Origin of the sequence: Sulfurimonas sp. (assembly GCF_019429335.1) — a bacterium.
Lineage (GTDB): Bacteria > Campylobacterota > Campylobacteria > Campylobacterales > Sulfurimonadaceae > Sulfurimonas.
The window spans coordinates 1-57,671 of sequence record NZ_JAHYJB010000002.1 but is presented as its reverse complement, the minus strand read 5'-3'; the positions used below and the strand labels follow the sequence as shown (position 1 = coordinate 57,671).

The 57,671-nt window shown below is 36.7% G+C and carries 48 protein-coding genes, 5 tRNA genes, 2 pseudogenes and 1 CRISPR repeat array (1 of these 56 running past the window's edge); of the genes and pseudogenes, 21 read left to right on the top strand and 34 right to left on the bottom strand.

Translation table 11 applies throughout. From position 1 onward, the window contains the following. Nucleotides 1-2,050: a CRISPR direct-repeat array (repeat unit 36 nt; unit sequence ATCTACAACAGTAGAAATTTGGTGGTATCTTTAGAC); it reaches 4,022 nt to the left of the window's first position. A 116-nt stretch (nt 2,051-2,166) separates the two neighbouring features. From cas2 to K0A91_RS01505, 5 genes are read right to left on the bottom strand one after another with little or no spacing between them, the layout of a single operon-like run. Beyond that, nucleotides 2,167-2,442 (bottom strand): CRISPR-associated endonuclease Cas2, encoded by a 276-nt coding sequence (gene cas2 / locus K0A91_RS10985; protein ID WP_366511613.1) that lies wholly within the window; start codon nt 2,440-2,442, stop codon nt 2,167-2,169. Then, nucleotides 2,439-3,410, bottom strand: coding sequence for a type V CRISPR-associated endonuclease Cas1 (gene cas1 / locus K0A91_RS01520; protein ID WP_295007455.1), 972 nt, complete (start codon nt 3,408-3,410; stop codon nt 2,439-2,441). Before cas1 ends, cas2 begins: the two co-directional genes overlap by 4 nt. Continuing rightward, a complete protein-coding gene (gene cas4 / locus K0A91_RS01515; protein WP_295007453.1) occupies nt 3,407-3,961 on the bottom strand; it encodes a type V CRISPR-associated protein Cas4 in 555 nt (184 codons plus the stop codon). The genes cas1 and cas4 overlap by 4 nt, the downstream gene beginning before the upstream one ends. 1 nt (nt 3,962) lies before the next feature. Beyond that, a complete protein-coding gene (gene cas12a, locus K0A91_RS01510; protein WP_295007451.1) occupies nt 3,963-7,625 on the bottom strand; it encodes a type V CRISPR-associated protein Cas12a/Cpf1 in 3,663 nt (1,220 codons plus the stop codon). Between the two features lie 59 nt (nt 7,626-7,684). After that, nucleotides 7,685-8,581 (bottom strand): WYL domain-containing protein, encoded by an 897-nt coding sequence (locus K0A91_RS01505; protein WP_295007449.1) that lies wholly within the window; start codon nt 8,579-8,581, stop codon nt 7,685-7,687. A 136-nt stretch (nt 8,582-8,717) separates the two neighbouring features. On the opposite strand from K0A91_RS01505, the gene ispG reads away from it, so the two are divergent. The 3 genes and pseudogenes from ispG to K0A91_RS01490 all read left to right on the top strand — a co-directional run. Then, the gene (ispG, locus tag K0A91_RS01500; protein WP_295007447.1) at nt 8,718-9,779 is read left to right on the top strand and encodes a flavodoxin-dependent (E)-4-hydroxy-3-methylbut-2-enyl-diphosphate synthase; all 1,062 of its coding nucleotides are present in this window, start codon (nt 8,718-8,720) and stop codon (nt 9,777-9,779) included. Beyond that, a complete protein-coding gene (locus K0A91_RS01495) occupies nt 9,779-11,230 on the top strand; it encodes a replicative DNA helicase (protein ID WP_295007446.1) in 1,452 nt (483 codons plus the stop codon). Before ispG ends, K0A91_RS01495 begins: the two co-directional genes overlap by 1 nt. 3 nt (nt 11,231-11,233) lie before the next feature. Then, nucleotides 11,234-12,358: pseudogene (locus K0A91_RS01490) on the top strand (ComEC/Rec2 family competence protein); the annotation flags it as partial. Nucleotides 12,359-12,367: 9 nt separating this feature from the next. Here the strand turns inward: K0A91_RS01490 and K0A91_RS01485 are convergent. The 3 genes from K0A91_RS01485 to K0A91_RS01475 all read right to left on the bottom strand — a co-directional run bounded on the left by K0A91_RS01485 (nt 12,368) and on the right by K0A91_RS01475 (nt 15,627). Further along, entirely contained in the window at nt 12,368-13,264 is an 897-nt protein-coding gene (locus tag K0A91_RS01485; RefSeq protein WP_295007444.1) for a YihY family inner membrane protein, read from the bottom strand. Between the two features lie 100 nt (nt 13,265-13,364). Continuing rightward, entirely contained in the window at nt 13,365-14,750 is a 1,386-nt protein-coding gene (locus K0A91_RS01480; RefSeq protein WP_295007442.1) for an FAD-linked oxidase C-terminal domain-containing protein, read from the bottom strand. Beyond that, nucleotides 14,719-15,627, bottom strand: coding sequence for a plasminogen-binding N-terminal domain-containing protein (locus tag K0A91_RS01475; RefSeq protein WP_295007440.1), 909 nt, complete (start codon nt 15,625-15,627; stop codon nt 14,719-14,721). Before K0A91_RS01475 ends, K0A91_RS01480 begins: the two co-directional genes overlap by 32 nt. A 113-nt stretch (nt 15,628-15,740) precedes the next feature. Here K0A91_RS01475 and K0A91_RS01470 point away from each other — a divergent pair, with 113 nt between their 5' ends. After that, nucleotides 15,741-16,949: a peptidoglycan DD-metalloendopeptidase family protein gene (locus K0A91_RS01470; RefSeq protein WP_295007438.1), complete on the top strand. Its 1,209-nt coding sequence runs from the start codon at nt 15,741-15,743 to the stop codon at nt 16,947-16,949. Continuing rightward, a complete protein-coding gene (locus tag K0A91_RS01465) occupies nt 16,918-17,484 on the top strand; it encodes an NUDIX hydrolase (protein ID WP_295007436.1) in 567 nt (188 codons plus the stop codon). Before K0A91_RS01470 ends, K0A91_RS01465 begins: the two co-directional genes overlap by 32 nt. Here the strand turns inward: K0A91_RS01465 and K0A91_RS01460 are convergent. The 3 genes from K0A91_RS01460 to K0A91_RS01450 form a co-directional block, all read right to left on the bottom strand. Further along, nucleotides 17,481-19,415: a primosomal protein N' gene (locus tag K0A91_RS01460; protein WP_295007434.1), complete on the bottom strand. Its 1,935-nt coding sequence runs from the start codon at nt 19,413-19,415 to the stop codon at nt 17,481-17,483. The two genes, K0A91_RS01465 and K0A91_RS01460, sit on opposite strands and share 4 nt — an antisense overlap. A 42-nt stretch (nt 19,416-19,457) precedes the next feature. Continuing rightward, nucleotides 19,458-19,919, bottom strand: coding sequence for a type II secretion system protein (locus K0A91_RS01455; protein ID WP_295007432.1), 462 nt, complete (start codon nt 19,917-19,919; stop codon nt 19,458-19,460). 110 nt (nt 19,920-20,029) lie between these two features. Next, the gene (locus K0A91_RS01450; RefSeq protein ID WP_295007430.1) at nt 20,030-20,452 is read right to left on the bottom strand and encodes a type II secretion system protein; all 423 of its coding nucleotides are present in this window, start codon (nt 20,450-20,452) and stop codon (nt 20,030-20,032) included. 146 nt (nt 20,453-20,598) lie between these two features. Between K0A91_RS01450 and flgB the strand changes: the two genes are divergently transcribed. The 4 genes from flgB to K0A91_RS01430 all read left to right on the top strand — a co-directional run bounded on the left by flgB (nt 20,599) and on the right by K0A91_RS01430 (nt 23,700). Then, a complete protein-coding gene (gene flgB / locus K0A91_RS01445; RefSeq protein WP_295007428.1) occupies nt 20,599-21,030 on the top strand; it encodes a flagellar basal body rod protein FlgB in 432 nt (143 codons plus the stop codon). A gap of 10 nt (nt 21,031-21,040) precedes the next feature. Beyond that, a complete protein-coding gene (gene flgC / locus K0A91_RS01440) occupies nt 21,041-21,535 on the top strand; it encodes a flagellar basal body rod protein FlgC (RefSeq protein ID WP_295007426.1) in 495 nt (164 codons plus the stop codon). Nucleotides 21,536-21,547: 12 nt separating this feature from the next. Further along, a complete protein-coding gene (fliE, locus tag K0A91_RS01435; protein WP_295007424.1) occupies nt 21,548-21,847 on the top strand; it encodes a flagellar hook-basal body complex protein FliE in 300 nt (99 codons plus the stop codon). A 92-nt stretch (nt 21,848-21,939) separates the two neighbouring features. Then, nucleotides 21,940-23,700: a penicillin-binding protein 2 gene (locus K0A91_RS01430; protein WP_295007422.1), complete on the top strand. Its 1,761-nt coding sequence runs from the start codon at nt 21,940-21,942 to the stop codon at nt 23,698-23,700. Here K0A91_RS01430 and panC read toward each other — a convergent pair. Further along, the gene (panC, locus tag K0A91_RS01425; protein ID WP_295007421.1) at nt 23,677-24,522 is read right to left on the bottom strand and encodes a pantoate--beta-alanine ligase; all 846 of its coding nucleotides are present in this window, start codon (nt 24,520-24,522) and stop codon (nt 23,677-23,679) included. The genes K0A91_RS01430 and panC overlap by 24 nt on opposite strands. A 52-nt stretch (nt 24,523-24,574) precedes the next feature. On the opposite strand from panC, the gene prfB reads away from it, so the two are divergent. Then, entirely contained in the window at nt 24,575-25,672 is a 1,098-nt protein-coding gene (gene prfB, locus K0A91_RS01420; protein WP_295007419.1) for a peptide chain release factor 2, read from the top strand. Here prfB and K0A91_RS01415 read toward each other — a convergent pair. Further along, nucleotides 25,650-26,015, bottom strand: coding sequence for a hypothetical protein (locus K0A91_RS01415; RefSeq protein WP_295007417.1), 366 nt, complete (start codon nt 26,013-26,015; stop codon nt 25,650-25,652). The genes prfB and K0A91_RS01415 overlap by 23 nt on opposite strands. A 264-nt stretch (nt 26,016-26,279) precedes the next feature. Between K0A91_RS01415 and K0A91_RS01410 the strand changes: the two genes are divergently transcribed. From K0A91_RS01410 to K0A91_RS01370, 9 genes and pseudogenes are all read left to right on the top strand, one after another. Further along, nucleotides 26,280-27,587 (top strand): tyrosine-type recombinase/integrase, encoded by a 1,308-nt coding sequence (locus K0A91_RS01410; RefSeq protein ID WP_295007415.1) that lies wholly within the window; start codon nt 26,280-26,282, stop codon nt 27,585-27,587. 656 nt (nt 27,588-28,243) lie between these two features. After that, nucleotides 28,244-29,269, top strand: a complete 1,026-nt coding sequence (locus K0A91_RS01405) for a RepB family plasmid replication initiator protein (protein WP_295007413.1) — start codon at nt 28,244-28,246, stop codon at nt 29,267-29,269. A 79-nt stretch (nt 29,270-29,348) separates the two neighbouring features. Beyond that, nucleotides 29,349-29,591, top strand: coding sequence for a hypothetical protein (locus K0A91_RS01400; RefSeq protein ID WP_295007411.1), 243 nt, complete (start codon nt 29,349-29,351; stop codon nt 29,589-29,591). A 131-nt stretch (nt 29,592-29,722) separates the two neighbouring features. Beyond that, nucleotides 29,723-29,917 (top strand): annotated as a pseudogene (locus K0A91_RS01395) (IS256 family transposase); the annotation flags it as partial. A 516-nt stretch (nt 29,918-30,433) separates the two neighbouring features. Continuing rightward, complete coding sequence (locus K0A91_RS01390; protein ID WP_295007409.1) at nt 30,434-30,973, top strand: hypothetical protein; 540 nt, start codon at nt 30,434-30,436, stop codon at nt 30,971-30,973. Next, nucleotides 30,963-32,927, top strand: a complete 1,965-nt coding sequence (locus K0A91_RS01385) for a hypothetical protein (protein WP_295007407.1) — start codon at nt 30,963-30,965, stop codon at nt 32,925-32,927. The genes K0A91_RS01390 and K0A91_RS01385 overlap by 11 nt, the downstream gene beginning before the upstream one ends. A gap of 61 nt (nt 32,928-32,988) precedes the next feature. Continuing rightward, a complete protein-coding gene (locus K0A91_RS01380; protein WP_295007405.1) occupies nt 32,989-33,501 on the top strand; it encodes a hypothetical protein in 513 nt (170 codons plus the stop codon). 75 nt (nt 33,502-33,576) lie between these two features. Next, nucleotides 33,577-34,290: an arginyltransferase gene (locus K0A91_RS01375; protein WP_295007403.1), complete on the top strand. Its 714-nt coding sequence runs from the start codon at nt 33,577-33,579 to the stop codon at nt 34,288-34,290. A gap of 50 nt (nt 34,291-34,340) precedes the next feature. After that, complete coding sequence (locus K0A91_RS01370) at nt 34,341-34,574, top strand: hypothetical protein (protein WP_295007401.1); 234 nt, start codon at nt 34,341-34,343, stop codon at nt 34,572-34,574. 91 nt (nt 34,575-34,665) lie between these two features. Here K0A91_RS01370 and fusA read toward each other — a convergent pair whose 3' ends face one another. The 18 genes from fusA to K0A91_RS01280 form a co-directional block, all read right to left on the bottom strand. Further along, nucleotides 34,666-36,756, bottom strand: coding sequence for an elongation factor G (gene fusA, locus K0A91_RS01365; RefSeq protein ID WP_295007399.1), 2,091 nt, complete (start codon nt 36,754-36,756; stop codon nt 34,666-34,668). Nucleotides 36,757-36,768: 12 nt separating this feature from the next. After that, on the bottom strand, nt 36,769-37,236 hold the full coding sequence (gene rpsG, locus K0A91_RS01360) for a 30S ribosomal protein S7 (RefSeq protein ID WP_295007397.1): 468 nt from the start codon (nt 37,234-37,236) through the stop codon (nt 36,769-36,771). 223 nt (nt 37,237-37,459) lie between these two features. Beyond that, nucleotides 37,460-37,834, bottom strand: a complete 375-nt coding sequence (rpsL, locus tag K0A91_RS01355) for a 30S ribosomal protein S12 (RefSeq protein WP_295007395.1) — start codon at nt 37,832-37,834, stop codon at nt 37,460-37,462. 217 nt (nt 37,835-38,051) lie between these two features. Further along, entirely contained in the window at nt 38,052-42,569 is a 4,518-nt protein-coding gene (gene rpoC / locus K0A91_RS01350) for a DNA-directed RNA polymerase subunit beta' (RefSeq protein ID WP_295007393.1), read from the bottom strand. After that, nucleotides 42,562-46,707, bottom strand: coding sequence for a DNA-directed RNA polymerase subunit beta (gene rpoB / locus K0A91_RS01345; protein WP_295007391.1), 4,146 nt, complete (start codon nt 46,705-46,707; stop codon nt 42,562-42,564). The genes rpoC and rpoB overlap by 8 nt, the downstream gene beginning before the upstream one ends. Before the next feature lie 228 nt (nt 46,708-46,935). Further along, on the bottom strand, nt 46,936-47,307 hold the full coding sequence (rplL, locus tag K0A91_RS01340) for a 50S ribosomal protein L7/L12 (RefSeq protein WP_295007389.1): 372 nt from the start codon (nt 47,305-47,307) through the stop codon (nt 46,936-46,938). A 179-nt stretch (nt 47,308-47,486) separates the two neighbouring features. Then, the gene (gene rplJ, locus K0A91_RS01335) at nt 47,487-47,972 is read right to left on the bottom strand and encodes a 50S ribosomal protein L10 (protein WP_295007387.1); all 486 of its coding nucleotides are present in this window, start codon (nt 47,970-47,972) and stop codon (nt 47,487-47,489) included. A 153-nt stretch (nt 47,973-48,125) separates the two neighbouring features. Then, complete coding sequence (gene rplA, locus K0A91_RS01330) at nt 48,126-48,818, bottom strand: 50S ribosomal protein L1 (RefSeq protein ID WP_295007385.1); 693 nt, start codon at nt 48,816-48,818, stop codon at nt 48,126-48,128. A 66-nt stretch (nt 48,819-48,884) separates the two neighbouring features. Beyond that, complete coding sequence (gene rplK, locus K0A91_RS01325; protein ID WP_295007383.1) at nt 48,885-49,310, bottom strand: 50S ribosomal protein L11; 426 nt, start codon at nt 49,308-49,310, stop codon at nt 48,885-48,887. Nucleotides 49,311-49,477: 167 nt separating this feature from the next. Beyond that, the gene (gene nusG / locus K0A91_RS01320) at nt 49,478-50,020 is read right to left on the bottom strand and encodes a transcription termination/antitermination protein NusG (protein WP_295007611.1); all 543 of its coding nucleotides are present in this window, start codon (nt 50,018-50,020) and stop codon (nt 49,478-49,480) included. 9 nt (nt 50,021-50,029) lie between these two features. Then, nucleotides 50,030-50,209, bottom strand: coding sequence for a preprotein translocase subunit SecE (secE, locus tag K0A91_RS01315; protein WP_295007380.1), 180 nt, complete (start codon nt 50,207-50,209; stop codon nt 50,030-50,032). A 61-nt stretch (nt 50,210-50,270) separates the two neighbouring features. Beyond that, nucleotides 50,271-50,347 (bottom strand) — tRNA-Trp (locus K0A91_RS01310). 54 nt (nt 50,348-50,401) lie between these two features. Beyond that, nucleotides 50,402-50,554: a 50S ribosomal protein L33 gene (gene rpmG / locus K0A91_RS01305; protein WP_295007378.1), complete on the bottom strand. Its 153-nt coding sequence runs from the start codon at nt 50,552-50,554 to the stop codon at nt 50,402-50,404. 44 nt (nt 50,555-50,598) lie between these two features. After that, on the bottom strand, nt 50,599-51,798 hold the full coding sequence (tuf, locus tag K0A91_RS01300) for an elongation factor Tu (protein WP_295007376.1): 1,200 nt from the start codon (nt 51,796-51,798) through the stop codon (nt 50,599-50,601). A gap of 90 nt (nt 51,799-51,888) precedes the next feature. Further along, nucleotides 51,889-51,963: transfer RNA gene (locus K0A91_RS01295), tRNA-Thr, on the bottom strand. 170 nt (nt 51,964-52,133) lie between these two features. Further along, nucleotides 52,134-52,210, bottom strand: a tRNA-Gly gene (locus tag K0A91_RS01290). Nucleotides 52,211-52,224: 14 nt separating this feature from the next. Beyond that, nucleotides 52,225-52,309, bottom strand: a tRNA-Tyr gene (locus tag K0A91_RS01285). A 57-nt stretch (nt 52,310-52,366) separates the two neighbouring features. Further along, nucleotides 52,367-52,443: transfer RNA gene (locus tag K0A91_RS01280), tRNA-Thr, on the bottom strand. Between the two features lie 150 nt (nt 52,444-52,593). Between K0A91_RS01280 and K0A91_RS01275 the strand changes: the two genes are divergently transcribed. Continuing rightward, complete coding sequence (locus K0A91_RS01275) at nt 52,594-53,322, top strand: YaaA family protein (RefSeq protein WP_295007374.1); 729 nt, start codon at nt 52,594-52,596, stop codon at nt 53,320-53,322. A gap of 13 nt (nt 53,323-53,335) precedes the next feature. Here the strand turns inward: K0A91_RS01275 and K0A91_RS01270 are convergent, their stop codons facing one another. After that, a complete protein-coding gene (locus K0A91_RS01270; protein WP_295007372.1) occupies nt 53,336-55,720 on the bottom strand; it encodes a heavy metal translocating P-type ATPase in 2,385 nt (794 codons plus the stop codon). A gap of 218 nt (nt 55,721-55,938) precedes the next feature. On the opposite strand from K0A91_RS01270, the gene K0A91_RS01265 reads away from it, so the two are divergent. Continuing rightward, on the top strand, nt 55,939-56,688 hold the full coding sequence (locus K0A91_RS01265) for an RNA methyltransferase (RefSeq protein ID WP_295007370.1): 750 nt from the start codon (nt 55,939-55,941) through the stop codon (nt 56,686-56,688). Here the strand turns inward: K0A91_RS01265 and K0A91_RS01260 are convergent. Further along, entirely contained in the window at nt 56,678-57,172 is a 495-nt protein-coding gene (locus K0A91_RS01260; protein ID WP_295007368.1) for a GNVR domain-containing protein, read from the bottom strand. The two genes, K0A91_RS01265 and K0A91_RS01260, sit on opposite strands and share 11 nt — an antisense overlap. A gap of 299 nt (nt 57,173-57,471) precedes the next feature. After that, nucleotides 57,472-57,630: a hypothetical protein gene (locus K0A91_RS01255; RefSeq protein WP_295007366.1), complete on the bottom strand. Its 159-nt coding sequence runs from the start codon at nt 57,628-57,630 to the stop codon at nt 57,472-57,474. Nucleotides 57,631-57,671: the final 41 nt, after the last annotated feature.

Here is a 57,671-nt window from a genome sequence, read left to right as displayed (position 1 = left end):
ACAGTAGAAATTTGGTGGTATCTTTAGACATCTATTGCAAAATCAGCAGTAGCTACATCTACAACAGTAGAAATTTGGTGGTATCTTTAGACTTATGATGGAGACAATGGAAGAACTTGAATCTACAACAGTAGAAATTTGGTGGTATCTTTAGACTGGCACTAAAATACATTGTAAATCTATATCTACAACAGTAGAAATTTGGTGGTATCTTTAGACACTATGTTGGCTTCCGTTGGTGGATTGGGATCTACAACAGTAGAAATTTGGTGGTATCTTTAGACTTTTTTTATCTTCGTTATACATTCTATATCTACAACAGTAGAAATTTGGTGGTATCTTTAGACACAAACTGCTTGACGAAAACGAGCGATATCTACAACAGTAGAAATTTGGTGGTATCTTTAGACTTGGGTTATGTTCGTATCAAACATTTTATCTACAACAGTAGAAATTTGGTGGTATCTTTAGACAATCGAACTAGTACTAAGGGGTAAAGATCTACAACAGTAGAAATTTGGTGGTATCTTTAGACTTGCCTCTTTAAGAAGTCTGCTTAATGTATCTACAACAGTAGAAATTTGGTGGTATCTTTAGACCCCCGCCATAAATGACGGAGCTTCCTAATCTACAACAGTAGAAATTTGGTGGTATCTTTAGACCATAGAGAAATCCCAACCGATGCTATTCATCTACAACAGTAGAAATTTGGTGGTATCTTTAGACCAACTCTGTTTCTATCTCTTCATTATCATCTACAACAGTAGAAATTTGGTGGTATCTTTAGACTTGACTTGTAAAGAGTGGAGTTGTCATATCTACAACAGTAGAAATTTGGTGGTATCTTTAGACAAGAGTATGTCGAGAGGTATCTGTAAAAATCTACAACAGTAGAAATTTGGTGGTATCTTTAGACTTGTTCGCCGATTTGAATGATTTAACTTATCTACAACAGTAGAAATTTGGTGGTATCTTTAGACAAAAACTACTTCTTTGAGGTTATTTTATCTACAACAGTAGAAATTTGGTGGTATCTTTAGACGCAACAGTTACGAGGCATTTTAGGTTATCTACAACAGTAGAAATTTGGTGGTATCTTTAGACAAAAAACAAAATCCCGTACAAATCCTCATCTACAACAGTAGAAATTTGGTGGTATCTTTAGACGCTCACTTGTGCCTTTAAAATATCTTTATCTACAACAGTAGAAATTTGGTGGTATCTTTAGACGAAAAGAAACAAAAATCGAAGAACTTATCTACAACAGTAGAAATTTGGTGGTATCTTTAGACTTGAGTGGAAATGGTCGTCTTTTGTTCATCTACAACAGTAGAAATTTGGTGGTATCTTTAGACCCTCAAAAGGCGGAGGCACTGCTTCAAATCTACAACAGTAGAAATTTGGTGGTATCTTTAGACAACGACTTAAAAGAATATATCAACAAGATCTACAACAGTAGAAATTTGGTGGTATCTTTAGACCCTTGCGCTTCGCTTGTTTTGCTTTTTATCTACAACAGTAGAAATTTGGTGGTATCTTTAGACCTGATAATGAGAAGTTCAAATATCTCGTATCTACAACAGTAGAAATTTGGTGGTATCTTTAGACCTTCGTCACGATGGATTGAAATTTCTAGATCTACAACAGTAGAAATTTGGTGGTATCTTTAGACGAGTTTGCGCTAGGTGCATCACTTGAATCTACAACAGTAGAAATTTGGTGGTATCTTTAGACAACGTGAACTAAACATATTGCTTTATATCTACAACAGTAGAAATTTGGTGGTATCTTTAGACCCCGTCAGGCAATAAATATGTACCCGAATCTACAACAGTAGAAATTTGGTGGTATCTTTAGACTATCAACCTCTATCTTTACACTATCAAAATCTACAACAGTAGAAATTTGGTGGTATCTTTAGACAAAAAAAGTAAAACTGGATTAAGAATAGATCTACAACAGTAGAAATTTGGTGGTATCTTTAGACACAGTAGAGCAGGTACAAAACTTTGTAATCTACAACAGTAGAAATTTGGTGGTATCTTTAGACAGATAAACTGCCATTTTTGTTACCATACGTGCCATTTTACCCTATTTTTATTCAAAAATGAGGTAAAAAGTTGGCAATAATTCAATAAAAAACGCATAAAGACTAAGGTTTGCATTTTAATCAATTATGATTAGGTCTTCCTCATCGTTTTTGGCATAACCGTACCTTGTTATTTTACACTGTTCACTCAGATTAAAAATGATGATACTATCTGTTTGAGAGAAACATTTTTCAAACTTATTTTTTATTTCGGAAGAAACTAACGCCAAAATTCTTTTGCTGTTTCGGATTTGAAATATCGAGTACTGCAAACGAAAACCGTATTTTAAAAGAAATTTTGAAAATCTTGTACGAAGTTTGTCGTTACTAATGTCATATGAAACTATAATCATGGTATTTTTCCTAAAAACATCGGGTATGCACCAATGGTTCTCTCTTGCATAAATGCTCTATAGTACTGCTGTACATACAAAAACATTTCGTTTTTATATTCCAAAATCGCTTCTAAGAGCCATTTAGTATATGGCTTTGCTTTATCTCCAAAAAGACGGTATTGACCATTTATAAAATCAAAATCATCTGGATTGATTTGTCCTAGATTATAGGCTTTTCTGATTCTATAATCCACTATAGGTCGAAACGGCTCTACAATATCTGCGACTAAAGATTTTCGCTGATAAAACTCTTTGTGATAAACACCTTTGTAGGTATCAAAGCCGTAGAGATTAAGCATAGCGTCTATGAGATGGAAAAGTTGCATGTAGCCTATATCTAACAAAAGGTTGATAATATCTTTTTTGGTTCTGGGCGTTCGCCCGTTCCACTCGATATTGTCAAACATGTGGGCAAAATAAAGTCGCGAAGCCACGCCCTCAACACCTAAAATTTCTTGAAAATCTAAAGACTCATCTAAAAGTCTTCCTCGATAGTCACGAAGTTTATCAATAGCTTGAGTCAAAGCGTCTGATTTGTTACGTCTTTTTTGCAGATGGATAATCTGCTGATCGATTTTGTTTTGCACAATATGAAGTGCAATAGCATTACTTTTATAAGCGTATTGTTTTTGTCGCAACAGAAAATTTCCTTCGGTTTTATACTGCCACATGCCATAGGGGATAAGCCCGTAACTTAGTAGCGTGATACTAAAACCAAACTTCTTTGAACGCTGTAAAAGCCCCGAGGTGATACTGATATTTCCGACTATCATAAGTGCAAAAAGTCTATAGCATGTCGATTGATGTTTAATCTTCCCATCTGCGTCTGTAATGACAAAATTATCGTTTTTAAAACTCAATTTTTCGCCATGGTTTAAAAGTGCAATAATGATCTGCTTTTGTTTGAAATCTGGAAGACTCATCATATTGCCACATCACATAAATAACGGTAGATACATCGAAAGCATTTGTTTGGGTTTACGGCAAAGGGTGCACTCATATCAAAAATGCGTATTTGTTGTAAAAGTGATTCAAAAGCACTCTGATGCGCTTTGTCTTGACTTGGCAATGCAATGGGGTACACTTTATTGTCATCCATACTGTAAAGTCTCATGGCATGTACCTCGTAACCCGACTCCACCAAACAATGGTACTGTGCATAAAGTTGGTAGATATAGCCGTCATAGATTACTTTTATCTTTTTTTTACGCTCAGTTAGCACTCCGGTAGCTGTGTCAAAAGTGTCTATTTTTCCACCTAAACCATATGTCTGGCTATAGATTTCTATGGTTTGCAGCACTTTTTTTGCCGTTGTGTAGGTTTTTGCATCGACTGTCGCATGTGCGGCTTTACCCTCACTTTGGTCGGTACTGTGATACAAACTTTCATCACTTCTGCCGTAAAGCTGATGAAAGTAAATCGAGCGAGGACAAAAGATAAAATCGTTTAAAAACGAAATCGGGATATAAGGCTCCACACTAGCTCTCCAAACCTTGAGCATAGCGGAGCCAGTCACGATTTGAAATCGCCAAATTTACTTTTTTGAGGTCATCGGCTTTTTGGATGCGACGCATGAGCATCAAGCCTTTACGAGCAATGTTGTACGCACCGTTTGCGTCGGCGTCTTTTGGTAACAAACCATGAGCTTTGCGGCTATCGTAAAAATTTCCTTGTTTATCTGCGACAGGAGAGACAAGGTAATCTATGTCAGTACCCGTAATAGAGTTACGCATCTGAAGTGTAAAACGTAAAAGGCGTAAAAGCTTCTCAAAAAATTCTTTGTCGTCATGCGCTAAAATCGTTGCTTTTAAGTCACCCGTATAATTACCAAATAAATTTTTAAATTCGGTTGTGAGATGAAGTGTTTTATTGTCCCATTGGTGATTTTTTTCCGCATTTCTAAAACTCACAATTCGCTCACCATAAGTACAAAGTGTCCATTCGCTACGAGTCTCTTTGGCTTTGTCGGTAAAGTCGTTGTAATCAAATGCAAACTCAAAGTAGTCTTTGGTTTCGTTGTAGCATATGGATTTAAATTTAGCAAAAAACGCTTTGGATTTTTCTACACTTGCATAACGAGTATCAAAGAGATCGACAAACCCTGCAACTGGGTCTATTTTAGAAGTATTCCACGCAGGCACATAAAATAAAAATCCGTTTTGTTTCCCCATTTTTTCAAAGCTTTGGAACTTGTTCGTAAGTTGGAGTGCGTTAAAAATACCGCCTAACTCGTCGGGCTGTTTTTTCTTATCGACCAGATAGTTCAGCTTGTCGATAAGCGCTTTTTCAAATTTTTGATAGACCTGTTTTTCTACTTTGAAACGTCCTCGTTTAAAGCCGAAGTTGAGATCTTCCATCGCTACGATCGCACCGTGTTCAACGATGAGTGTCGCGATTTTATGGATGACGTGACTTAAATATCCTTCTTTAAGCTCCTTGATATTTTCGACAGTTCCCCACTCTTTACGTGCTTTATCACGGTCTTTTTCTTTTGCGTCAAGTTTGGCATGGTAGTCGATAACATGCTCTTTACTGTTATAACTATTTACTATTTGATTCAGTGTAAATTGTTCTACAATCTGCCCTTTAGCATCAATAAGTGAAAGATAGAGCAGATGGCGCTCACCGCGGTCGATACCAATAACTTTGATATTGTCGGGATTTGCACGAATATACTCAAAAGTTTGTGGCGTGATATTTTCGTTGCCCTTTGCTTTAAAGTTGAGCGTTATGGGTACATGAAACTGGAACTTATCAAAAGCGAAACGGCGGTCTTTGATAATCGGGTATGCGAATTTATCTTTAAGCGTATTGTGGTGATGCCCAAGTTTAAGTTTCTCTTCGGAATAGTCGATTGACTTTTGACGGAAAAATATCTCCGCTTGCCCATTGAGCTTGTAGATTACATCGGCGAGATTTTTTTCATCAAAAAGTGCACGCCAATAAAGTGTGTGCATATTTGGCGTACCTTTGCTAAATGGGGAGAAATCTTTGTTGTAGATTTGGAATAGGTATAGCTTGCCTGCATCGACAAGAGAATTTAAATAACTTTGTGAAATTTCAACAAATTTAATCTGATAAGCTTGTTGGTTAATATGCTCAGTAAACTCTCCAAAATCCTTGTAATTTTCACTCGCATTAAATTCAAAAGAATACTGGTTAAAATATTCAATCGTTCTTTGTTTATAATAATCAATAAATTTCACTAAATCATTCTTATTAAAAGTTATGCTCATTTTTGAATATGATTTTGCTTTACGGATTTCATTAATTTCATTTGGAAGATATTGATTTTTTAAACTTTCTAGTTGTAAATTTTCACCTGCAAATTCTCCACTTTTTTCTTTTCTTCCATTTTTTTTAACAGTTTTCCCATTTATTACCATGAGATTTTGAACATCTTTACTTGGGTCTGCTGCCTGTAAATAATTCATTTTTAATATAACATCTGTTTTATCTGTCGGTAAAGGATGATTTTTAAAAAAACGCTTACTTCCACTACTTAATATTCCTAAGTAAAATAACCCATCTTTTTTAAAAATTACTGATGAAGTTGCAATCTCTCTGTCAACTGGCCATCCACCCAATAACTCTGGGTTTTCAAAATTGAGTTTAAATTTTTCAAGTGAGTACGGTTTTTTCGTCATGAAGTTTCGCACTTTGTCGTAGAGTTTAACCACACCGCTTAGACTCGCAAAATAGGAATCAAAATAGGCATAAAAAGCCACATCTTTTTCAAGGTCGTTTGGAGCATTAAGCGGTTTTAAAAGCCGTTGATACGAAAGTAGCGTATCTAAAAACGTTTTTAAGAGTTCTTTGTTTGAGCTGTTTTGTTTCCAATCGTTGTAAGCGGTTTGGATTTGCTCGATGAGTTTACTAGATTCGCTTTGAAAATACTCCATCATTTTTACAGAAAGTTGAGCCGACTTTAAAGCTCCATCAATCTGCTCAATACTAAAATAACTGTTTTTTTTGTTAAAAAACTTCTCTTCGTCTGCGGCTAAATCTTTTGACTTTTTAGGTTTATTGACTTCCCAAAGCGCTTCTTTGATGATGCGATAATCTTTGAAAATCACTTGTGATGCACTTGTGAGCGCCACATCATTTTTAAAATAGATTTTGGACAAATCGTAATCTTGCGTTTGCGCTAAAAGTTCAGGCAGCTTTTCTAAAAGATTCACTTTACCGTCACAACATTCAAAGGCTAACACCTCGTTGCCAAAATAGGTTTGCACACCTTTCACAAGCTCTTCGTAATTTTCAAATGCTTCTGGGAGCCAAGAGAGCGTCTCTCGGTCGCTTAGTATTTGTTTGTGTAATGGTTTAAGATTTGGTAAATCACGCTTAGACAAGCCTTTTGCTTGACGATAAAGATTGATTTTTTCATTAAAACCTTGAATTTTTAGTTCATCCTTTTTAATACCGCCAATCATTTGATTGTAAAGATTAATATGGGTTTGCGAAAGCATACGATTGAAATAACTTAGTTCAAACATATCCTCTACAACTGCTCCATTTAGATGTTCAAGCAGGGCATTTTGCGTCTCTTGTGCGAGATGCGGTGCTTTTTGTTTGATTGTCTCAAAAAGTTTTTGGTTTGTTAAAAAGATAGGCAAGTTTTCGTGGATGATGCGGTATGCGATAGAAGAGTGTTTTGCTTCATCTGTGTACATATTGGCACGATTTTCATGAAAGCCAGTAAAGTATGTAGTGAAATTATCAAAGTGTTTCACAAGCTCTTTTTCTTCTTCAGATAAATTCTGCCAATTTTTCAAATCAAGTTTGATAAGCTCTTTTTTAAATAATGTTGCAAACTTAGGATGTTTCTTAAAACTTACAACAATCTCTTTGCGTAATACATCTTGAAGTTTTTCAAAAGCTTTTTCGTCGCGATTTTTATCAAAAAACGCAATTTCGTAATCTTCAAGTTTACTCAATGAAACAGCATCAAGTGCTTCTTCAATAAATGCTTTGTGGTACTTATCGATAACTGTTTTTACTTCTTGATACTCCTCTGCACGTGTTTTATCTTGCGCAATGAGACCTTTAGCTTCTATGTGTTTGAGCGTTTCGCCGAGAGGTTTAAGTTCAAAACGCAAAGTTTTTGAAAGTGCGTATTGATTTTTAAATTGGTCTAGCATCTAAACTCCTTTTTTTGATTGTTATTTTTACATAGCTTACGGACAACGTCATGTCCTTTTTACGCGTCAATGTATTTTTGCAGCTCCTTTTTAAATGTTTCATGAATCCGTAAAGGTGCAATTACTTTGAGATTTGGGAGCCATTTTTTTAGCATGTGGATTACTTCACTATCACTCGTGGCATGTACGCTTATCTCAATGTCGCCGTTTTCATAATATTTGAACACTCTTTGTGTTTTACTCAGTGGACGCCTAGAGAGATGTTTTGCTATATTATTATTTACATGTAGCAGCACTTCAAAAACTTCTTCTTGTGCTTCAAACCAGATATTCAAAGCATTTTCCATCACTTGTAACGCGTGTATATCGCATGTAAAAGTCTGCTCTTTTAGAGAAACATTTTGAATATCTTTAAAATAAAAAGTTTTGTATTTGTTGTTTTCCTTACAAAAAAGATACCAAAATCCCTCAAAGCTTGCAATTTTATATGGGTCTACCTCTCGTGTTACAGTTAGATACTCCAAAGATACGACACGCTTTTGTTCTATAGCATCTTGCATAATTAAAAATAGTTCACTTTTATCGGTAATATCCTCAATGACTGCATTAAAAAAGAATGGATGTTTTGCAGATGGATTATGAAGCTTTGAAAGTTGTTTAGAGATAATTTTAGAGGCACCGTCACCCATACTTTTTGAAAACTGCTCAAACATTTCAAAAAGTAAGACCTCGTCTTCTTTTGAGCTTTTAAGGAGATGAAAACCATCTTCATATTTATAACCATCACTAGTTTTTTCAATAGGAAAATAGGAAAGTCTCGTAAAATCACGGCGTATAGTTCGCGGCGAAACATTAAAATCTAGTGCTAAGTTTTTAGCTATAAGCACTTCGCCTTCATAGAGACGTTTTAAAATTTGAAGAAGTCTATAAAGTGCCTTATCGTATTCTTTTTTCATTTTTTACTCTAATTGTTAATTTTAACTTTGCTTAGATTTTATCCGAAATAAATTAAATTATGCATTTTTATTAATCCTGAATTCAACCAATAAATACCAAAGCACTTTTTTAGACCAAAAGAGATAAAATCTCTTTATGATAAAAAGATACCCAACCAAACAGATATTTGTTGGCAATGTTGCAGTTGGCGGTGACGCGCCTATCAGCGTTCAGTCGATGACATTCTCAAAAACTTCCGATGTTGAGGCTACAGTTGAGCAGATAAAAAGACTCCACTTTGCAGGGTGCGACATTGTACGTGTAGCAGTTCCGCAGATGGAAGATGCGCTGGCACTAAAGTCAATCAAAGAGCAGATTTCACTCCCGCTTGTTGCAGATATTCACTTCAACCATCGTCTTGCACTTATTGCCGCCGAAGTTGTTGACTGCATACGCATAAATCCAGGAAATATCGGCTCAAAAGAGCGTGTAAAAGAGGTAGTGAAAGCATGTAGCGCTCGTAATATCCCTATTCGCATCGGCGTAAATGCAGGAAGTTTGGAAAAAGAGTTTTTAGACAAGTACGGGCAGACTGCTGAGGGAATGGTGGCATCCGCAGAGTACAACATTAAGTTTCTTGAAGATTTGGGGTTTAGCGACATCAAAATCTCCCTAAAAGCAAGCGACGTACAAAGAACCGTTGACGCGTACCGTATGCTTCGCCCAAAAAACAGCTATCCTTTTCATCTTGGAGTTACAGAAGCAGGAACCTTGTTTCATGCAACCGTAAAAAGCTCTATCGGTCTTGGCGCACTTCTGCTTGACGGTATCGGCGATACGATGAGAGTAAGTATCACCGGAGAGCTTGAAGAGGAGATAAACGTCGCACGTGCTATTTTAAAAGACAGCGGCGCGGCAAAAGATGGGTTAAATATCATCTCATGCCCTACCTGCGGACGTATCGAAGCTGATTTGGTGAGTGCGGTCGGCGAGATAGAGAGACGAACAGCACACATAAAAGCGCCGCTTAACGTCTCGGTTATGGGATGCGTTGTAAATGCTATTGGCGAAGCCGCACATGCGGACGTAGCCATTGCTTACGGCAAAGGAAAAGGTCTTGTCATGGTAAAGGGTGAAGTCGTTGCAAATCTAGACGAGAACGAACTTGTAGAGAGATTTGTAGAAGAAGTTGAAAAAATGGCGAAAGAGGCTGAGTAATGCACGATAATTTATACAATTTAGCTTTTGAGAGAAGCATATTAAGCTCTATAGTTTTTGAGCCAAGTCAGTTTGACGAACTTAGTAGCACGCTAAAAAAAGATGATTTCTATCTTCCTGCTCATCAGGATATCTTTCATGTAATGACTCTGCTTTTGCAAAAAGATCAGCCTATTGATGAGGAGTTTATAAAAAAAGAGCTCATCAAGATGAAAAAGTTTGATGAGCATGTCATGCTTGAGATTCTCTCTGCAAATCCAATCTCAAACACAAGAGCCTACGTCGATGAGATAAAAGATAAATCACTCAAACGCAATCTTTTGACGCTTACAACCGAGATAAAAAGAGTAACAGTTGAAGAGGAGCTTCCAAGTGCGGAAGTTGTTGATATTGTAGAAAAAAAGCTCTATGAGATAACCCAAAACAACCAGACAAGCGACTTTAAAGACTCTCCAAAGATGACATTCGACACGATGGAGTACATCAAGGAGATGAAAGCTCGCGGAAATAATGTGCTTGTCGGCGTTGATACAGGTTTTCACGAACTAAACAAGATGACGACCGGTTTTGGAAAAGGTGATTTGGTAATTGTAGCTGCGCGTCCTGCCATGGGAAAAACCTCTTTTATACTCAACACAGTAAACAGCCTTATCGTTCAAGGAAAAGGTGTTGCATTTTTTTCGCTTGAGATGCCTGCAGAACAGCTAATGCTTAGACTTCTCTCTATTCAGACGTCCATTCCTCTTCAAAAACTTCGCGTCGGCGATATGAATGATGACCAGTGGAGTTCACTAAACGGCGCTATTGACAGAATGAACAGCGCAAAATTATATGTTGACGACCACGGAAGCATAAACATAAACCAGCTTCGCTCAAAGCTAAGAAAGCTCAAAAATCAGCACCCAGAGATAGAGATAGCAGTAATCGACTACCTACAGATTATGAGCGGTATCGGAACTCAAGACAGACACTTACAGGTCTCAGAAATATCTCGCGGGCTTAAAATGCTCGCACGTGAGCTAAACATGCCGATTGTCGCACTCTCTCAGCTAAACCGCGGACTTGAATCCAGAAACGACAAAAGACCGATGCTCAGCGATATCCGTGAGTCCGGCTCTATCGAGCAGGATGCGGACATCATCCTCTTTGTTTACCGCGATGACGTCTACCTCTACAAAGAGGAGAAAGAGCGCGAAAAAGCAGCTAAAAGCGAAGGCAAAGAGTTTACTTCGACATACATTGAAAAAGAGGAAGAAGATGCCGAAATCATCATCGGCAAGCAGAGAAACGGTCCTACAGGACATGTAAAACTTGTTTTTCAGAAAAAACTTACCAAGTTTATAGATCCGCTTCCTTATGCAAAAGGCGTTGAGACCATTTATGAAAATGTTGACACGCGCTCTGCAAATATCAATTTCTCCAACGACTCCATCTCAATGCCGCCGCTCTAAAAGATGATAGAGAGAGTCTCGTTATTTAACAAAAAGCGGGACTTTTTCATCTTTATCTTTGCTTGCTTGCTCATCCTAAGCGTTTCACTTTTTATAGAGTATAGAAACTTTTTGGAGTTTAACCGCTTTGACTCGGCACTTGTTGAAGCTAGCGTATTAAAACAGTACACAAAGAGCAAAAACAACAGAACCTACCAGGTGCTAAAACTAAAAAGTTCAGATGGGCTGACATTTTATACAACCGCAAAAAAATCGCTTCAAGATGTAAAAACAAAGAGACTAAAACTTGAAATATGGCCAAAAGATTTGAACTTTCAGGGGTACCTGACTACCTTTTATGCAAATAGCAAAATCAAAGATATAAATGAGTCTCTCACTCTAAAAAATGGACTAAATGCTTACATATCAGCTTCACATGAAGATAAAAACGTTGCAAATATATATCAGGCTCTCTACACTGCTGCGCCGCTTGATAGTGATTTACAAAAAACTTTTTCAAATTTGGGGGTCTCTCATCTGCTTGCCATAAGCGGTTTTCACCTCGGCGTCCTAAGTGCCCTGCTCTACCTATTTTTGCGCCCAGTTTACTCATTTGCGCAAAACAGATACTTTCCATATAGAAACTCAAAACTCGATATATTTTTGGCGGTGGCATTTACGCTTTTTTTCTACATGTTATTTTTAGATTCTCCGCCGTCGCTTATCCGCGCTTTTGGAATGCTGGTAATTGGTTTTGTGCTTTACGACAGAGGCATTAAAATAGTATCGATGCAGACTCTCTTTTTAAGCGTATTGCTTATTTTGTCATTTTTCCCGCGCCTTTTCTTCTCACTTGGTTTCTGGCTCTCGGCAAGCGGAGTTTTTTATATATTTCTTTTTCTGATTCATTTTAAGCATCTAAACAAGCTATGGCGATTCACACTTCTGCCCATCTGGGTTTATGTTATGATGCTTCCGTTTTCTTTGGCAATATTTGAAAACTTCAGCGTCTATCACCCGCTTTCAATCATCTGGACGACACTTTTTACCCTCTTTTATCCGTTAAGCATATTTCTACATCTGATAAATTTTGGAAATCTTTTTGACGCACCGCTGCTTTGGCTTATAGAGATGGGAAGAGAAGGAGTTTTGATAAAACTAAACCCCTACCTCTTCTATTTTTATCTCACGCTCTCCATCGGGGCTGTTTTCATGAGGTTTTTCATGTGGAGTCTGCTTCTCTTTGGAAGCTCTGTTTTCATACATGCGATTTATAATGTAGCATAGTTTAAGGCCGTAGACAAAGATAATCCATGAGGCATAAATCCATAAAAATAGAAAGATGAGAATAGAGAATGAGCCGTACATTGTCTCATATGCTTTGTTGTAAAAAACGTAGTAGATAAAACCGTTTTTTGCAACACTAAAAATTATTGATGTCACAAATGAGCTGATAAGCGAAGCTTTTGCGCTGATTTTAGTGTTTGCCGATATTTGAAATATAAGAAAAAAGAGCGCCCAAATAATGAGATATGGAACATAAGGCAGTATGTTAATCCAAGACGTATACTCGCTGCTTGCCATCAAAGAAGCAGCGTAACCTGTTATATAAAAAGAGACTCCAAGTCCTATAGGTGTTAATGTCAAAAGAGTCCAAAACGTAGTTACAGACTGCCAGACCCCCCTGTTTTTTGCATGAAATATCTTATTGGCTATATACTCGAAGTTTTGAAAAAAGAGGAGCGAAGAGACGATGATTACTGCAAAACTTATCATGCTCATCTTGATTGAATTTTGTAAAAATGAGTTTATATGCCCCATCAGCGTGTCAGAGTTTACCGGCATAAGGTTTGAAAATATAAACTCCTGAATCTTGACATAATGCTCTGAAAAATTTGGCAGAGAGGTAAAGAGCGTAAGAACTATGAGCAGAAGGGGAATCAGCGTTAATATGGTATAAAAGCTAAGACTTGCAGCATAAAAGGTGAGGTCTTTGTCTATAAATGATGTTATAAAAAGTTTGACGTGATTATAAATTTTTTTAAAAATCGGCACCAAAAAACTCCCCACCTCTATATCTAGGTTTTATTATGACACAATAACACTAATCTATAAAAAAACATAACAAATATATCTTTTTTACTCTATGGGATTATTAATTTAATCCCATCTTTGCAGGATTAAGGATGTTGTTTGGGTCAAACGCCATCTTAATAGATTTAAATAGAGCCATCTCTTCGGGAGTAAACGCCATCGACATGTAGGGAGCTTTTGCAAGACCTATGCCATGCTCTCCGCTAAGTGTACCGCCTAAATCGATAGTAGCCTGAAACACCTCTTCTATCGCCCGATAAGCAATCTTTACCTGCTCTGGGTCTTTGCCGTCAACCATTACGTTTGTATGAACATTGCCATCCCCAGTATGCCCAAAGCATGGGATTTTAATATTGTATTTATCGGCAATTGCATAAAATCTCTCTAACAACTCAGGCAGCGCAGAGCGTGGAACAGTTACGTCTTCATTTAACTTTTTGCTTCCATAAACACTCAGCGAAGGAGATGCGTTTCTTCTTGCAAACCAGATATCTTTTGCCTCTTTATCATCTTTTGCGACCTTAAACTCACTGCATCCGTTTTCGCGAAAAACTTTCTCAATCTGGGAGAGTTGATAGTTCAAATCCTCTTCAAGATTTCCGTCAACATCTGTCACCAAAAGCGCACCAGCATCAATAGGAAGCCCTTTTTTGTAAGTCTGCTCAACCGCTCTTATGGTTAAATTATCTAAAAATTCCATTGCAACAGGCGTAATTCCGCTTGCCATAGTTTTATAGACCGCTTCCATAGCCATACTCACGGTCGGGAAAATACCCATTGCAGTTTTTGTCATTTTCGGTTTTGGGATAAGTTTTAGCGTTATTTCGCTAAGCACCGCCAAAGTCCCCTCTGATGCGATTAAGATGCCGCTGATATTGTATCCTGCCACATCTTTTATGGTTCTCTTTCCGGCTTTAATGATATCTCCGTTTGGAAGTACCGCACGAGTTGCCATGACATAATCTTTTGTAATACCGTACTTCGCAGCTCTCATACCGCCTGCGTTTTCGCTCACATTACCGCCGATGCTTGAGTACTCTTGAGAAGCAGGATCTGGCGGATAGAAAAGTCCCACCTCTTCAACTGCCTTTTGCAAATCCATGTTAATAACTCCCGGCTGAACGACTGCAACCATGTTTTTCATATCAATCTCTAGAATTTTATTCATATGCTTTTCCATAGCCAACACAATTCCGCCGCTGCTTGGAAGTGCTCCGCCCGTAAAACCGCTTCCTGCACCGCGAGGAACTATAATGATTCTATGCTCATTGCAGTACTTTAGAATCTTGCTTATATCATCTTCATCTCTTGGAAATATAACTGCGTCAGGCTCAAAATGCTCACGTGTTGCATCATAAGAGTAGGCTATTAAATGCGCTTTGTCGTAGTAGATATTTTCTTCGCCGACAATGCTCCTAAAATGGTTTAAATACTTTTTGTTTATCATTTTTTATTCCTCCGGAATTAAATTCTTCAGATGATTTAAATACTTCAAACGGTTTAAATACTTTTTGTTTATTATGTTTTATTCCTCCAGAATTAAATTCTTCAAGTAATTCTTTTAGTTTTTTGCTACCGCTTTTTAGAATCTCATGAAGCTCTTTGTTTTGCGGATTTGCTATTAGCATCAGTTCGTAGTAGTAAGGTTCATACTCCTCAAGTTCGTCGCTTCCATCTCCCCACCAATTGGCATTAATCCTAGGAACCCTTGTATAAAACGGAAGATTTGTCTCTTTTTGCTCTAGTTTTGCATCTGTAATGGCTAAAATGTTAAAACTTTTTGCATCCAATGTATAGACTCTCTCGTCCAAATAAATAAACACCAAACCTACAGAACTCTCAACGCTCATCTGGGTAAAATCACTTCTTATTGGTGTAGGATGTCCGTTAAACGACAAAAGGGTTGCAAAAATATCAGGGTGAACCCACTGCAATTTTGAGTTTTTTGTAACTCTGTAATAGATATCTTCATTTGGAGCTATCAGCAAACCCCTTGTATATCCAAAAGCCAAAACAGCCATATCTCCGACTTTTACTTCCCATTTTCCATCTGGCAAAGCGCCGCTGTTTAGAGCATCATACTCGCTTATTGCGACTTTTGCAATTTTACTCTTCTCATCAAAACTCTTCACTACGGCATTTTTTAAAATTGTCGTATGTCCCTGCGAAATCTCATGAACTATAAAACCACTCACACCTACATCAATCTTCTCAACCTCTACAGTGACCTCTGTCGCGTCATCATTAATCCCTTTAATAGGGGCCTCGACAACCGCTCCGAAAAGCTTTAGAGATATAAATAAAAATAGAAATATTTTCTTCATTTTTTCACTTTGTAAATAATATAATGCGATTATATCAAACAAACCTCACACTAAGGCAAATTTTGTTAAAGTTTTAAAAATTATTTTAAAATTTATGGTTACGGTTATAGCAAATGATTCGATTATTTATACTTTTATTCTTGACTACATCCCTATTTGGCGCACGCGTTGAGACATTCCGCTGGAGCAGCGGCGAGACTTATCTGACGTTTTTAGAGAGAAACAATCTCCCCTTAAGACCGCTTTATTACAATCTAGACGGAGATGAACAGCAGCTTAGTGAAGAGATTTTATCGGGCGTTCACTGCCAAATCTCAAGAGAGAAAAACGGAGATATTTCTCAGGTTTTTATTCCTCTAAATGATGAACTTCAAATTCATATATACAAAAATAATGGGCAGTATCTCTTTGAAACTATCCCTATTATCAGCGAAACGAGAACCGAAGCTTTTACTCTCAAAATAGAGCATTCTCCATATCTAGATATCATAAGAGAGACAGGTTCAAAAAAACTTGCAAAGATTTTTGTCTCAAGTTTTCAAAACTCCCTTAACTTTAAAAATGACCTCAGAAAAGGCGATACGCTTGCTATGGTGTATGAGCAAAAATATCGTCTAGGCAAGCCGTTCTCAATGCCGACACTAAAGGCAGCTATGATCGAAATGAGGGGCAAAAAACACTTCATATACCTAAACAGCGACGACAGGTTTTACAACCAAGATGGAAACGAAGTTGAGGGATTTTTACTCGCAACACCTGTTAACAACGCAAGAATTTCATCGCGCTTTACAAAAAGAAGATTTCACCCGGTGCTTAAAAAATATCGCGCCCATCAAGGCGTTGACTACGCAGCTGGGCGCGGTACCCCAATTATAGCGGCAGGAGATGGAAGAGTGGCTTTTATAGGCGAAACCAGAGGCTATGGAAAACTGATAAAAATAGAGCACAGTAACGGTTATTTGAGTCTTTATGCACACCAAAACTCTTTTAAAAAAGGGTTGAGGAGTGGCTCTGCAGTTAAAAAAGGCCAAGTCATCGGCTATGTAGGAAGCACGGGACTCTCAACTGGCCCTCATCTTCACTTTGGCCTCTATAAAGACGGTCGAGCAATAGACCCTCTAAGAGTCGTTCAAGTAGCCACCAAGAAGCTAAAAGGTACCGAGAGAACAGCATTTTTAAAACTTAAATCGAACTACGACCAGAGCCTCAACCTCCATGTAACAAACGAAACAAAATTCACAAGAGTCTCTATGCCTGATAACGTCTGCTACTTTTTTAACGGGGAGCAGTGTGTACAAGATAAACTCGATTCAGAATCTTGAGAATCCTAGATTTATAAAACCCATCTTGATTAACTACTCTCTAAAAGGTGTAGATAGGGTATGGGAAGCAGTCATCGCGCATGATAGCGTTGCAGTGCTGCTTTGGCACAGAGAAAAAAATGCTTTTATCCTTGTAAAACAGCTTCACGCTACAGTTTTAAACAAAAACAGAGAAAACGGGATGATGTACGAACTTTGTGCAGGGATAGTTGATAAAAATCTAAGCCATGACCAAATCGCAAAAGAGGAAATCTTAGAAGAGTGCGGTTATAACATACCGATAGAAAATATCCAAAAAATCAGCTCTTTTTATACAAGCGTAGGAATATCAGGAACACATCAAACGCTCTACTACGCCGCTTGCGATGACTCCATGAAGGTAAATAACGGCGGCGGACTTGATGATGAGGATATAGAGGTTGTTTATGTCCCGCTTGAGAGTGCAAAAAAATTTATGTTTGACGAGAGCTACCAGAAGACTACGGGCGTAATGATGGCGTTTTACTGGTTTTTTGACAATCAACACTCTCTCTAGCCAAATTCGATAGGATCCATGTCTATCTCCGCCAGACCATTCTTACATGTAGAAATCGCTTTTATAATATCCGTGCTCTTATCTGAGCGCAGAAGTATCTCAAACCTGTACTTATCCGCAACCCTCTCAATAGCGCATTTTCCGTATCCTACTATCTCCACGTTTGAGAAATTTTTCAGACACTGCTGCATCTCATTCATCGCCTCCTGAGCTTTTATGCCGTTTTTGTGTGAGAAAAGTATGCGGCAAAGCTTTTTATAGGGCGGATAGAGCTCTTTGCGGTACTCTTTCTCCTCTTCTAGAAAATCCTCATACTTATCAACATAAGCACTAAAAAAGCTCTCGTTAAAACTCTGCACCAGAACTTTTGCACTCTCTTTTCGCCCGCTTCTCCCCGCTACTTGGACGAGAGTTGACAACGCCTTTTCTCTTGCTCTGTAGTCGCTCATATTTAACATGTTGTCCATGCCTAAAACAATTGCCTGCGCGACCCCATGATAGTCATGCCCTTTGCTTAGCATCTGAGTTCCGACCAAGATATCAATCTCTTTGTCGTTAAATCTCTTTAGCGCACTTTTTAGCTTGTTTGTCGTAGTTATAACATCTCTGTCAAACTGCTCAACCGCAGCATCTGTAAACGCCTCTTTTATCTCTTTAACGGCTTCTGCGGTTCCCAGCCTTGAACTTGAGAGATTATGACCTTTGCACTCAGAACAAACCTGCGGAATTGCCTGTGCAAAATTGCAGTAGTGGCACTTGAGAGAGCGCGTTTTTTGATGGATGCTCATTCCGACACTGCAAAAAACGCACTTATGGGTATGTCCGCAATCTGAGCAGATAAGATACTTGAAATTTGCACGTGTAGGGAGAAAAACTATTGTCTGCTCTTTGGCAAGGAGACTCTTTTTTAGACTCTCCATTATCAAAGGTGACAAACTCTCTGCACTCCTCTCATAAACAAACTCTTTTTTAGAGTTATAAAACCCCCCTTTAAGTCTTACATGTGGAAACTTTACGTAGGTACTCAAGCTTGGCGTAGCACTTCCCAAAACAACGGGAATGTCATAGAGCTTCCCCATATATATAGCGATGTCTCTTGCGTTGTAACGAGGTCTTGAAGACGACTTGTAGCTGTCGTCATGCTCCTCATCCACAACTATAAGACCTAGCTCTTTGATGGGCAAAAACAGAGCCGAACGGGGACCTGCTATTATCTTTGCTCTTCCGTCATAAATCTTCTCCAGCGCCTCTTTTTTCTGCTTTGGGGTAAGTTTTGAGTGCCACATAACAACTGCATCGCCAAAATGATTGTGCAGTCTTTGGTTCATTTGCGGAGTCAGAGAAATTTCAGGCATAAGAAAAATAGAGCGTTTGTTTTGCTCTATCATCTCACTAAAATAGTACATGTAGATTTCTGTTTTTCCGCTGCCGGTATCGCCAAAAAGAAGAGAGGTCTTATGCTTTTTTAAAAAAGCTAAAGCCTCTTTTTGTTTGTCTGAGAGAACAATGTTACTGTGAGATTGCCGCGCTTCGCTCGCAATGACGAGGTTGTGCTCGCTCGCAATGACGAAGTCCGTCACTGCGAGGAGCGTAGCGACGTGGCAGTCTTTGCTCTCGTTCCCAAGTTCTACTTGTGAATGTGTCGCCACATACGCCAGCATAAGCCCAAGCGCTTCACCAAGCGAACAAAAATAGTAAGAAGCTATAAACTTAGCAAGCAAAAGCTGTTGCTCAGAGTAATAAGCATCATAAACTTCCAAAATCTCGTTTGTTTCAAACTCAGGTTTTTTACATGTGGATAGAACCACTCCAAAAGCATCCCTGTTTCTCACATTTATCTTTACTTTTGTGCCGATTTCTATTGTCTTATATGATTGATATGTAAACGATTCTAGCGGTGAGTTAAGAAGTGCTATGTTGTAGTAGTGCAAAGTTTTCAGACGGTCCGATACTTTAGAAAAAATAAAAATTTATCAGTCAACTAATGCGTTACAATCGTTAGTATCAGGCGTACATACGAAAGTCCCTGCTTTATTTGAGCCTGAATCAGTAGGATAATAAGTAAAAGTTGTAGTTGTGGAACCGACTTTAAATGTATAAACATTCTCACTTGTAATAGCCCAATCACCAGAGCCTGTTCCTGCTTTTATGCCATATGTTAAAAGTGTTCTGTTAACACCATCACCTGTAAAAAGTGTTGTGGACGAAGTAGACGGACTCAGCTTTGTTATATATAAAGGATTTCCTTTAATTACCTGAGTTTGTCTCTCATTTACAATAGCTGTACGAATAGTTGCAACATCCGCACGACCCTTGGCAAGATCTGCTATTTCTCTTGTTTTGCCAAATTTTGGAAGAGCCACCCCCGCTAAAATGCCTAAAACAACGATAACAAAAATAAGCTCAATAATGGTAAAAGCTCTAGAAGAGTTCATAAAAAACCTTAGGTAATAATTTTAAAATTATTCTAAAATAACTTGAAAACAACTACTTTTATATGCATTCCCACGCAGGAGCGTGGGAACGAGAGAAAACGAGAGAGCAATTATTGCTTAGTCCATGAAAGGATAGGAGACTCTGTACGAGTTGGTAAAGTTCCATTTACATCAAAATTACCATTTCCAAGTTCTATTGTAAACAGAGTTGGACCTGTAACGGCAGCAATAAAACTAGCAGCTCTTGTTGCTTCATCATCTCCTGCATTATCCGCACATTCTATTGGTACTACTATCTGAGCTTGCAACAAAGGACCAGTAAAAGCCTCTGCAACAGTAAGGTTGTTTAAAACCATATTAGACCACATTGCAGGAAGAACGGTACGATTTAGTGTACCAACAAACGCTTGACATTTACCAGCCTCTGCCTGCTCAGAAACACCTATAAATCTTGGCAACGCAACCGCAGCCAAAATACCTAAAATAACGATAACAAATATCAACTCTATCATAGTAAAACCAGCTCTTTTCATAAGAACTCCTTGTAAAACAAAAATTCGGGTTACTCTAATAACCTTGGCAAACATTATGAAGCAGATGTGATTAAGATATGCTTAAATACCTAAAAACTACAATTTGGAACTTTATTTGCTAGTACTGTTTTATCAAAGGAGTTAAGATGAGCATACAGATTTCAGCATCACATGCATTAGCGGCAAAAGCACTTGATTTTAGAGCAATTCGCCAAGATATGATATCTTCAAATATTGCAAATGCCGACACTCCTTTTTACAGACCAAGAGATATCAGCTTTGAAAACGCATTAGCGCAGGAAAAAGCAAAAATTTTAAACAAAAACAGCCCAAAACTAGAGATGGCTCAAACAAACACAGCGCACATACCCCTGCAGGATGAGAAATCATCAAGCAGAGCAAAAACGTTTTTTAGAGACGGTCACATGGCAAGAAATGACGCCAACAGCGTTGATTTGGATGTTGAGACTACAGAGATGAGCAAAAACTCCATTATGTTTGCCGCTTTAATCAGTGCTATGAAAAAAAATTCAGAAATATACAAAAGCGTTATAGATTCATCTTCTAAAGTAAGCTAAGGATTACTACATGTCAAATTTTTTAAATAGTTTTGATATCAGCGGGTACGGGCTTTCTGCCCAAAGAGTTCGCGTAAACACAATCTCTCAGAACATTGCGAATGCGCAAACAACTAGAACTGATGAGGGCGGACCTTACAGACGCAAAGAGGTAGTCTTTAAAGCAATTGACTTTAATGAGCAGTTTAACAAAGCACTAAGCGGCATGACGGACAGCGTGGGCTACAGTGACCCTTTAAATGAGGGTGCGTTTGGCAAAAAAGTAAATCCTGCTATAATGAGCGTTATTGTTGATAAAATTTCACGCGACGACAGAGAGCCAAAGATGAAATTTGACCCTGCACATCCTGATGCTGATGCAAACGGCTATGTGGCATATCCAAATATTAATCCTGTTATCGAAATGGCCGATTTAGTAGAAGCAACACGCTCTTATCAGGCAAACGTAGCAGCTTTTGAGAGTTCAAAAAATATAGCTAACAGCGCAATTTCGCTGTTGCAGTAAAAGAGGTAAGTTATGAGTGGCATTAACGGTATTTCAGGCGTTTCATCCGCCGAATTATTAAAACAAAAGGGTGGCGTAGAGGGTGCTAGTGGCGAAGGTTTTGCCGAGCATCTGAAATCTGCTCTAAATGAGGTAAACGAGTTTCAAGAAAAGGGTGACAAAGCTTTGGGCGAGATGGCAAGCGGACAGGTAAAAGACCTTCATCAAGCCGCGCTCGCTATCGGAAAAGCTGAGACAAGCATGAAACTTATGCTTGAGATAAGAAACAAAGCATTAAGCGCATATAAAGAGCTTGGAAGAACACAGTTATAATCTATGCCACTGAAAACGGACGAGTTCGTTTTCAGTGCGTAACATCAGTTAAAATGCTATAATCCCTTTTAAAAACAAGACAGCAAAAAAATATGAACAGCCAAAATAAAAGCAAAAAAATAACCATTCTTTATGCGCTTCTCGTTGCAGGATTTTTGCTTTTTCTGGCTGTTATGCTTATCACTACACTAAAACCGCGCGACCTCCCCTCTCTTTATACAAAAAATACATCTAAAGCCGTCAGAGGCTCAATCATTAGCGCAGATGGCTTTCACATCGCAACAACCGTAAAGCTTTATAAAGCTATTGTTAACACTCACTATATTGATGAAAAAAAGAGAGATTTGTTTATAAAGCTCTTTAGCATCTACTCGGAAATTGACACCAAAGAGATTGAACAAAAACTAAATAAGCAAAAAGGGATAGTTGTTTTAAGCTACAACATACCCCAAAAACAGGCTCAATACCTAAAACAGTTGGCATATGAGTTCAGACGCCTTAAAGTTTTTGTTGAGAGAAAAAATTCGATAACCGGAAAAACTTCACTTCATGGGCTGAGCATTATTGAAAGCGGAGAGAGCAGAGAGTACTCATACGGCAAGCTTTTAACACCTATCATAGGCTATCCACACAAAGCAGAAGAGGATGGATATACTTACGTAAAAGGCGTCAAGGGGCTGGAGAAGAAGTTTGAGAACGAACTTCAGGCAAAACAGGATGAGTTAAGCCAAGGCTTAAGAGATGTAAACAGCTATATTATTTTAAATAAAAACAGTTTTACAAAACCCGAAATCAACGGCTATGACATAAAGCTAAACATTCCAGTTTCGCTTCAGATACGCATTGAAAAAATGCTTGATGCGATGAAAGAAGAACTCCAAGCAAGAGAGGTCATTATTACGATAATGAACTCTGCAAATGGAAAAGTTGTCGCTATGGCAAGCTCAAACAGATTTTTGCCAAAATCAATACAAAAAAGCGACTACCCATCACTAAACAGCGCGATGATAGAGTACAGCTTTGAACCAGGAAGCGTTATCAAAACAGTTACATTCGCTCTTCTTTTAGACAAAGGATTAGTAAACCCTTATGATTTGGTAAACGGGCATAACGGGCGCTACAAAATCGGGAGAAAAATTATAACAGATGAGCATAAGTTCGACTGGCTCAGTGCCGAAGATACGATTGTTCACTCATCAAACATCGGTATAGCACAGCTTGCTCAAAAACTTACAGGTACAGAGTTTAACCAAGGACTTATAAATTTTGGCTTCTCTAAAGCCTCTACGCCTGACCTTGTCTATGAGAGAGCAGGATCGATTCCAAGCACTATGCAGCTAAACAACGAAATTTACAAAGCAACATGTTCTTACGGCTACGGCATGCGTGCAAACCTTATGCAGCTCATCCGTGCGTACAGCGCTTTTAACAATAATGGAAGAATTGTTACCCCAAAAATAATAAGCTCTCTTATAGATAACTATAAAAGAGAGATTCTGATTCCCAATGAAGAGCAGATTCAGGTTATAAAGAGCTCGACTGCGCATAGAATGAAAAAAATTCTAATCAAAACCGTAAACGAGGGAACTGGGGTAAAGGCAAAAACAGATGGTCTTGAAGTAGGAGGCAAAACAGGAACAGCACATATCGTTGAAGAGGGAAAATATGTCAACGAATACAATACCGCCTTTATTGGTTTTGCCAACGATGAAGAGAACAGATATACTATCGGCGCAATTGCTATAAGACCTAAAAAAAGCCAGTTTGCTTCTCAAACAGCCGTACCTGTATTTAAAAACGCGATTGATATTATGGTTGAAGAGGGTTATCTAAAGCCAAATATTGTCAAGTAGCCTTGTAGTTCCCACTCTAACTTCAACCAAAATTACCGTATTTCCTATCTCTACATGTGAGATTTGATTAAACTCACGGTTTAGTATCTCCACATAAAAAATATGCATAGGTGATAAAATCTCTCTCATCTTGGATGTTATCTCCTTAGAGTCAAGAACTCCTCGCATTACCATGGCAGTAGCGTTGCGAAGTGAAGTGGCTATTTTTAGAGCCTCTTCTCTCTCCTCTTTGCTTAAATATGCGTTTCTGCTGCTAAGAGCAAGCCCATCCTTTTCTCTTACAGTATCTACCGGAACTATCTCAACATCCATAAAAAAATCTCTAACCATTAGAGAAATAAGGTTTAACTGCTGTGCATCTTTTTTTCCAAAATAGGCTCTAGTCGGATTTACTATATTTAAGAGCTTCATGACAACCGTTAAAACGCCGTTAAAATGTCCAGGTCTGCTCTCGCCCTCAAGAACAAATCCTCTTGCCTTTGGAGCCAAAATTGAAGCCTCGTCTTTTGTGTATATATCATCAACATCTGGAAAGAAGAGCACATCAACTCCGCTTAACTTACACAACTTTGTATCGGCCACTTCCTTTTTAGGATATTTATCTAAATCTTCTCCCTTCAAGAACTGTGTAGGGTTTAAAAATATGGAGACGACAACAAAATCATTTTGCTCTTTTGCTTTTTTTATTAATGATATATGTCCCTCATGCAAAGCGCCCATTGTAGGCACAAAACCAATACTTTGGTTTCCTTGAAAACCTACAGAGAGATTTATATTTTTTAAATACTCTTTAAGTTCTCGCACGGTAGAAATAATCTTCATTTTAAGCCTCAATTTAATATAATCGCAATTATACAACAATGGAATAAATTTTATGGATAATTACGAATATACAGAGCTTTTAAAAAACCTTTCAAAAAAAATGAACAATATTACAGATGTTATTGAGCCTGCTAAACTTCAGGCAAGACTTCAAGAGATAGATGAATTAGAAAACTCGCAAGATTTTTGGAACGATGCTGCCAATACCGCAGTTATACAAAAAGAGAAGACTCAATGCGAGCGCAAACTTAAAAAATATAACCTTGCAAAAAATGCAATCAATGATGCCAAAGAGCTTTACGAAATGGCAAAAGAAGAGGGCGATGAAGGTTCTATTGTTGACTGTTTCAGCGAAGCTAAGAGGTTAGAGGATCTAATCCGTACAATGGAGATTGAGGTTCTTCTCAGCGAAGAGACCGATGCCAACAATGTTATACTGTCAATACATCCCGGAGCGGGCGGAACAGAGTCTCAAGACTGGGCCTCCATGCTTCTTAGAATGTATAAAAGATTCGCCGAGAGACGAGGATGGAGTGTTGAAGTTCTTGACTATCAAGTGGGCGATGAAGCAGGCATAAAAGACGTTTCCCTTCTGATTTCAGGTGAGAATGCTTACGGATATTTAAAATCGGAGAACGGCATCCACAGACTAGTCCGTATCTCTCCTTTTGACTCTAACGCCAAAAGACACACCTCGTTCAGCTCCGTCATGGTCTCTCCTGAAGTTGATGACGACATAAACATAGAGATAGAAGATAAAGACATACGCGTAGATACATACCGTTCAAGCGGTGCCGGCGGGCAACATGTAAACAAAACAGAATCGGCAATCCGTATTACCCACATAAAAACAAACGTGGTTGTACAGTGCCAAAACGACAGAAGCCAGCATAAAAACAGGGCAACTGCTATGAAAATGTTAAAATCTCGTCTTTATGAGCTTGAACTAGAGGCTCAAAAAGCACTTGTTGACGGTATAGCGAAGAGTGAAATTGGATGGGGACATCAAATCCGCTCTTATGTCATGCAGCCCTATCAGCAGATAAAAGATACAAGAAGCAATATCGCCTACTCAAACGTAAGTGCCATCCTTGACGGGGATATCGACAAGATGATTGAGGATGTGCTTATTTCTCAAAATCGCTCGTAGATTTCTTTAGAGAATCACTCTTAGGTTTTGGTATAAAACTGTAAGCTAAAAAGCCTACTCCAAAAACTATGGCTAGTATTGTCAAATACTGCACCTGCTTCTTTTGTGCATTTTTTAGCTCTTCAATAAATTTAGAGGTTTCAGGTTTTGGAGCCTGCTTAGTCCTTGAAGAGCTGCCATAAACACTTGCCTCCATCCTTGCTACATTTGCAGCAGCAATCTCATTTTCGCTCATAGCCTCTTTTGGGGTTATCCAAAAAAACAGTGCAAAGCCAACGAGGAGCATAACAGAACCTGCCGTGCGAAAAATAACAATCTTATATTTTATAAATATCTCTCTCATTTTATATACCTTTTATAAAGAAAATTATGTCAAACTTCCAGCATGAATATACTTAAAGAACGAAAATATTGTTAAATTCTTTTTCTAACCTAAACACTCCACAAACTACCATATAGTAGGTATTTGTAAGACTTTTTTCATCATTTTCCAAGTTTCATAAAGAAGCAGTTTAAACCTATATAAACCTATTTAAACCTATTTTATAGGTCAAAAAGGGGTTAAATACTAAAATAAACTTAATAAGACAGATGACAAAGGAATAGTTTGAAAAATAAAAATAAATTCTCTGGTATTAGAACTCAAATTTTTAAGAATGGAACTGTAAATATTATGGTTCGATTACGACATAATGGAACTAAATATAATGAGGTAAATTACACTAAATATTTTGGTTGTAAAACAGAACAAGAAGCATATGACGAAACTGTTTTAGTTAGAAAGAGAATTGACGAGGGGAAAGACCCACTTAATAAATCAAAAGATATTTTAAATGATATATGGGAAGAATGGAGTCAATTAAAATTAGATAGTGGAGATTGGAAACAAGGAACATATACAACATATACAACTCATTACAATAAAAGAATAAGAGAGGTTATAGGGTGGAAAAGAATTAGCCTAATTACATATATGGATGTATCAGATATTTTTTTAAATATGAAAAGGTTAAGTCATTCAAGTAAGAGTTTTATTAAATTAATTTTATACCCACTATTTGAAGAGTGTGTTAAAAGAAAAATTATTCATGAGAATGTTGTTGAAAAACTAATAATTCCTAAAAATAAAGACAAGAAGAGAAAACTTTCAAATATAAGTCCTGATAGTTCATTAGAAATAGTTAAGAAACTTTATAATGCTATTCCTAGATTTGAACCAACTCATAAAAAACATACAACACTTGAAATTCAATCTATGTTCTATTTATTATTGATGACAGCTCACAGAGTTGGAGAATTATCTAAATTAGAATCTCATATGATAGATTTTGATAATACGAAAATCATTAGTCCACCAAAGATAACAAAAACAAGAGATTACTATCACTTTCCCTTTCCAAAAGAAGTTGAAAACTTTTTAAAAAATCAAGAAGGTTTAATTTTTCCAAATGTGAATACTAGAACATTATTGAATAGATTAAACGAATTAGTTTTACTTGCTGGAGTTAAATTTAATGGAAACCATAAATTGACTTTACACGATACAAGAAGACTTATGATGTCAGTTATGTTAGATAATTGTCATATAGATAGTAGATTAGCAGACGAGTGTTTAAACCACCAACAACAAGGTATGATTACTAACTATATTGACTTAAAATACCCTAATGTTGAAAAAGCTTTTTTTAAATATTGGGAAGTTGTTAGAGGTGGAAAAATCACTAAAACAAATGAAGTTCGAAAAGAAGATAATGTTCTTTCAAACGAAGAATTAGAACTTCAAGACTTAGAGAAAGAACTACTTGAATTAGAACTTAAAAAGAAGAAATTAGAAATGATAAAAAAGAAAAAACAAATGTTAGAAGAGATTGAATTACTTGAAAATGTTAAATCATACGAGATAGTTTTTAAATAGTTTGCTATATAATGATTTTTTCTATATACAAAATGTATAAAAAAGTATAGATAAAAAGGTATTTTATGTCAAAAAAAAGACCCACCTCAAAAGCTTAAAAGACCCACCTCAAAAGGTTTTTTTTCTATAGGTAAAAAGGTATAAAACTATAGGTAAAAAGGTATTTTTATTTTATCAACTATAGGTAAAAAGGTATAAAACTATAGGTAAAAAGGTATTTTTTTACTTTTTGAAATCTTCTACATTACCCTAAAAACCTTTGTTGTGAGGAATCACTAAAAATCTCTATTATATATTATATTATAGAGAAGAGAGTCTCTATTATATCTCTACGCAGTCATTTTTTGAAAATGCTTGTTTTTATAAAAACTAAGTATACCTCATAATTTTCATAAATGAAAATTACTCTACCCTCCGATTATTTTTCTTTTCAAATCATAAATGATTTTCATTGAAAAATATATCGTTCCCCCTATTTATATTTTTAATGCCCTGCAGCAAAACTTATATCTATTCATATTTTTTCCACCTCTAAAGAGGTGGATGATTCCTTTTAATCTAGGAGTGATTTTCTTATATTTTTTTAAAAATACCTTTTTTTTTGACTTAGTATAAAAAAGACTTAAAATAGTTTATATAACAAATAAGGATTTAAAATGAATATTTCAAACGGAGATTATGCGAAAAGCAATAAACTAATAAATAGAATGGATTATATGGACGAAAAAAACAATAAGGTATCAATTACATTAAAAGAAGAAAAACTATTGGAATACTTCTTCTATTCACTTCAAAAAAGACATATTATTCGTAAAGAGATAAAAAAAGAAGATTTTTTTTGGACTAGTAAAGGAGTTTTTCATTTTAGTTTAAATGAAGAAGAGAGTAGAACTGAACATCTTTTTTTAAAGACCGAAGAAGGAAATGTTAGTTTCGTTGATTTTGAAATGGATGTTAGACATTTAAAAAAGTTTATGAGAGTTGAAGAAGGAAATTATATTCAAGACCTTGAAGAAGTCTTAGGAAAATTATTTACTAAAAAAGTAGTTTATATTAGAACTACAAAAGACAGCATTGAAAATAGAAATGTTTCTCCTATTAAAAACTTTGTTATTAAAAAAATGAATGTAGAGAAAAAATATAGATGTAATGTTTCTATAGATGTTGAATTTTTATATTTAGCAATTTTTCAAAATGGTCAATTTACTCCTCTAAACATAAATATTGTTAAAAATCTTCGTTCTAAATATTCATTAAGAATATATCAAGAAATAGAAAAAGCATTGAGTTTGAGACACGAAAATTTAACCTTGAGAAGCTTAAAATCCATGAATGATTTTTTTGGAACTACTCATATTATAAAATCTAAAATGGATCAAATTATTCTAAGAACTAAACAAGAGCTGTTATTAAATAAAATGTATTCATTCAAATATGAAGTTTATCAAAATGAATGTAGAGAATGGGTATTCAAAATCACAGATATTATAAAATTATCTGAAAATGACATTATATTTGATTATATATACAATTATTTAGATTTTAGACTATTGACACCAGAGATGCAGGAAGTGTTCAAATTAGAGTATTCAAATGACTATTTGGAAATGATTGATATTGATTCGAAAGAGATTAAAACTGCTACTTCAAGAACGACACATATTCAAAGAAAGCAAAACTAATTTTTTTAAAAATACCTTTTTTTTTGACAAGGTATTTTTATTTTATAAAATATATATATAACAAGTAAGGAATGAGAAAATGAAAACTGAAAAAATACAAGATTTAATTAAACAACTTAAAAGAGATAAAAAAGGATGTATCGAAACAATTGAACAACTTAAAGAACTAATCGAGGAACAAAACAAAAAACGACCAGATGAATACTTAACGGACTTTACAAGTGGAAGAATATCATCTGAAAAATATATGATTGAAAAGATAGATACTTATTTAAGTTATTTGGAGATTTCAGACGAGGAGATAAGATGTTTAAATTCATAATAAAAAAAACTATATTACAGCACAAAAAGAATATAAGAGATATGGAAGAATTGATGGAAGATATGAGATTCCACAGGGAGTGTTAGAAATTTTGTGTCAGTCTGATAGAATTTACTCTAAAGGATTGAACAATGAATCAAACACTTGATTTAACAGATGCACTTGAACAAATTAAAGCAGGTGCAAAAATAGATGGCAAAGATGGAGTTTTAGCCCCACTTATCAAACAACTTACAGAAGCTGTATTACAAGCAGAGCTTGAATCTCATCTTACATCTGAGATAAATAAAAATAGAAAAAATGGTAAATCTACTAAAACTATGAAAAGTAGTTTGTGGTTTTGTAAAAATATTTAATTATATTTTTACAAAACCACAAACTACTTTTACAAAGTTATAAAATATATATAGGTTAAAACCTATGTATTCAAGTCAATTTCATTTTATATTAAAAATATACAACTCCATTCTCAAAGACTTCATATTTCATATTAAAAATATACAAATCTTTATTACATAAATATGTTTTTCTCAATACAAATATTGATTCTTATATTAGAAATATTTAAAGAATAATTTGAAATTATGAATTAAAATTTTTTGTTAGGACAAGAGAAAAGAGAGATAAGAGCATCAGCAGGAAAAGGTATTACTCCGTCCTCAATAAATTGAGTTGGAGAATACGAGGAGGAACTACACTGCGTGGCTTTATTTGACAAAGGTTTTTCTTATGAGATAATAATTTTATAGTTTTCTATGTTTTTCAAATATGGCAAAGAATTGTTCAAATTTTTATTTATCTTTTACTTTTTTAAAATGTATGAATATACATAAGGAATTAAGATGAAAAAGTTAGAAAGATTTAATTTACAAATAGAATATTTAACAGAGATTGACAACCTATCAAAGAAAGAATTTAAAACTAAACATGAGGTATTAAACGATATTTTACAACAACATTTTAATAACAGAGATAATCGTTTATCTAATCATATAGCAAGAGAGATTGAAAATTTAATTTTATTTCAAATAATGAATAAAGACGTTTCAAATAATATGACTATTGAAGAAATCAAACAAGAATGTAATGTAATAAATAGTAAAAAGAAAGAGTATTTAAAAGAAAAAAAAGAGAAAAATAATTCTCAATTTAAAACAGATAAAGAAACTATTGAAGATTTAAAAAGTCAAATTGAACAACTTAAAACTGAAAATAAAACTTTAAAAGAAGAAGAACTATATTTCAATGAAATGAAATCTGTAATCAATTTAGATTCATTAAATAATATAAAAAATGTAGATGAAATGAAAAATAAATGTAGAGAGATAAAGACAATTGTTAGAAAATATGAAGAAGTAGAAGAAGTTCAAAATGAGCAATAATAAGAAACAATGGAACTGGGGAAAAGAAAGTTTAAATCTTCAAAATATAGGAACAGTATTTAAAGATATTAAAAAAGGAGGTAGTTATACAAAAGGTTCTGCAAAGAACTTAGTTCAATATGTTAAGAAAGAAGAAAATTCATTTGAATCAAAAAAATCTATTGACAATATGGACTTGAAACACTTTGTTATTTCTCCAATCAATCCAGAACTATATGAAAAATTAAATGAGGAAGAAAAAAAACTTGTTAAAGAAGAAAGTGAAGCATGGACAAAAAAAACATTTGGAAGATATGGTTTTGTTGCTGGTATAGAAGAAAATTCTAATAAAAAAGGTAAAGGTGTTAAAAAAGGAATACATCTTCATGTTGCCGTGAATGATAAATATAAAATAAACGGTTCTGTTGATATGTTGAGATTGAGAGAGGGAATGACTAGGGATTTTGCTGAGAAATTACCTAAATCTACAAGAGATAAGTTAGGACTTAAAAATAAAAAAGAACAAGACCAATTTTTCAAAGAGAAAAAATCTAATACTCAGAAACAAAATCATTGGAATAAAGTGATGAATGACCCTAAAATGAAAGAAGACATGAGAACTATTCAATTATTAAGTAAAGATATGAAAGGTATTTTTGGAATTATGAAAGTTCAGAATACTAAAAGAACAGATTTAAAAAATATGAATAGAAGACATAAATCTAATATTTTAAAGAATCAAGACGACTTAAAATTAGAGATGAAATGGATTAAAAAATCAAAAGAGAGAAAAGATAATGAAGTTAAATATTTAGATTCAAGAATCAAGAGAGAAGATGAGAAAATGGGTATTGTTGAATCAGAATACAACAAGGAAACTATTCATTTAAAAGAATATTTGAAAGACGAAGAGAAGAGTTTAAATTATTATGCTGATGGACAACATTCTATGTTTAAGAACATTCAAAAGGTTAAAAAGAAGGATGGAACAATCTCTGAAGTTGAGTATCTTAATTCTATTTCTTCAAATAAAAACTATTGGAAATGGATTAAAGAGGATAAGAGAAAAGAGCATGAATATTATTTAGACGAACAAGAGAAAAAGTTCAAAGACCACATGGAGTGGTATAAAAATAATATTAAAAATTATACATGGAATAAAAAATTTTTAGAAGAGTTGAAAAAGAGTGATTCAAAGAGATTAGATTCAAAAAGAAAAGAGTATGGTTCAATTAATGAGGAAAAGTATAGCGTCTTTGAAACATTTATATCAAATATGGACGAAATCACTAAGACTATGGATAAATTGAAAGAAGAACAAGAGAGAAAACAAGTAGAGAAACAGAAGATACAACAAGATATACAATCTAAAAAAGAACAAGTGAAGAAGAAAATTGAAGATTCTAAGTCAAAATTTGATGGTAATTCAATTAAATCAAAAGCAGACGAGGCACATGAAAAGTTTCAATTAGCACAAGAAGAGAGTAAAGAAGCATTAGAAATAAAAAAGAGTATTAGTATTGGTGTAAATATTTTAGAACAAGAGAAAGATTTAATGGGTAAGGAAAATGAAGAGGGATATGATTTTGTTGCTAATACATTATCGAGAGAGAATAATTGTAAAATTCGTGAAGGCGATGGAAAGAATAATGTTGAGAATGAAAAAAGAGAGATGTATATAAATAAGTATTCAATTCAAAGAGAAAAGATATATAAAATAGTTAATAATATAAAAGGAATGACGCAATTACCAGAACGAAAAATCTGGAAACAAATTGACATGAATAAATTTATTGAGTTGGTTAAAGAAGAACTAATAAAAATTATGGAGAGAAAAACTTATGATTTTACGTTAGATATGGGAAATGCTACTAATATAAAAGATATATTGAAAGTATGGTCGAAATTTAAAGGTGGTGGAGAGATTCCTCCAGAGTTTAATTCTGTTTTACAAGAAGATATAGAGTTGAAATAAAAACACGTAATTCTGACGTTTTTTTTACTGTATAATTAAACAATTATGTTTATGGATAACTATGATGACTGAACAAGACAAACTAAACAAAGCAATTTATGGAACTTCAAGTTTAGAATCTTTTTATAGAGAAGAAAATAATGTTTCTAATGGAAATACTCTATTAAGAGATGCTCTATTATTATTTTTTGATTTGACAGAAGAACAACAAGAAGAATTTTACGCAATCATAGATTATAATGAAAATAATAGTGATGTTCCAAAAGAAGATAGACAAGATATTATGTTGAGAATGCTTATAGAGATAAATGAAAGAGGACAAGATGTGACTAGTCAAATTAGTCCATTAGAAAGACAGAAAATAGTTGAAGCAAAAACTATTGTAGATATTGAAGAGTTTACTCTCAAATATGGAGATAGTGAAACAGTTCAACAAGGTTATAGAGAATTGCCAAAAGATAGACGTATTCCATTTATTCAATTAAAGAAAGGTGGAAAGGTTAGATATAGAGTTTTAGAAGTAGATAAATGGATGGAAAATTGGGGGAAAAGTCAAGAATGGAAGAAAAGATAGGTCAAAAAGGGGTTAAAATTGAAATTGTATCTCTTAGAAACCCTATATTATGGGATTATTTTTAACTATTGACATATGAATATACTTAAAGAATTTAGAGTTAATGATAAATGTTCATATTTAGCGCAAAAAGATCAGACGACTCACTACAAAGTCATTGAAAACTGCTCGACTTCCTATTGCCAAGAGTTGATTGAGCACGGATACAGAAGATTTGGAAAAATCTATTTTAGGCCAATATGCACTGCATGTGATGAGTGTAAAAGTATCAAAATTGATGTTAAAAATTTTGATTTTTCCTCATCACAAAGAAGAGTAATCAGAAAAGCGGCAAATATAAAAAGCTACATACAAAGACCTTCCCTCAGCAAAGAGCATCTTGAACTCTTTGAGAAATATCACCTCTTTATGAATGATAAAAAAGGGTGGGAGCATGCTTCATCAAGTGCACAAAGCTACTACAGCTCATTTGTGGATGCGCACAATGATTTTGGATATGAGGTATTATATTTTGCAGAGGAGAAGCTTATAGGCGTTGATTTGATAGATATTTTAGAAGATGGCATATCATCAATATACTTCTACTATGACCCAGAATATGCTCACTACTCACTTGGAAAGCTATCCTTATACAATCAGATAATGTTTGCAAAAAAGAGCAATAAACAGTGGATTTATCTGGGATACTATGTTAAAGATTGCCCGTCTCTTTCATATAAATCGCAATATAAACCATATGTCACACTACACGCCAGGCCGCAACTATATGAAGAAGCAATCTGGAAATAAGAGATAAAGTGATAATTTTTTATTTTTACTTATAATAGATATAATTGCGAATGATTAAAACATTAAGAACTGAACTCATCTACTTTTTTGTTGTTTTGTTGCTTTTGGCGGTTATTCAGCACTCAGATTTGCTAAGTTCACCAATAGCTAGAGTTGATTTGATGCTCGAGAAGCAAAACTATCTTCATCCACTGCTTTGGACAATACCGGTATATGCTGTTGTTCTTATATTTAGACTTATCCTAAAATATATACTTTTTCTAAAAAACAGAAATATAAAATAGTCGATATCAGTTAAACAATAAAATTTTAATTGATGGATTTTTTGTGGAAGTGGGTAACAATACTTCTAAAAAGAAGTATTGTTAATTTAGTCTAGCCGTTTCTCTTTTTAATAATCTCTTCAGATACATTTCTTGGAACTTCTTCATAGTGATCGAATTCCATAGCATACGTAGCTCTACCTTGTGTAGCAGAACGAAGGTCAGTTGAGTAACCAAACATCTCAGCAAGTGGTACAAAAGCGTCAACAATTTTGTTTCCAGCTCTGTCACCCATTGCATTGATTTGTCCACGACGACGATTTAAGTCACCGATAACGTCACCCATATAATCTTCAGGAACTTCAACTTCAACTTTCATGATTGGCTCTAAGATAGCAGGATTTGCTTTTCTACAACCCTCTTTAAAGCCCATTGAAGCAGCAAGCTTAAACGCCATCTCATTCGAGTCGACCTCATGGTATGAACCGTCATAAAGAGTAATGTCCATATCTTCCATTGGATAACCTGCAAGAACACCATTTGCCATAGTTTCAGCACAACCTTTTTCAACTGCAGGGATATACTCTTTTGGAACTACACCACCCTTAATATCATTGTGGAACACAAAACCTGTACCAGCTGCACCCGGCTTGATTCTGAGATATACGTGACCAAATGCACCGCGTCCACCAGACTGTTTTGCATACTTATACTCTTGCTCAACTTCTTTTCTGATAGTTTCACGGTAGGAAACTTGTGGCGCGCCAACTTCAGCTTCTACTTTAAACTCTCTTTTCATGCGATCAACAAGAATTTCAAGATGCAATTCGCCCATTCCTGAGATAATTGTCTGTCCTGTCTCTTCATCAGTATGAACTCTAAACGATGGATCTTCAGCAGCAAGTTTAGCAAGCGCTAGACCCATTTTCTCTTGGTCAGCTTTTGTTTTTGGCTCAACTGCAACAGAGATAACAGGCTCAGGGAATACCATACGCTCTAGTATTACCTTATTCTCTTCTGCACACAGAGTATCTCCGGTTGTTGTGTATTTAAGTCCAACAACTGCAGCGATTTCGCCAGCATAAACCTCTTTAACCTCTTCACGCTTGATAGCATGCATTTTTACGATACGGCCAATTCGCTCTTTTTTATCTTTTGTTGAGTTGTGAACAAAAGAACCAGCCTCTAGTGAACCACGATAAACACGAATAAATGTCAATGTTCCAACAAACGGGTCAGTCATAATTTTAAATGCCAATGATGCGAATGGCCCATTGTCGGTTGATGCAACAACAACTTCTTGTTCTTCATCATCCATCATTGTTCCCGTTATTGGTGCACATTCTGTAGGAGCCGGAAGATAAGCAACAACTGCATCGAGAAGAGTTTGAACACCTTTGTTTTTAAACGCAGTACCTGCAGTCATTGGAACGATATGCATACCGATAGTAGCAGCTTTAATTCCTGCAATAATCTCTTCTTCAGTTAGTTCTTCGCCCTCTAGGTACTTTTCAGCAAGATGCTCATTACCATCAACTTCAGAGATTGATTCAATCATTTTTTCACGATACCGTGCAGCTTTATCAACCATATTTGCCGGAATCTCTTCAACATGGTAGTTTGAACCCATTGCAGCATCTATATCCCAAACGATTGCTTTCATTTTCACAAGATCGACAACACCCGCAAAATTCTCCTCTGCACCGATTGGCAATTGAATTGGAACCGGATTGCCTTTTAAACGATCACGGATTTGAGCTTCAACTTGATAAAAATCAGCACCCGTTCTGTCCATTTTGTTAACAAATACAATCGATGGCACGCCATAACGATTTCTTTGTCTCCAAACAGTCTCAGATTGTGGCTGAACACCGCCAACTGCACAAAAAACCGAAACAGCACCATCAAGTACACGCATAGAGCGCTCAACTTCAATAGTAAAGTCAACGTGGCCCGGAGTGTCGATGATGTTAATCTGCTTACCATCCCATTCACATGTTGTTGCAGCTGAAGTAATTGTAATACCACGCTCTTGTTCTTGCTCCATCCAGTCCATTGTAGCAGCGCCGTCATGAACCTCACCGATTTTATGCTCACGACCTGTATAGAATAAAATTCTCTCAGTCGTAGTAGTTTTACCTGCATCAATGTGAGCAGCAATACCGATATTTCTTACGTCTTCTAGTTTATGTGTTCTTGCCATAATATCTTCCTGTTACCAGCGATAGTGAGCAAATGCTTTATTTGCTTCAGCCATACGGTAAGTATCCTCTTTTTTCTTAAACGCGTTACCTTTATCAGACGAAGCATCCATAAATTCATTTGCTAATCTCTCAGCCATTGTTCTCTCATTTCTTTTACGAGAAGCATCAACTAACCATCTAATTGCTAGAGATAATTGACGCACTGGGCGCACTTCTACTGGAACTTGATAAGTAGCACCACCAACACGGCGACTTTTAACCTCAATAATAGGTTTAATTTTTTCAATAGCTTCATTGAACGTATCAATACCGCTCTTCTCTCCACGAGAACTTACGATATCTAAAGCGCTGTAGATAATCTTCTCAGCAGTACTTTTTTTACCGTCGTACATAATTTTGTTAATAAATTTCGTTAAAACTTTGCTTCCATAAACTGGGTCTGGCATTATTTCACGAACGGGAGCTTTTCTTCTTCTCATTTGTAATTTTCCTTACTTCAATTTTTTTTAAATTTACTCAAAATATATCACTTAAGATATATCCTGTGTTAGCTTAATATTTTTCAGCTTTTCACTAAAACATAATTTCAAAATGAAACTAGTTTCATGAGCCCACTGCTGAAGTGAACTTAGCGTTAGCGCAGTGAAACGGACTTGTTCGTTTCGCGTACTAATAAATGTCTAGGTTCCTAAAAAATAGTCCCTATTTTTTAGGACGTTTTGTTCCGTATTTAGAACGAGAAACAGTACGGTTAGCAACACCTGCAGTATCAAGTGCACCACGAACGATATGGTACTTAACACCAGGTAAATCTTTAATACGACCACCACGAACTAGAACTATTGAGTGCTCTTGAAGGTTGTGACCCTCTCCCATGATATATGAAATAACTTCAAAACCCGAAGTCAAACGAACCTTTGCAACTTTTCTTAAAGCCGAGTTAGGTTTTTTAGGTGTTGTCGTGTAAACACGAGTACAAACACCACGACGCTGTGGACATGATACGAGAGCAGGTGATTTTGATTTTTTAACCACTCTTTGACGCTCTTTTCTAATCAATTGATTAATTGTAGGCATACAATTCCTTTACTTAGTTTTCCAGTAGAATTTAACTCGCTATTTTTTATGGAGTTATAGACGCGTAATGTTACAAAAAAAGTGATTAAAGTTAGCTTATTTTAAGTATGATTTAATATATGGCGTTTCTAAGTGGGAAATAATAGCTGTTGCGTAAATCTGCGTCAAACTCTTTAGCGGGTGATGCAGCCTCTTTTTGAGGCTGCAAAAATTGGTTTTAATCTTCGTAACTTCCGAAAATGATCTCTTGATCTTTATAGATACCTGTTCCAACCGGAATCGTACGTCCGATAATAACGTTTTCTTTAAGGTCATTTAAATCATCTACTCTTGCGCTTACCGCAGCTTCTGTCAATACTTTTGTAGTATCTTGGAATGATGCAGCAGAGATGATACTATCAGCCGAAACTGCAGCTCTAGTAATACCAACAAGGAACGGCTCTGCAATCGCAGGGCGACCGCCTAATTTAATTATTTTTTCATTCTCTTGTGCAAATTTAGCTTTAGAGATTAAATCTCCCTCTATAAACTTCGTATCTCCAGACTTTACAATTTTAACCTGTCTAAGCATCTGAGTGAAAATTACTTCGATATGCTTATCAGAAATATTAACGCCTTGTGAACGATAAACCTGCTGCACTTCGCTTACTAGGTAGTTATAAAGTGCTTTGACACCCATAATACGAAGCAGCTCATGTGAAGAGATAATGCCCGACGTTAGTCTCTCTCCGGCATGAACAAAGTCGCCTGTATTTACAACAGGAGTATGAGATTTGTCAACAAAATACTCTTTTACAATTCCGTTCTCTGAAGAAACCATAATTCTTATTTTTCCGCGAAGCAGTTTTCCAAAGCTTACAGTTCCGTCAATTTCAGATATTAACGCAGTAGCTTTTGGACGGCGACCTTCGAAAAGCTCACTTACGCGAGGAAGACCTCCGGTAATATCGCTTGACTTTTGAAGCGCTTTTGGTGTTTTTGCAATTATATCTGCTACTTTTACCTTTGCTCCGTCTTCAACGTAAATAGATGTTTTTGGCTGAACTTGGTATCTTAAAAGCTCACCCTCTTCACTTGCTAAAACGATTGTCGGCTTGTACTCAGCAGGAATATGGTCGCTTATCATTAGACGAGTTTTGCCCGTCAATTCGTCATACTGCTCAGTAGCAGTAGTTCCGATAATGATATCCTCAAATTTAACAACACCGTTTGTCTCAGAGATAACAGGGTTTGAGTATGGGTCCCACTCTGCTATTACGATAGACTCATCGCTCTTTGGCTTAGCTATAACTGTTTTAGAATCAACAATAGCATCATCTTCTGCAACGATTATAGAGCCTCTAGCTATATAGTGACGTACTGCTTCACGATTGTTAGCATCTACAACAGTAGCAAAAAGCCCTTTTTCAGTCACTTCATAGCCTGGTTTAAGACCTTCAAATCTCTCTAAATAGTCACCTCTAAGAAGGAAATATTTAACAACGCCCTCCTCTTTAGCAATAGTTTTTTGGGTAACAGGAGCACCGTTTACAACTAAAACCTCAGAAGCGTACGGAATACGGCTTGGAACGTTCCAGCCATCTTTAATCGTCTCAACGATAGATTCGTGCTCTTTAACTTCAGAACCGCTCTCATAAGGGAAGTAATATTTTCCTTCAATCTGTCCGCCGACACCTGCCAACTCATTAGGTTTAGCGATTTCATTTTTACGTAGCACATAACGGACGGTATCTGTATTTGAAGATACACTAATAATTACTTCATCATGAACAGTTTGAATCTCAACCTTACCTGTAAACGGAGCTTTAATTTTAGGCTCAACCAAAAGAACAGCTGCATTTCTACGGTTTGCCACTATGTTTTTACCCTCTTTTGAAACATAAGTTTTAAGGTTGTAATAACGTATAAAGCCCTCTTTTTCAGCTACAACTTGTCTCTCTTGAGCAGTTGAAGATGCAGTTCCACCGACGTGGAATGTTCTTAGAGTTAGCTGTGTACCAGGCTCACCGATTGACTGTGCGGCAATAATACCGACAGCTTCACCTCTGCGCACAATATGTCCTGTAGCAAGGTTAATACCGTAACATAGAGCACAGATACCATTTTCACTTTTACATGTAGTCGGCGTTCTGATATATGCTATTTTAATTCCAGCCTCTGCTATAACTTTTGCACTAACTTCATCAAGTAGAGTTCCCTCTGCAAAAAGTATCTCGTTGCTGATTGGATCTATAATATCATCAGCCAATACTCTTCCGTTTAGTCTATCTTCTAGCGACTCGATAAGAGTATTTTGATCTTGAATATCAGATATTTCAATACCCTCGTGAGTATGACAATCATGCTCAACAATCTTAACATTTTGAGCAACGTCCACAAGTTTACGAGTCAAGTATCCAGCGTTCGCAGTTTTTAGAGCTGTATCGGCAAGACCTTTTCTAGCGCCGTGTGTAGAAATAAAGTACTCAACAACGTTTAGACCCTCTTTAAAGTTTGAGATAATCGGTGTTTCAATAATTTCACCGCTTGGTTTAGCCATAAGACCACGCATACCGGCTAACTGACGAATCTGTGCAGCCGAACCACGAGCTCCTGAGTCTGCCATCATGTGAATAGAGTTAAATCCATTCTTGTCAGTTTGTACAAGATCCATCATCTGAGTTGCAAGAGTATTGTTTGCATCAGTCCAAACGTCGATAATTTTATTGTATCTCTCTTGTTCAGTTAACAATCCAGCTTCAAACTGTTTTTGAATCTCAAAAACTCTATTTTTTGACTCGGTAATTTTAGCCGGCTTCGTATCAGGAACCTTAATGTCATCAATAGAGATAGAAACTCCAGACTCAGTAGCATGTTTAAAGCCCAAGTTTTTAAGTCTGTCCAGAAAACCTGCTGTAACACCGATGCCGCCATGTTTTTGAACATAATCTACAAGTTCATTTATAGCTTTTTTCTTCATAACTCTGTTCCAAAGTTCCGATGGAACAAAGTCAGGTAAAATAGCTTTAAGCAACATACGTCCTGCAGTTGTGTGGATTATTCTACCCTCATCTCTTGTTCTAACTTTTGCATGAATATCAAGAGAGTCATGCTCAATAGCAATCCTTACTTCATCAACGTTTGCAAAAAGTTTATTTGAGCCTTTTACTCCATTTTTCTCTAAAGTTATGTAGTAAATTCCAAGAACCATATCCTGAGAAGGTGTAGCGATTGCTTTACCTGAAGCAGGAAGAAGGATGTTCATAGATGCCATCATCAATACTTTAGCTTCTGCAATAGCAGCTGAGCTAAGAGGTACGTGAACTGCCATCTGGTCACCGTCAAAGTCGGCATTGAATGCAGCACAAACCAATGGGTGAAGCTGAATAGCTTTACCGTCAATTAGCTTAGGATGAAACGCCTGAACTGAAAGTTTGTGAAGCGTTGGCGCACGGTTAAGAAGAACCGGATAACCGTCAACTATCTCAGCAAGACACTCCCAGACTTCATTTGTCTTATCATCAATCATCTTTTTAGCGGCTTTTACAGTTGTTGCATAGCCTTTTTCTTCAAGTTTAGCAATAAGATGCGGCTTAAAAAGTTCTAGAGCCATTTTTTTAGGCAACCCGCACTCGTCCATTGACAATGAAGGCCCGACAACGATTACGGAACGTCCAGAGAAGTCAACACGTTTACCAAGTAAGTTTTGTCTAAAACGTCCCTGCTTTCCTTTAATGATTTCACTTAAAGATTTCAATGGACGCTTGTTTGCACCTTTTACAGCGTTAGCACGACGGCCGTTGTCAAAAAGTGCGTCAACAGACTCCTGAAGCATACGCTTCTCATTTCTTACAATAATCTCAGGTGCTTCAAGCTCAACAAGACGCTTTAATCTTTGGTTGCGGTTGATTACACGGCGATATAGGTCATTTACGTCTGAAACAGCAAATTTACCACCATCCAAAGCTACTAGAGGTCTTAAATCAGGCGGAAGAACCGGAAGAACAGTCAACATCATCCATGCAGGATTGTTTCCTGAATTTAAAAATGACTCGATAACTTTCAATCTTTTAGCAATGATTTTTGTTTTTGCCTCACTTTTTGTTAGCTCTATCTCTTCTTTAAGCTGAGTAAATGCATCAACTAAGTCAATAGAATCAAGTAAATCACGAACAACTTCACCACCCATACGAGCCCTGAAGCCCAGTTCGCCAAATCTTGATACCAGAGTACGATACTGCTCCTCATTTAAAACATCATATTTTAAAACAGGTGTTTTCGCTTCAGCATCGTAGTAAGCCTCTCCGCCTGACTCTACGATATACGCCTCATAATAGAGTACGCGCTCAAGGTCTTTCATTTTGATACCCAGAAGAGTACCGATACGAGAAGGTAGAGAGCTAACGTACCATATGTGCGCAACAGGAGTTACAAGTTCGATATGACCCATACGATTACGGCGAACTTTAGTGCTTGTTACTTCAACACCACACTTCTCACATATAACGCCTTTGTAGCGCATTTTTTTATATTTGCCGCAGAGACACTCGTAATCCCTAACAGGACCGAAGATCTTAGCACAAAAGAGACCATCGCGCTCAGGTTTTAGCGTACGATAGTTAATAGTCTCAGGTTTTTTAACTTCCCCGTGACTCCAAGACATAATCTTTTCAGGAGAAGCCAAACGAAACTGCAGTTGTTTTATGTCCGTTGGTCTTTTTTCTTCAGTTACTTCAATAGCTACTAATTTACTCATTGTCTTCTACCTCGTCAAAAATTTCTACATCAAGAGCCAATGCTTGAAGCTCTTTCGTTAATACAAACAGTGTCTCTGGAATACCAGATTCCGGAACTAACTCACCTTTTGTAATTGCTTTGTAAGCGCGAACACGTCCGTCAACATCATCAGACTTGATAGTTAGCATCTCTTTAAGAACAGCACTAGCACCATAAGCTTCAAGAGCCCAAACTTCCATCTCTCCAAATCTTTGACCACCGAACAGTGCTTTACCACCGACCGGCTGTTGCGTAACAAGAGAGTATGGTCCAGTTGAACGAGCATGTATCTTCTCATCAACCAAGTGGTGAAGTTTAAGAATGTACATGTAACCAACATTTACACGCTCTTTTATCTTCTCACCTGTTAAACCGTTATAAAGAACAACTTTACCATCAGTGTTCATCTTAGCTAATTCAAAAAGCTTCTCAAACTCAGCACTGTTTACACCCTCAAATATCGGAGATGCAAACTTAACGCCTTTTGACCAGTCACGAGCATATCCCAAGAATATCTCATCACTCATTTCGCCAATTACACGCGAAGCATTCATCATGCCAGCAACATCCGCGATTTCAATCATCTTAGCACGAAGATTTTCTATAAAGTCTTTCTGCTTGTTATCAAACTGCTCTTGAATTTGGTGACCAAGTTCACGACCTGCCATACCCAAGTGCATCTCTAAAACCTGTCCGATATTCATACGAGATGGAACACCAAGTGGGTTCAGACAAACGTCAACACTTCTTCCGTCTTCCATGTACGGCATATCAACCTCAGGAACAATTATAGAAACGATACCCTTGTTTCCGTGACGTCCAGCCATTTTATCACCGACTTTTAGCTGGCGTTTTGTGGCTATGTAAATTTTCACATACTTAACAACACCGTTTGGCAAAATATCATCTTTTTCTAAAATGTTGAGTTTCTCTTCATGCTCATCGCGGAAAAGTCTCTTCTCTTTTTGAAAATAGTTTTTAGTTTTGTTGTACTCTGACTGAATCTCTTCACTAAACGATTTTATAATTGCATTCATAGCAAAACGATTTACTTCAACCAAATCTTCACCGTTGATAGTATCTCCAGCTTTGTAATTCGTGTTGCCGATTTTGATATCAGCTATAAGGGGCTCTTTTGTAAGAAGCCTAGTAACTCTTAACATCTCCTCTTTATCTATCATAAGAAGTCTGTCATAGTGCTCGCGCTCTAAATAATCACGCTCCTCTTTTTCAAGCTCAAGCGTGCGAGAATCTTTGTCATAACCTTTTTTTGTAAAGATTTTAACATCAACCACAATACCCTCCATGCTCGGCGGACAGTATAAAGATTTATTAATAACATGTCCTGCTTTTTCACCGAAAATGGCACGAAGAAGTCTCTCCTCAGGAGTCGGTTTCACTTCACCTTTTGGAGAAACTTTTCCGACAAGAATCATACCGCCGGTAACAGTTGTGCCGATTTTAACGATTCCGCTCTCATCAAGATGAGCAAGCTCGTCATCTCTTACATTAGGGATATCACGTGTAATCTCTTCAACACCGTGCTTTAACTCTCTTGCTTCAACTTCTTTCTCATATATATGCACAGAAGTAAATGCATCTTTGCGAATCAGTCTCTCAGAGATAACAATAGCATCCTCGAAGTTGTAACCGTTCCAAGGCATGAAAGCGACCATAGCATTTACACCGAGTGCTAGCTCACCTTGATCCATATTTGGACCATCGGCAATAATTTGCCCTTTTTCTATTTTTTGACCAACGTTTACAATCGGCTTTTGCCCGAATGAAGTGTTTTGATTCGTACGAAGATTTTTTTGCAATGGATAGTAATCTATATAGATATCTCCATCCTCTTCGCCCATGACATAAATATGTTTTCCGTCAACTTTTTCTACAACACCCGACCTTTTAGCTTTAACACACTCCCAAGAGTCACGAGCAACAAGTTTTTCAACACCTGTTCCAACCATCGGAGCCTCATTTCTTATAAGCGGCACAGCCTGACGTTGCATATTTGAACCCATTAGTGCACGGTTTGCATCATCATGTTCTAAGAATGGAATCAGAGATGCAGCAACACCGACAACCATATGAGATGATAAGTCTGCGTATTCACACTCTAAAACTGGACGGTGAAGTATCTCGCCGTCTACTCTTGTTACAACCATTTTATCTATAAACTGTCCATCTCTGTCAAGTTTATTTGAAGCAGCAGCAATCTTTTTGCCCTCTTCTTGAGTTGCAGTTAGATAAACAATCTCATCAGTTATTTTTCCCTCTTTCATAACTTTATATGGAGCTTCAATAAATCCGTGCTCATTTACTTTTGAGTAAGTCGCAAGAGTATTGATAAGACCGATATTTTGTCCCTCTGGAGTCTCAATCGGACAAATTCTACCATAGTGAGTAGGGTGAACGTCACGAACTTCAAATCCTGCACGCTCTTTTACAAGACCGCCTTCACCAAGTGCCGATAGACGGCGCTTATGAGTTACTTCAGATAGCGGATTTGTTTGATCCATAAACTGTGAAAGCTGTCCGCCTGAGAAAAACTCCATAATTGTAGAAGTAATCATTTTTGAGTTGATAAGATCATGAGGCATAAGCTCATTCATTGGTCCACTCATTGTTGAGAGCTTGTCACGAATCGCTTTTTGCATCTTAATAAGACCGTTGTGCAACTCATTTCCTAAAAGCTCTCCGATTGAACGGATACGACGATTTCCTAAGTGATCTCTATCATCAATATGACCCAAACCGTTCTTAACTTTTATAACATATTTTACAGATTCAATAATATCTTCATGTGTTAAAACAGTTACATATTCAGGAGTATTAAGCCCAAGTTTGTGGTTCATCTTCATGCGGCCGACTTTTGTCAGGTCATATCTCTCAGGATCAAAGAAAAGCTGATTTACGAAAATTTTTGCAGCCTCTTTAGTTACAGGCTCGCCCGGTCTCATAACTTTATAGATACGGATTGCCGAGAGATCGTTCTCATCTTCAATATCTTCAGTCTGTTTTAACAGTTTTAGAGAATCAGCATCAGCATTAAATGCGTTAATGATTGAGCCATCAACACCCTCTGCCAAATCGTTCGCAACGCTAAAACTCTTAACGCCGATTTCGCTCATTTTTTTGAGCTTAGTCTCATCAATGCGAGTCATAGTGTCAAAAAGAACTTCACCTGTTTCAGGGTCAATAATCGGTTTTGCCAAACAACGGTCCATCAGTACCTCTAGTGGGTATTCGACTTCGCTAAGCCCATCTTCAATAAATTTCTGAGCTTTTTTGGCAGATAATCTTTTACCGGAAGTTAGAAGCACTTTACCGCTTTTGTCAATTAAATCATATGTTAATCTAGCTGAGTAATCATTTGGATTAAATGACATCAAAAATTTGTTGTCAACAATACTGATTTTTTGAATCGGATAAAACAATTTTAAAATATCTTGCTTAGAGTATCCAAGAGCACGGAACATAATTGTTACAGGAACTTTACGGCGTTTATTAATTCTCATGTAAAGAATATCTTTAGGATCATACTCAAAGTAGAGCCATGAACCGCGGTCTGGAATAATCTGACCAGTATAAATAAGTTTGTTGCCTGATGTAGTAGACTCTTCTTCTTTAAAGATTACACCCGGAGAGCGGTGAAGCTGATTTACAACAACTCTCTCAACACCATTAATAATAAACGATGTTCTCTCTGTCATCAATGGGATATCACGAACAAATATGCTTTGCTCTTTTATATCCTTTACACCTAATTTTTCTTTTGTGTTTTCATCTCTGTCCCATAGAACAAGACGAGTTTTCATTCTTAAGCTAACTGCATAAGTCAGACCACGCTCCATACACTCTCTTACAGTATATTTTGGCTTGCCTACTTCACTGTCAATATACTCGACTGTGAGTCTATTTTGAGTGTCATGAATAGGGAAAACAGATTGAAATACTGTCTCAACACCGCTTTGTGATCTATCTTTTTCATCAAGCATTAAAAACTTGTTATATGAACTTTGCTGTAGTTGCAGTAGATTCGGTACTTCTATTTGTTGAGGGGTTTTAGCGAAGTCTACACGAAGACGATTTCCGGAATATAAAGTATTTAACATTGGCTACCTCGATGAGTTGTTATTAAGACTTAATCATAAAGATTAAGATATCGTACCTAGGCGTCCCTAGATGATTTTTTAGCTCTAAAAATTAGAGCTATTTTTACAGTGCTTATAAACGACGCAAGGGCACTTTTACGAAGAGATTCATATCCATTCGTAAAAGCGCCCAAAATTCGTGACTTCAGAGAAAAAAATTCTCTAAAAGTCACGACCGAGTAGCAGAAATTATTTAACTTCTACTTTTGCACCAGCTTCTTCAAGCTCTTTCTTAGCGTTCATAGCTGTTTCTTTATCTACGCCCTCTTTGATTGTAGAAGGTACGTTTTCTGTTGCATCTTTAGCTTCTTTTAGTCCAAGACCAGTAAGAGCACGAACAACTTTAATTACGTTGATTTTCTTATCACCTGCATCAAGGATAACAACATTGAATTCTGTTTGCTCTTCAGCAGCAGCTCCAGCAGCTACAGCACCACCAGCCATTGCAACAGGCTGTGCAGATACGCCGAATTTCTCTTCAAACTCTTTTACCAATTCAGAAAGTTCTAGTACAGAAAGTCCTGAAATAAACTCTAATACATCTTCTTTAGTTATAGCCATAATATTTTTCCTTAAATTTATTGCATAAATTCAAGGGAACCTTAACATCTATTTGTACGCCCAAAGAAGTAATTCTTTGAGCTACGCTAACGCTAAGTTTCCCTCGTGCGAGAAGCTCATCGCACTTGTGCGATTATATCCCAAATTAATCTGATAAATCAGATAACCTAAAAAGTGGACTATGCCACTTCTTCCTCTTTTTTTTGTCTTAACGCGTCAAGCCCGATTGTAAAACATGTAACTGGCGCCATCCAAGTAGCAGCAAGCATAGCAAGTAGTTCTTCACGACCAGGAAGTTTAGCAAACGCTTCAACTTTTGCAGCACTAGCCGGTTCACGGTCAATATAAGCAGACTTGATAACGAATTTATCGTTATCTTTAGCAAAATCTGATGCAACTTTTGAAGCAGAAACAGAATCTGCGCCCCACACTAGTATATTAGTGTCTTTTAGTTCAACACCTGCGAGTTCAGCATTGCTTAGCGCAATTGTTGCTAAAGTATTTTTAACAACTTGAACTTTTGCCTCTTTTTCACGAGCCATCTTTCTTAGTTTTTCAAGGTTAGAAACAGTCAAACCCTTGTAATCACAGAAGATTACACTTTGAGCGTCCTTAAATTCATTAGAAAGCACTTCAATAATTTCAGCTTTTTGTGTTTTTGTCATAGAATATCTCCTTTCCAGACAACACTTCAACAGGAGTACCGATAAAAATCAGTAGATTAAGCTCTCGCTCCTATATCTTCAGTCCATAAAATGCAGTTACCAAAGTAGTAACTTGATAGTGCTTTACGAATAAAGCACTAAAAATTACCGTTTTTACTTAAGGTCAGCCAATTGCACAACATCAAGCTTTACAGCTGGGCTCATAGTTAAACTAAGCGCGCAGTTTTTAATATAGCGGCCTTTAGCAGATGCCGGCTTGTGTCTGTTGATTGCTTTAACAAATGTAACAAAGTTTTCAGCAATTTTATCTGCGGCAAAACTTGCTTTGCCGATACCTGCATGTATATTTCCTTTTTTATCAACACGGAAATTTACCTGACCACCTTTTACATTTTTAACAGCTGTTGCAACATCTGGAGTTACAGTACCTGTTTTAGGATTCGGCATCATACCTTTTGGCCCCAAAATACGACCTATTTGACCAACAAGTCCCATACAATCCGGTGCAGCAACAACGATATCGAAGTTAAAAATACCATCTTTGATTTGCTGTACTAAATCATCAGTACCAACAATATCAGCACCCGCTGCTTTTGCTTCATCAGCTTTAACGCCCTTAGCAAAAACTGCAACACGAACAGTTTTACCAGTTCCGTGAGGAAGAACGATAGCACCACGAATCATCTGATCTGCGTGTCTTGGATCTACGTTTAAGTTTAATGCAACTTCGACAGTTTCGTCAAATTTTGCACTTACTAAATCTTTTACAAGGCTTGATGCTTCCTCAACGCTATAAGCTTTTGCTGCATCAATTTTTTCTGTTAATTGTTTGTATCTTTTACTCATTTATGAAATTCTCCTTTGAAATTCTGCCACAAAGTTTTATATCACTGTGGTCGATGATATTTGTTTTTAGTCTATTACTTCAATACCGATAGAACGTGCTGAACCTGCAATTGTTTTAGCTGCAGCTTCTTTGTCATCAGTATTCAAATCTTCGATTTTTCTGTTTACAACTTCCATTAACTGAGCACGAGTAATCTTAGCCACTTTATTTTTAAGTGGGTTACTTGAACCGCCTTTGAGTCCTGCAGCATGCATTAATAGTGCAGATGCCGGTGGCTGTTTTACAATAAAAGTAAAGCTTTTATCAGTATAAACTGTGATAACAACAGGAACTTTAAATCCCATCTTATCTTTTGTTTTCTCATTGAACGCTTTTGTAAATTCCATGATGTTAACACCACGCTGTCCAAGAGCAGGTCCAACTGGAGGTGCAGGTGTTGCTTTGCCAGCTTCGATTTGTAGCTTGATGTAGCCCATTATTTTTTTTGCCATCTTTTTTTCCTTTTTATTATTTTACTTAACGCAATCTGAACAGAGTCCAGCTTGCTACGCTAACGCTAAGTTTTCTTTAGCAGAATGCTCGCGCGACTAGTCGCTTTAAACTACGCTAACATTAAATTTTTATAGAAAAATCTAAAGTTAGCGTAGTTTATTCCTAATTAAATTATTTTTTCAACTTGGGTATAAGAGATATCAACTGGAGTTGCTCTACCGAAAATTGAAACATTAAGCTTTAGAGTTCCGTGCTCTAAATCATACTCATCTACAGTTGCCGTAAAGTTTGCAAACGGTCCATCCGTAATGCGCACAGTTTCACCGCTGTCAAAAAATACTTTTGGCTTAGGTGCTGCACGATTTGAGACGCGATCCAAGATCACATTTATATCATGTTCGCTTAACGGTGTAGGCGTATTAGCCTCACCGATAAATCCAGACACTTTCGGTATGGTCTGGATTAGGTGTTGTATTTCTGTATTTAAATCTATTCTTGCAAAAACATAACCGGAGTAAAGAGATCTCTCAGAAATTTTTTTCTTGCCATCTTTTACTTCAATGAGATCTTCCGTAGGAACAATAACATCAGTTATTCTATCCTGTAATTTCATCTCTTCTATCATATTTAAAATTGCCAAACGAACAGTTCTTTCATTTCCATATGTTTGTATAGAGTACCATTGATGATTGCTTTTTTTATTCTCCATTGCCACCCCTTATCCTAAGATTGCAGACATAATTGACGACATAGCTAAATCAACTAGAGCTAAAAATGCAGCTATAACTGCTACTACAATTAGAACTGAGATATAAGCTTGTTTAACCTGACCTTTGGTAGGAAAAATAACTTTGCTTAACTCTAACTTTGCATTCTTTATATGTGTACCTAAATTCATTTAACTTTCCTAATAGTCATTAATTACAGATAAAGCTCCATAGCTTTACAAATAATTAATGTGGCAGGCGTAGAGAGATTCGAACTCCCAACACCCGGATTTGGAATCCGGTGCTCTAACCGTTGGAGCTACACGCCTATTTTAAACAAAAAAAAGCCAAGTCAAAAGACTTAAGCTTAAATTGCAACTATATTAGAGTTTCATCTCTTTGTGAACTGTATGCTCACGACAAAACTTACAATATTTCTTTGCTGAAAATTTTTCAGTGTGAATTTTTTTGTTTTTAGTTGTGTGGTAGTTACGACGAGTACACTTCTCACATCCTAAATGTATTGCTTCTCTCATGTTATTAACCTTTTAAAGGATTTTGCAAACTCGGAAAATCCGAATTATGCAATAATCTCAGCTACAACACCGGCACCAACAGTACGTCCACCCTCACGGATAGCGAACTTAGTACCTTTTTCCATAGCGATTGGGTGAATTAGTTCAACATTAATGCTTACATTGTCACCTGGCATAACCATCTCAGTACCCTCAGGTAGAGAAATTGCACCTGTAACGTCTGTTGTACGTACATAGAACTGTGGACGGTAGTTAGTAAAGAATGGAGTATGACGACCACCCTCTTCCTTGCTTAGTACGTAAATCTCAGCTGTAAATTTAGTGTGAGGATTGATAGTACCTGGCTTACAAAGAACTTGACCACGCTCAACATCATCCTTACCGATACCACGAACAAGAATACCGCAGTTGTCTCCTGCCAAACCTTGATCCATCTCTTTACGAAACATCTCAATACCCGTTACAGTAGTTTTTTGAGTATCACGGATACCTACGATTTCGATGTTGTCACCAATTTTAACTGTACCACGTTCGATACGGCCAGTTACAACTGTACCACGTCCAGAGATTGAGAAAACATCCTCAACCGGCATTAGGAAATCTTTATCAGTTTCACGAGTCGGCTCTGGGATATACTCATCTACGGCGGCCATAAGTTTTTGAATTTTAGCTGACCACTCACCAAGAGTACCACTTTTTGCTTCTTCAAGAGCTTTAAGAGCTGATCCAGCTATGATAGGAGTATCGTCACCTGGGAAGTCATACATGTCAAGAAGTTCACGGATTTCCATCTCAACTAATTCTAATAATTCTTCATCGTCAACCATATCTTCTTTGTTCATGAAAACAACAAGGTAAGGAACACCAACTTGCTTAGAAAGAAGAATATGCTCACGTGTTTGTGGCATCGGGCCGTCAGCTGCAGAAACAACCAAAATAGCGCCGTCCATTTGTGCAGCACCAGTAATCATGTTTTTAACATAGTCCGCGTGACCTGGACAGTCAACGTGTGCATAGTGACGATTGTTTGTTTCGTACTCTACGTGTGATGTTGCAATTGTAATACCACGCTCGCGCTCTTCTGGAGCATTATCGATTTGATCATAATCCATCATCTTTGCGCCGTTTGTTACTGCTAGAACCGCAGTAATTGCAGCTGTTAATGTTGTCTTACCATGGTCTACGTGACCAATAGTACCAATGTTTACGTGCGGTTTATTACGCGAAAACTTTTCTTTTGCCATAGTGTCCTCCGACTTAATTTGTGAATAGAGATGGAATTATACCCAAAAATTATTCAATTATTGCTTAAATTTTACCTATACTTTACCTAATGGAGCTCACGAGCGGATTTGAACCGCCGACCTCTTCCTTACCAAGGAAGTGCTCTACCCCTGAGCCACGAGAGCAAAGTGAAGAAGTACAATGAAATAAAAAAGCAATAATTGCATAATTTTTTTATTATATTTTAAATATCAGATTATTTTGTGTAGATAATTATGTATATATTCATAAAATATAAACAATAATTTTTAGTATGAAGTAGGTTGAAATTGTACTTCAGCTTCCAGAGTTTCAATGGAGCGGGTGAAGGGACTCGAACCCTCGACCCTCAGCTTGGAAGGCTGACGCTCTAGCCAACTGAGCTACGCCCGCATGTGCCATTGAAATGGTGGTGAGTGGTGGATTCGAACCACCGAACCCGGAGGGAGCGGATTTACAGTCCGCCGTCGTTGGCCACTTGACTAACTCACCATACATATATAAATATTTTATCTGGTCTAACACTGTTTCTAATATTCTCGAATTCAATGGTGCCGACACGAGGATTCGAACCCCGGGCCTGCTGATTACAAATCAGCTGCTCTAGCCAACTGAGCTATGTCGGCATCGAATTTGAGCCAGAATTATAGTGCAATATATTTTCAAAGTCAATAGTTTTTTACTAAAAGTTTTTAATATCTAGCTCTTTAGGTAAAATTAGCTATTATTTTTCACATATTTCTAATTTTATTTACTAGTACAAAGGTCACTTTTAGATGTTAAAAATACTATTTTCCCCTTCCGAGGGCAAAAAGAGCGGCGGAAATAAAAGTAAAAAAGAGCTATTTGGTTCCAATAGCGCAAGAGATGGTATACTAAATGAGTACAACGCTATTCTCAACAGCGGCGATGAGAATGCTATTAAAGAGCTATTTGGCTTTAAAAAATTTAGCGACTGCGAGCCATATATATGCGACATTTTCAACTCGCCTCTTATGTGTGCGGTTGAGCGCTATGACGGCGTGGCTTATGAGTATCTGGATTTTGACTCACTTCAAACAGAAGCAAAAGAGTATCTCAAATCAAATACAATCATATTCTCAAATCTTTACGGACCGCTGCTTGGTGGCGATACGATAGCTAACTATAAAGTAAAGCAAGGGAACAACATAGGCAGTTTTGTGCCCGACAAGTTCTACAAAGATAGATTTTCATATCAACTTGATCTCTATCTTGCAAACTGTGAGATTTTGGACTTGCGCGCTGGATACTACAACAAATTTTATGAAGTTAAAAAGCCCTATACCACACTGAAGTTTTTAAAGGATGGCAAAACTATCAGCCACTGGGCGAAGGCTTACCGAGGTTTGGTTTTAAGAGCGGTTGCGCAAAACAATATAAACTCTATGAAGGAGTTTATGGCTTTAGAGATAGAGGGTTTGAGTATTAAAGAAATCAAAGTCATAAAAAACAAGACTGAGATTGTTTATAATATAGCGAACTAAGAAGCTATTAATCCTATAGTTTTATTCCTCTAAGCCTAAGCGAGTTGGTAATTACCGATACTGAGCTAAAACTCATTGCAGCCGCTGCTATCATCGGAGATAGCAGCAGGCCAAAAAATGGATAGAATATCCCTGCTGCAATAGGGATTCCCGCAGCATTATAAATAAAGGCAAAAAACAAATTTTGTCTAATATTTCGCATTGTTGCTCTGCTTAACACTCTTGCTCTGACTATGCCTCTTAAATCGCCCTTCACTAAAGTAACACCGGCGCTCTCCATCGCAACATCAGTTCCCGTTCCCATGGCAATGCCGACATGTGCAAGAGCAAGTGCAGGTGCATCATTTATGCCGTCGCCTGCCATTGCAACGATATGCCCCTTTGCCTGAAGCTTTTTAATTATCTCTGCTTTTTGCTCAGGCAACACCTCAGCATGCACTTCATCTATGCCGAGTTTTCTTGCAACGATTTCTGCCGTGGTTCGGCTGTCGCCAGTTAGCATCACTACTTTTATACCTTGCTCGTGTAAATTATGAATAGCTTCTGCCGTGCTCTCTTTGATAGGATCGGTAATTGCAATGAAACCGACTGCTCTTGAGCCAACGGCAACCAACATAACAATTTTGCCATCAGAGCGCTCTATATCTGCTTTTTTTGACAATTCAACTGCGTTTATATTTAAACTTTCCATAAGTTTTGAATTACCGATGACAACGGAGCATCCATCTACTTCACCTGTTATTCCCATGCCACTTAAAGATTTAAAATTGTTAGATTTAACAAGCTCTACCTCTCTATCTTTGGCACCCTTTACTATAGCTTCTGCTAGCGGATGCTCACTCGCTCTCTCCAAGCTAGCGACCAAACGCAAGAGTTCATTTTCACTAATTCCGTCTTCTACATGTACATTGACTAGCGTAGGTTTTCCCTCTGTCAATGTTCCTGTTTTATCAACTACCAAAATATCAACTTTTTCCATTATCTCTAAAACTTCGGCATTTTTGATTAATACCCCGCTTGTGGCACCTCGCCCCGTTGCTACCATGATAGAGATGGGCGTAGCAAGACCAAGAGCACACGGACATGCAATAATCAGCACTGCAACGGCACTGACGACAGCATACGCCAAACGAGGCTCTGGACCCCATATCCACCAGACAAAAAACGATATTATGCCGATACCGATAACAGCCGGAACAAAATATCCAGATACAATATCAGCTAGTTTTTGTATAGGTGCTCGGGAACGCTGTGCATGTGAGACCATATCTATAATTTGTGAAAGCAGAGTATCTGCGCCGATTTTTTGGGTTCTCATAAGAAGAGTACCGCTTGAGTTAATAGTAGCACCTATAACCCTCTCTCCTGCAAACTTTTTAACCGCAATCGGCTCACCCGTAACCATTGACTCATCTACACTGCTTTGACCCTCTGTAACCACTCCATCAACCGGAACTTTCTCTCCTGGGCGGACACGCAAAATGTCTCCGACTTGAACCTTCTCCAGCGCTATATCTTCTTCACTCCCGTCATCTCTAACTATCCGTGCCGTGTTTGGAGCAAGTCCGAGTAGGAGTTTGATTGCTGCATTGGTTTTAGAACGAGCGCGCAATTCAAGCACCTGTCCTAAAAGCACAAGCGTTGTAATTACCGCTGCCGCTTCAAAATAGACATGCACCAATCCATCACTCATCTGCATCATAGGAGGAAAGATATTTGGCACCAACAGAGCAACAACACTATAAACCCAAGCAACCAAAACACCTATGGTAATCAATGTAAACATATTTAGATTCATTGTTTGAACGGATCTATAACCACGCATAAACAACGGCCAGCCGCCCCAAAGCACAACAGGAGTAGCAAGTATAAACTCTACCCATTGAACCATTTTCATACTAAGCCAATGAGGCAAAAATGCAGGCAATAGGTCTGAAATCATTGCTAACGCAAACACCGGAATAGAGAGAGCCATACTAACCCAAAAACGACGACTCATATCTATGAGTTCTTCATTTTTATCTTCTACTGCTTTTGCGACAACAGGTTCAAGTGCCATGCCACATTTTGGACAGCTTCCCGGATGGTCTTGAATGACTTCTGGATGCATAGGACATGTGTATTCTGTTACATTTTCCTCTTTTATGTAAGACGCCTGTGTGCTTATGGGGCAGAGATTTTCATTAGTGCAGATTGGTTCTCTATCTGTTACGAGAGTGTCAGAACTCTCTTTTTTGAGATAATTTTGAGGATGAGCCTTAAATTTGACAAGACAGTGCTCAGAACAAAATCGGTAATCCTCATTTTTATAGCGGTATGAATATTTAGAATCAGGTGAAACATTCATCCCGCAAACTGGGTCTCTATGGTGCTTGTGCTCTTTATGTGAAGTAGTCATCGGTCATCCTTAATTAAGAGTGAGTCATCGAAATATTTAATTCGTTAAGCATATACTTCTTAGTGTGTAATAATTGTGTAATTCAAAAATCATATTCCAAATAACCGAAAGAAATGCTCTTGCGCTACAAGCTTGCATTACTAACAATTTATCCTCTAAACTATATCTAAATAAAACAAAATAGTGTAAAATTGCATCATAAAAATAAAAGGCAAGTTTTGCAAGATTCACAAGAGTACAAAAACAAAAAAGCATATTTCGAGAAGATAATTACGCTTTATGGCAGAAATGTCATCATAGAGGTTCTTCAAGATGAAAACATCGGTATTCATAAGCTCCACATGTCAAACTCTAACAAACCAGACGGTGCGGTAGAAACCATCTTAGGGCTTGCAAAAAAAAGAGGTATTGAGGTAGTTTATCACGATAAAAATGCGCTCAGCAGAATCAGCAAAAATGCAAAACAAGACCAAGGCGTGGCGATTGACATCATTGCTTCCTCCTACCAAAGCGCAAATGAGATAAAAAATTTAAAAAGTTTCAAACTCTTAGCTCTTGATGGCATCCAAAATCCTCAAAATCTAGGAATGATTATCCGTTCATGTGCCGCCGGATATATCGATGGAATAATCCTTCCTAAAAAAAGCAGCGCAAAAATCTCTCCGCTCGTCATAAAAGCGAGTGCAGGAACACTTTTTAAGCTCCCAATCTACTACTGCAATACGCTTGATGAGATTTTAAAAGAGCTAGAGGAGACAAAAATTTACCTGCTCTCTTCACATGCCAAAAACAGCATCTATGATTTGAAAAAAAGCGACAAATCTATATTTGTTCTTGGAAACGAGAGTGAAGGAGTCTCAAAAGAGATAGAAAAACTATGCAACGACTCGATAAGCATCCCGATGAACCGTGGCGTAGAGTCTTTAAACGTTGCCGTAACGGCTTCACTTATTGCTTTTATGCGCTAAGCTCCTTTGCCTTTTCATCTCTAAAAAAATTTAATAAAAACACCATAAATATAGACAAAACCAAACCGCTCACAAACGCAACAGCGACTATGAGTTTTTTCTTCGGTTTTATCGGATGCTCTTTAACTATAAAATCACCGACGACCTCGTTGTTTCTGATATTTTGCTCTGTAATGTTATAGTTTAGTTTGTCGATTTGCTCGTTTTGTTTAATCTTTTTGGACACCAACTCTACATTGATTTGATGTTGCAGTTTTCTTATACTCTCATTTGAGATATTCTCTTTTTCTCTTTGAAGATTTGGTATTGTTTGTGTTAAAATGACCTCTTTTTCTATTTTTAAATCCTCTATTTTGTTTTGAGAATTTAATATTAGGTTTTGATAGTTCACCATTTGAATGGATGCTATAGTTGATGATGCAACATCTTGAGAATTTTTGATATCACTATAAAGTTTATTTACTGATTTGGTGTACTCATCCAATTTCTTAGTGTGGAAATCAATCTTTGTCTTGATTGTTTTTAATTTAGAATCTTTTAAAAAATTTATCTCTTCATCAATTTTTACAATCTTTTGCTCTTTTAAAATTCTTATCTGCTCCTTGATATTTTTAATCTCAAAATCATCTATATTTTTGATGATCCTTTTTGTGTTTTCAATGCTGTTTTTTGTCTCTTTTATATATTGCTCTATTTTTGGCTGATATAAGTTTTTAATAAAATCAACAACCTCTTGGTTCTTTTTTAATGCCCCTTCGTTTGAGACTGCTTCTGTTCTTATCTCTATAAAGTTTTTAAGTTTTTTATTTGTAGAAATGCTTGTAACTTCAGAGACAAATTCATCTTTTGAAGAAGGTGCATATAACGGTTTATCCGGACACCTCTGTCGGTTTCATTCGGACAGTTGAAGAAGAGATATTTTCTGTGGCGATATTTTAGCATAAGTGTCCGAATGATTTTTTATTTCTCTTGGATTTTTTCTA

Bases quoted from the DNA above. Each gene is read 5' to 3' on its own strand.
- cas2 (WP_366511613.1), bottom strand. From the start codon at position 2,442: ATGATTATAGTTTCATATGACATTAGTAACGACAAACTTCGTACAAGA.
- cas1 (WP_295007455.1), bottom strand. From the start codon at position 3,410: ATGATGAGTCTTCCAGATTTCAAACAAAAGCAGATCATTATTGCACTT.
- cas12a (WP_295007451.1), bottom strand. From the start codon at position 7,625: ATGCTAGACCAATTTAAAAATCAATACGCACTTTCAAAAACTTTGCGT.
- K0A91_RS01505 (WP_295007449.1), bottom strand. From the start codon at position 8,581: ATGAAAAAAGAATACGATAAGGCACTTTATAGACTTCTTCAAATTTTA.
- ispG (WP_295007447.1), top strand. From the start codon at position 8,718: ATGATAAAAAGATACCCAACCAAACAGATATTTGTTGGCAATGTTGCA.
- K0A91_RS01495 (WP_295007446.1), top strand. From the start codon at position 9,779: ATGCACGATAATTTATACAATTTAGCTTTTGAGAGAAGCATATTAAGC.
- K0A91_RS01480 (WP_295007442.1), bottom strand. From the start codon at position 14,750: ATGATAAACAAAAAGTATTTAAACCATTTTAGGAGCATTGTCGGCGAA.
- K0A91_RS01475 (WP_295007440.1), bottom strand. From the start codon at position 15,627: ATGAAGAAAATATTTCTATTTTTATTTATATCTCTAAAGCTTTTCGGA.
- K0A91_RS01470 (WP_295007438.1), top strand. From the start codon at position 15,741: ATGATTCGATTATTTATACTTTTATTCTTGACTACATCCCTATTTGGC.
- K0A91_RS01455 (WP_295007432.1), bottom strand. From the start codon at position 19,919: ATGAACTCTTCTAGAGCTTTTACCATTATTGAGCTTATTTTTGTTATC.
- K0A91_RS01450 (WP_295007430.1), bottom strand. From the start codon at position 20,452: ATGAAAAGAGCTGGTTTTACTATGATAGAGTTGATATTTGTTATCGTT.
- flgB (WP_295007428.1), top strand. From the start codon at position 20,599: ATGAGCATACAGATTTCAGCATCACATGCATTAGCGGCAAAAGCACTT.
- flgC (WP_295007426.1), top strand. From the start codon at position 21,041: ATGTCAAATTTTTTAAATAGTTTTGATATCAGCGGGTACGGGCTTTCT.
- fliE (WP_295007424.1), top strand. From the start codon at position 21,548: ATGAGTGGCATTAACGGTATTTCAGGCGTTTCATCCGCCGAATTATTA.
- K0A91_RS01430 (WP_295007422.1), top strand. From the start codon at position 21,940: ATGAACAGCCAAAATAAAAGCAAAAAAATAACCATTCTTTATGCGCTT.
- panC (WP_295007421.1), bottom strand. From the start codon at position 24,522: ATGAAGATTATTTCTACCGTGCGAGAACTTAAAGAGTATTTAAAAAAT.
- prfB (WP_295007419.1), top strand. From the start codon at position 24,575: ATGGATAATTACGAATATACAGAGCTTTTAAAAAACCTTTCAAAAAAA.
- K0A91_RS01415 (WP_295007417.1), bottom strand. From the start codon at position 26,015: ATGAGAGAGATATTTATAAAATATAAGATTGTTATTTTTCGCACGGCA.
- K0A91_RS01405 (WP_295007413.1), top strand. From the start codon at position 28,244: ATGAATATTTCAAACGGAGATTATGCGAAAAGCAATAAACTAATAAAT.
- K0A91_RS01400 (WP_295007411.1), top strand. From the start codon at position 29,349: ATGAAAACTGAAAAAATACAAGATTTAATTAAACAACTTAAAAGAGAT.
- K0A91_RS01390 (WP_295007409.1), top strand. From the start codon at position 30,434: ATGAAAAAGTTAGAAAGATTTAATTTACAAATAGAATATTTAACAGAG.
- K0A91_RS01385 (WP_295007407.1), top strand. From the start codon at position 30,963: ATGAGCAATAATAAGAAACAATGGAACTGGGGAAAAGAAAGTTTAAAT.
- K0A91_RS01380 (WP_295007405.1), top strand. From the start codon at position 32,989: ATGATGACTGAACAAGACAAACTAAACAAAGCAATTTATGGAACTTCA.
- K0A91_RS01375 (WP_295007403.1), top strand. From the start codon at position 33,577: ATGAATATACTTAAAGAATTTAGAGTTAATGATAAATGTTCATATTTA.
- K0A91_RS01370 (WP_295007401.1), top strand. From the start codon at position 34,341: ATGATTAAAACATTAAGAACTGAACTCATCTACTTTTTTGTTGTTTTG.
- fusA (WP_295007399.1), bottom strand. From the start codon at position 36,756: ATGGCAAGAACACATAAACTAGAAGACGTAAGAAATATCGGTATTGCT.
- rpsG (WP_295007397.1), bottom strand. From the start codon at position 37,236: ATGAGAAGAAGAAAAGCTCCCGTTCGTGAAATAATGCCAGACCCAGTT.
- rpsL (WP_295007395.1), bottom strand. From the start codon at position 37,834: ATGCCTACAATTAATCAATTGATTAGAAAAGAGCGTCAAAGAGTGGTT.
- rpoC (WP_295007393.1), bottom strand. From the start codon at position 42,569: ATGAGTAAATTAGTAGCTATTGAAGTAACTGAAGAAAAAAGACCAACG.
- rpoB (WP_295007391.1), bottom strand. From the start codon at position 46,707: ATGTTAAATACTTTATATTCCGGAAATCGTCTTCGTGTAGACTTCGCT.
- rplL (WP_295007389.1), bottom strand. From the start codon at position 47,307: ATGGCTATAACTAAAGAAGATGTATTAGAGTTTATTTCAGGACTTTCT.
- rplJ (WP_295007387.1), bottom strand. From the start codon at position 47,972: ATGACAAAAACACAAAAAGCTGAAATTATTGAAGTGCTTTCTAATGAA.
- rplA (WP_295007385.1), bottom strand. From the start codon at position 48,818: ATGAGTAAAAGATACAAACAATTAACAGAAAAAATTGATGCAGCAAAA.
- rplK (WP_295007383.1), bottom strand. From the start codon at position 49,310: ATGGCAAAAAAAATAATGGGCTACATCAAGCTACAAATCGAAGCTGGC.
- nusG (WP_295007611.1), bottom strand. From the start codon at position 50,020: ATGGAGAATAAAAAAAGCAATCATCAATGGTACTCTATACAAACATAT.
- secE (WP_295007380.1), bottom strand. From the start codon at position 50,209: ATGAATTTAGGTACACATATAAAGAATGCAAAGTTAGAGTTAAGCAAA.
- rpmG (WP_295007378.1), bottom strand. From the start codon at position 50,554: ATGAGAGAAGCAATACATTTAGGATGTGAGAAGTGTACTCGTCGTAAC.
- tuf (WP_295007376.1), bottom strand. From the start codon at position 51,798: ATGGCAAAAGAAAAGTTTTCGCGTAATAAACCGCACGTAAACATTGGT.
- K0A91_RS01275 (WP_295007374.1), top strand. From the start codon at position 52,594: ATGTTAAAAATACTATTTTCCCCTTCCGAGGGCAAAAAGAGCGGCGGA.
- K0A91_RS01270 (WP_295007372.1), bottom strand. From the start codon at position 55,720: ATGACTACTTCACATAAAGAGCACAAGCACCATAGAGACCCAGTTTGC.
- K0A91_RS01255 (WP_295007366.1), bottom strand. From the start codon at position 57,630: ATGCTAAAATATCGCCACAGAAAATATCTCTTCTTCAACTGTCCGAAT.